Source organism: Nonomuraea basaltis, from assembly GCF_005893125.1.
Lineage (GTDB): Bacteria > Actinomycetota > Actinomycetes > Streptosporangiales > Streptosporangiaceae > Nonomuraea > Nonomuraea basaltis.
In genome coordinates this window covers 57,043-108,938 of record NZ_VCJS01000015.1, presented here as the reverse complement: position 1 = coordinate 108,938, position 51,896 = coordinate 57,043, and the positions used below count along the sequence as shown (strand labels likewise).

54 protein-coding genes (1 of these 54 running past the window's edge) are annotated in these 51,896 nt (G+C 69.8%); 21 read left to right on the top strand and 33 right to left on the bottom strand.

Annotated elements, in window-relative coordinates; translation table 11 throughout:
* From EJK15_RS70365 to era, 4 genes are all read left to right on the top strand, one after another.
* On the top strand, positions 1-317 hold a 317-nt coding region (locus EJK15_RS70365), incomplete at its 5' end, for a hypothetical protein (protein ID WP_171074203.1).
* Between the two features lie 10 nt (positions 318-327).
* Positions 328-645 carry a cytidine/deoxycytidylate deaminase family protein gene (locus tag EJK15_RS09905; RefSeq protein WP_138710080.1) on the top strand — a complete coding sequence of 106 codons (318 nt, stop codon included), beginning with the start codon at positions 328-330 and terminating at the stop codon, positions 643-645.
* A gap of 1 nt (position 646) precedes the next feature.
* Positions 647-1,123 (top strand): NUDIX domain-containing protein, encoded by a 477-nt coding sequence (locus EJK15_RS09900; RefSeq protein ID WP_138710079.1) that lies wholly within the window; start codon positions 647-649, stop codon positions 1,121-1,123.
* Positions 1,124-1,141: 18 nt separating this feature from the next.
* A complete protein-coding gene (era, locus tag EJK15_RS09895; RefSeq protein WP_240776868.1) occupies positions 1,142-2,050 on the top strand; it encodes a GTPase Era in 909 nt (302 codons plus the stop codon).
* 1 nt (position 2,051) lies between these two features.
* On the opposite strand, the gene EJK15_RS09890 is transcribed toward era, so the two are convergent.
* From EJK15_RS09890 to EJK15_RS09860, 7 genes are all read right to left on the bottom strand, one after another.
* Positions 2,052-2,522 (bottom strand): hypothetical protein, encoded by a 471-nt coding sequence (locus EJK15_RS09890; protein ID WP_138710077.1) that lies wholly within the window; start codon positions 2,520-2,522, stop codon positions 2,052-2,054.
* Between the two features lie 127 nt (positions 2,523-2,649).
* A complete protein-coding gene (locus tag EJK15_RS09885; protein WP_240776867.1) occupies positions 2,650-3,489 on the bottom strand; it encodes an urease accessory protein UreD in 840 nt (279 codons plus the stop codon).
* The gene (ureG, locus tag EJK15_RS09880) at positions 3,489-4,163 is read right to left on the bottom strand and encodes an urease accessory protein UreG (RefSeq protein ID WP_138710076.1); all 675 of its coding nucleotides are present in this window, start codon (positions 4,161-4,163) and stop codon (positions 3,489-3,491) included. The genes EJK15_RS09885 and ureG overlap by 1 nt, the downstream gene beginning before the upstream one ends.
* Before the next feature lie 14 nt (positions 4,164-4,177).
* A complete protein-coding gene (locus EJK15_RS72675; protein WP_206060750.1) occupies positions 4,178-5,095 on the bottom strand; it encodes an urease accessory protein UreF in 918 nt (305 codons plus the stop codon).
* Between the two features lie 118 nt (positions 5,096-5,213).
* Positions 5,214-6,932: an urease subunit alpha gene (locus EJK15_RS09870; RefSeq protein ID WP_138710075.1), complete on the bottom strand. Its 1,719-nt coding sequence runs from the start codon at positions 6,930-6,932 to the stop codon at positions 5,214-5,216.
* Positions 6,925-7,236 carry an urease subunit beta gene (locus EJK15_RS09865; RefSeq protein ID WP_138710074.1) on the bottom strand — a complete coding sequence of 104 codons (312 nt, stop codon included), beginning with the start codon at positions 7,234-7,236 and terminating at the stop codon, positions 6,925-6,927. The genes EJK15_RS09870 and EJK15_RS09865 overlap by 8 nt, the downstream gene beginning before the upstream one ends.
* Positions 7,233-7,535 carry an urease subunit gamma gene (locus tag EJK15_RS09860; protein ID WP_138710073.1) on the bottom strand — a complete coding sequence of 101 codons (303 nt, stop codon included), beginning with the start codon at positions 7,533-7,535 and terminating at the stop codon, positions 7,233-7,235. Before EJK15_RS09860 ends, EJK15_RS09865 begins: the two co-directional genes overlap by 4 nt.
* 209 nt (positions 7,536-7,744) lie before the next feature.
* Here EJK15_RS09860 and urtA point away from each other — a divergent pair, with 209 nt between their 5' ends.
* Genes urtA through urtE form a run of 5 tightly spaced genes read left to right on the top strand, consistent with a single transcriptional unit; the run spans position 7,745 to position 12,226 of the window.
* Positions 7,745-8,950 carry an urea ABC transporter substrate-binding protein gene (urtA, locus tag EJK15_RS09855; protein ID WP_138710072.1) on the top strand — a complete coding sequence of 402 codons (1,206 nt, stop codon included), beginning with the start codon at positions 7,745-7,747 and terminating at the stop codon, positions 8,948-8,950.
* On the top strand, positions 8,950-9,798 hold the full coding sequence (gene urtB / locus EJK15_RS09850) for an urea ABC transporter permease subunit UrtB (RefSeq protein WP_138710071.1): 849 nt from the start codon (positions 8,950-8,952) through the stop codon (positions 9,796-9,798). Before urtA ends, urtB begins: the two co-directional genes overlap by 1 nt.
* Positions 9,795-10,823 carry an urea ABC transporter permease subunit UrtC gene (gene urtC, locus EJK15_RS09845; RefSeq protein ID WP_138710070.1) on the top strand — a complete coding sequence of 343 codons (1,029 nt, stop codon included), beginning with the start codon at positions 9,795-9,797 and terminating at the stop codon, positions 10,821-10,823. The genes urtB and urtC overlap by 4 nt, the downstream gene beginning before the upstream one ends.
* Positions 10,807-11,559 carry an urea ABC transporter ATP-binding protein UrtD gene (urtD, locus tag EJK15_RS09840; protein ID WP_138710069.1) on the top strand — a complete coding sequence of 251 codons (753 nt, stop codon included), beginning with the start codon at positions 10,807-10,809 and terminating at the stop codon, positions 11,557-11,559. Before urtC ends, urtD begins: the two co-directional genes overlap by 17 nt.
* Entirely contained in the window at positions 11,534-12,226 is a 693-nt protein-coding gene (urtE, locus tag EJK15_RS09835; RefSeq protein ID WP_138710068.1) for an urea ABC transporter ATP-binding subunit UrtE, read from the top strand. Before urtD ends, urtE begins: the two co-directional genes overlap by 26 nt.
* Here urtE and EJK15_RS09830 read toward each other — a convergent pair.
* The 5 genes from EJK15_RS09830 to EJK15_RS09810 all read right to left on the bottom strand — a co-directional run bounded on the left by EJK15_RS09830 (position 12,223) and on the right by EJK15_RS09810 (position 19,300).
* Positions 12,223-14,793, bottom strand: a complete 2,571-nt coding sequence (locus EJK15_RS09830; RefSeq protein WP_138710067.1) for an AfsR/SARP family transcriptional regulator — start codon at positions 14,791-14,793, stop codon at positions 12,223-12,225. The genes urtE and EJK15_RS09830 overlap by 4 nt on opposite strands.
* 62 nt (positions 14,794-14,855) lie before the next feature.
* Positions 14,856-15,584, bottom strand: a complete 729-nt coding sequence (locus EJK15_RS09825) for a Mut7-C RNAse domain-containing protein (RefSeq protein WP_138710066.1) — start codon at positions 15,582-15,584, stop codon at positions 14,856-14,858.
* Between the two features lie 64 nt (positions 15,585-15,648).
* Entirely contained in the window at positions 15,649-17,988 is a 2,340-nt protein-coding gene (locus tag EJK15_RS76220; protein ID WP_171074202.1) for a glycoside hydrolase family 6 protein, read from the bottom strand.
* Positions 17,989-18,040: 52 nt separating this feature from the next.
* The gene (locus EJK15_RS09815; RefSeq protein ID WP_138710065.1) at positions 18,041-19,012 is read right to left on the bottom strand and encodes a GNAT family N-acetyltransferase; all 972 of its coding nucleotides are present in this window, start codon (positions 19,010-19,012) and stop codon (positions 18,041-18,043) included.
* A 42-nt stretch (positions 19,013-19,054) separates the two neighbouring features.
* Positions 19,055-19,300, bottom strand: coding sequence for a DUF2630 family protein (locus tag EJK15_RS09810; RefSeq protein WP_138710064.1), 246 nt, complete (start codon positions 19,298-19,300; stop codon positions 19,055-19,057).
* A 38-nt stretch (positions 19,301-19,338) separates the two neighbouring features.
* On the opposite strand from EJK15_RS09810, the gene ddaH (EJK15_RS09805) reads away from it, so the two are divergent.
* Both ddaH (EJK15_RS09805) and leuA read left to right on the top strand, forming a co-directional pair.
* A complete protein-coding gene (gene ddaH / locus EJK15_RS09805) occupies positions 19,339-20,085 on the top strand; it encodes a dimethylargininase (protein ID WP_138710063.1) in 747 nt (248 codons plus the stop codon).
* A 194-nt stretch (positions 20,086-20,279) separates the two neighbouring features.
* Complete coding sequence (gene leuA, locus EJK15_RS09800; RefSeq protein ID WP_138710062.1) at positions 20,280-21,986, top strand: 2-isopropylmalate synthase; 1,707 nt, start codon at positions 20,280-20,282, stop codon at positions 21,984-21,986.
* Positions 21,987-22,141: 155 nt separating this feature from the next.
* On the opposite strand, the gene EJK15_RS09795 is transcribed toward leuA, so the two are convergent.
* The 5 genes from EJK15_RS09795 to EJK15_RS09775 form a co-directional block, all read right to left on the bottom strand.
* Positions 22,142-22,690 (bottom strand): hypothetical protein, encoded by a 549-nt coding sequence (locus tag EJK15_RS09795; RefSeq protein WP_138710061.1) that lies wholly within the window; start codon positions 22,688-22,690, stop codon positions 22,142-22,144.
* 38 nt (positions 22,691-22,728) lie between these two features.
* Positions 22,729-24,780, bottom strand: coding sequence for an HIBADH family dehydrogenase (locus EJK15_RS09790; protein ID WP_138710060.1), 2,052 nt, complete (start codon positions 24,778-24,780; stop codon positions 22,729-22,731).
* A 152-nt stretch (positions 24,781-24,932) separates the two neighbouring features.
* Entirely contained in the window at positions 24,933-25,241 is a 309-nt protein-coding gene (locus tag EJK15_RS09785; protein ID WP_138710059.1) for a hypothetical protein, read from the bottom strand.
* A gap of 764 nt (positions 25,242-26,005) precedes the next feature.
* Positions 26,006-26,218 carry a DUF397 domain-containing protein gene (locus tag EJK15_RS09780; protein ID WP_138710058.1) on the bottom strand — a complete coding sequence of 71 codons (213 nt, stop codon included), beginning with the start codon at positions 26,216-26,218 and terminating at the stop codon, positions 26,006-26,008.
* Complete coding sequence (locus EJK15_RS09775) at positions 26,206-27,033, bottom strand: helix-turn-helix domain-containing protein (RefSeq protein WP_138710057.1); 828 nt, start codon at positions 27,031-27,033, stop codon at positions 26,206-26,208. The genes EJK15_RS09780 and EJK15_RS09775 overlap by 13 nt, the downstream gene beginning before the upstream one ends.
* 148 nt (positions 27,034-27,181) lie before the next feature.
* Here EJK15_RS09775 and EJK15_RS09770 point away from each other — a divergent pair, with 148 nt between their 5' ends.
* Positions 27,182-27,685 carry an ATP-binding protein gene (locus EJK15_RS09770; RefSeq protein ID WP_138710056.1) on the top strand — a complete coding sequence of 168 codons (504 nt, stop codon included), beginning with the start codon at positions 27,182-27,184 and terminating at the stop codon, positions 27,683-27,685.
* Between the two features lie 196 nt (positions 27,686-27,881).
* On the opposite strand, the gene EJK15_RS09765 is transcribed toward EJK15_RS09770, so the two are convergent.
* Together EJK15_RS09765 and EJK15_RS09760 are read right to left on the bottom strand one after the other, a co-directional pair.
* Positions 27,882-28,802, bottom strand: a complete 921-nt coding sequence (locus EJK15_RS09765; RefSeq protein ID WP_138710055.1) for a DNA-processing protein DprA — start codon at positions 28,800-28,802, stop codon at positions 27,882-27,884.
* Between the two features lie 136 nt (positions 28,803-28,938).
* Positions 28,939-29,562: a Uma2 family endonuclease gene (locus tag EJK15_RS09760; protein ID WP_138710054.1), complete on the bottom strand. Its 624-nt coding sequence runs from the start codon at positions 29,560-29,562 to the stop codon at positions 28,939-28,941.
* A 165-nt stretch (positions 29,563-29,727) separates the two neighbouring features.
* Between EJK15_RS09760 and EJK15_RS09755 the strand changes: the two genes are divergently transcribed.
* From EJK15_RS09755 to EJK15_RS09745, 3 genes are read left to right on the top strand one after another with little or no spacing between them, the layout of a single operon-like run.
* Positions 29,728-31,104, top strand: a complete 1,377-nt coding sequence (locus EJK15_RS09755) for an MDR family MFS transporter (protein ID WP_138710053.1) — start codon at positions 29,728-29,730, stop codon at positions 31,102-31,104.
* The gene (locus EJK15_RS09750; RefSeq protein ID WP_138710052.1) at positions 31,101-33,458 is read left to right on the top strand and encodes a PEP/pyruvate-binding domain-containing protein; all 2,358 of its coding nucleotides are present in this window, start codon (positions 31,101-31,103) and stop codon (positions 33,456-33,458) included. The genes EJK15_RS09755 and EJK15_RS09750 overlap by 4 nt, the downstream gene beginning before the upstream one ends.
* 10 nt (positions 33,459-33,468) lie before the next feature.
* On the top strand, positions 33,469-34,059 hold the full coding sequence (locus EJK15_RS09745; RefSeq protein WP_138710051.1) for a TetR/AcrR family transcriptional regulator: 591 nt from the start codon (positions 33,469-33,471) through the stop codon (positions 34,057-34,059).
* A gap of 27 nt (positions 34,060-34,086) precedes the next feature.
* On the opposite strand, the gene EJK15_RS09740 is transcribed toward EJK15_RS09745, so the two are convergent.
* Positions 34,087-34,785 carry a TetR/AcrR family transcriptional regulator gene (locus tag EJK15_RS09740; RefSeq protein ID WP_138710050.1) on the bottom strand — a complete coding sequence of 233 codons (699 nt, stop codon included), beginning with the start codon at positions 34,783-34,785 and terminating at the stop codon, positions 34,087-34,089.
* 117 nt (positions 34,786-34,902) lie between these two features.
* Between EJK15_RS09740 and EJK15_RS09735 the strand changes: the two genes are divergently transcribed.
* From EJK15_RS09735 to EJK15_RS09725, 3 genes are read left to right on the top strand one after another with little or no spacing between them, the layout of a single operon-like run.
* Positions 34,903-35,256: a YrdB family protein gene (locus EJK15_RS09735; RefSeq protein ID WP_138710049.1), complete on the top strand. Its 354-nt coding sequence runs from the start codon at positions 34,903-34,905 to the stop codon at positions 35,254-35,256.
* Positions 35,257-35,258: 2 nt separating this feature from the next.
* Complete coding sequence (locus tag EJK15_RS09730) at positions 35,259-36,170, top strand: NAD-dependent epimerase/dehydratase family protein (RefSeq protein ID WP_138710048.1); 912 nt, start codon at positions 35,259-35,261, stop codon at positions 36,168-36,170.
* Positions 36,167-37,054, top strand: coding sequence for a Gfo/Idh/MocA family protein (locus tag EJK15_RS09725; protein WP_138710047.1), 888 nt, complete (start codon positions 36,167-36,169; stop codon positions 37,052-37,054). The genes EJK15_RS09730 and EJK15_RS09725 overlap by 4 nt, the downstream gene beginning before the upstream one ends.
* Here EJK15_RS09725 and EJK15_RS09720 read toward each other — a convergent pair.
* From EJK15_RS09720 to EJK15_RS09690, 7 genes are all read right to left on the bottom strand, one after another.
* A complete protein-coding gene (locus EJK15_RS09720; protein ID WP_138710046.1) occupies positions 37,038-37,862 on the bottom strand; it encodes a trypsin-like serine peptidase in 825 nt (274 codons plus the stop codon). The genes EJK15_RS09725 and EJK15_RS09720 overlap by 17 nt on opposite strands.
* Positions 37,863-37,918: 56 nt before the next feature.
* Positions 37,919-38,923: an acetamidase/formamidase family protein gene (locus EJK15_RS09715; RefSeq protein WP_138710045.1), complete on the bottom strand. Its 1,005-nt coding sequence runs from the start codon at positions 38,921-38,923 to the stop codon at positions 37,919-37,921.
* The gene (locus EJK15_RS09710) at positions 38,920-39,165 is read right to left on the bottom strand and encodes a hypothetical protein (protein ID WP_206060748.1); all 246 of its coding nucleotides are present in this window, start codon (positions 39,163-39,165) and stop codon (positions 38,920-38,922) included. Before EJK15_RS09710 ends, EJK15_RS09715 begins: the two co-directional genes overlap by 4 nt.
* A 198-nt stretch (positions 39,166-39,363) precedes the next feature.
* Entirely contained in the window at positions 39,364-39,945 is a 582-nt protein-coding gene (locus EJK15_RS09705; RefSeq protein WP_138710044.1) for a carboxymuconolactone decarboxylase family protein, read from the bottom strand.
* On the bottom strand, positions 39,935-40,270 hold the full coding sequence (locus tag EJK15_RS09700; protein WP_138710043.1) for a hypothetical protein: 336 nt from the start codon (positions 40,268-40,270) through the stop codon (positions 39,935-39,937). Before EJK15_RS09700 ends, EJK15_RS09705 begins: the two co-directional genes overlap by 11 nt.
* Before the next feature lie 182 nt (positions 40,271-40,452).
* Positions 40,453-40,671, bottom strand: a complete 219-nt coding sequence (locus EJK15_RS09695) for a hypothetical protein (RefSeq protein WP_138710042.1) — start codon at positions 40,669-40,671, stop codon at positions 40,453-40,455.
* 74 nt (positions 40,672-40,745) lie between these two features.
* Complete coding sequence (locus tag EJK15_RS09690) at positions 40,746-42,023, bottom strand: Glu/Leu/Phe/Val family dehydrogenase (protein ID WP_138710041.1); 1,278 nt, start codon at positions 42,021-42,023, stop codon at positions 40,746-40,748.
* A gap of 219 nt (positions 42,024-42,242) precedes the next feature.
* Here EJK15_RS09690 and EJK15_RS09685 point away from each other — a divergent pair, with 219 nt between their 5' ends.
* Both EJK15_RS09685 and EJK15_RS09680 read left to right on the top strand, forming a co-directional pair.
* Positions 42,243-43,814, top strand: coding sequence for an alkaline phosphatase D family protein (locus EJK15_RS09685; RefSeq protein ID WP_171074201.1), 1,572 nt, complete (start codon positions 42,243-42,245; stop codon positions 43,812-43,814).
* A 21-nt stretch (positions 43,815-43,835) separates the two neighbouring features.
* Complete coding sequence (locus EJK15_RS09680; protein WP_138710040.1) at positions 43,836-44,552, top strand: class I SAM-dependent methyltransferase; 717 nt, start codon at positions 43,836-43,838, stop codon at positions 44,550-44,552.
* A gap of 88 nt (positions 44,553-44,640) precedes the next feature.
* Here the strand turns inward: EJK15_RS09680 and EJK15_RS09675 are convergent, their stop codons facing one another.
* The 5 genes from EJK15_RS09675 to EJK15_RS09655 form a co-directional block, all read right to left on the bottom strand.
* The gene (locus EJK15_RS09675; RefSeq protein ID WP_138710039.1) at positions 44,641-45,492 is read right to left on the bottom strand and encodes a hypothetical protein; all 852 of its coding nucleotides are present in this window, start codon (positions 45,490-45,492) and stop codon (positions 44,641-44,643) included.
* On the bottom strand, positions 45,489-45,854 hold the full coding sequence (locus tag EJK15_RS09670) for a hypothetical protein (protein ID WP_138710038.1): 366 nt from the start codon (positions 45,852-45,854) through the stop codon (positions 45,489-45,491). Before EJK15_RS09670 ends, EJK15_RS09675 begins: the two co-directional genes overlap by 4 nt.
* A 247-nt stretch (positions 45,855-46,101) precedes the next feature.
* Positions 46,102-47,322: an ornithine--oxo-acid transaminase gene (rocD, locus tag EJK15_RS09665; RefSeq protein WP_138710037.1), complete on the bottom strand. Its 1,221-nt coding sequence runs from the start codon at positions 47,320-47,322 to the stop codon at positions 46,102-46,104.
* Between the two features lies 1 nt (position 47,323).
* Positions 47,324-48,121, bottom strand: a complete 798-nt coding sequence (gene ddaH / locus EJK15_RS09660; RefSeq protein WP_138710036.1) for a dimethylargininase — start codon at positions 48,119-48,121, stop codon at positions 47,324-47,326.
* A 123-nt stretch (positions 48,122-48,244) separates the two neighbouring features.
* A complete protein-coding gene (locus tag EJK15_RS09655; protein WP_138710035.1) occupies positions 48,245-48,730 on the bottom strand; it encodes an Lrp/AsnC family transcriptional regulator in 486 nt (161 codons plus the stop codon).
* Between the two features lie 144 nt (positions 48,731-48,874).
* Between EJK15_RS09655 and EJK15_RS77120 the strand changes: the two genes are divergently transcribed.
* Complete coding sequence (locus EJK15_RS77120) at positions 48,875-51,184, top strand: GH1 family beta-glucosidase (protein WP_338089855.1); 2,310 nt, start codon at positions 48,875-48,877, stop codon at positions 51,182-51,184.
* Positions 51,185-51,290: 106 nt separating this feature from the next.
* On the opposite strand, the gene EJK15_RS09645 is transcribed toward EJK15_RS77120, so the two are convergent.
* A protein-coding gene (locus EJK15_RS09645) for a hypothetical protein (RefSeq protein WP_138710033.1) crosses the window boundary here: on the bottom strand, positions 51,291-51,896 show its 3' portion. The gene runs 567 nt beyond the window's last position; the window shows 606 of its 1,173 coding nt (coding positions 568-1,173); its start codon lies off the right edge, out of view; the stop codon is at positions 51,291-51,293.

The window sequence follows — 51,896 nt, the reverse complement described above, 5'->3', positions numbered from 1 at the left end:
GGCTGGCACGGTACGCGGGCGAGGAGGCCGAGGAGCACCTCGACGCGCTGGCCAGGGCACGCGAGTCGTGCCGGGCGGTGCGCACCTCCACCGGCACCCACCTGCGGCTGCGCGAGCTGCCGGTCGAGGGAGCGGGCGACGAGGCGGTCGGCGCGCGGCTGCAGGGCCGGCTCAACGGCTACCCGTACGCGCTGGACGTCGTGCTCTCCCGGGTGGGCGACACGCTGGTGTCGGTGGTCCACACGGGCATGAACGACGTGGACGCCGCCCGCACGAGGGAAGTGGTCGACGCGGCGATAGCCATGGCCGGCACATAACCTAGTGCCCGTGACTCTCGATCCTGAAGACAGCAAGATCATCACGTTGGCGCGGGCGGCCAGGGCGCGCAACGACTCCGCGGAGGGGGCCGCCGTACGCGACGAGACCGGGCGCACATACTCGGCGACCAACGTGGCGATGGCCTCGCTCACGCTGTCGGCGGTGCAGGTGGCGGTGGCCATGGCGGTCTCCAGCGGCGCGCGGTCCCTGGAGGCCGTCGCCCTCGTGACCGCCGGCGAGCCGAGCGCCGACGACGCGGCCGTGGCCGCGGAGCTGGGCGTCAAATCGCTGCTCGTGGCCGGTCCCGACGGCACGCTGCGGGGCTGACATGCCGATGTCGCCGTTCCTGGCCAGGCTGCGGGAGAAGGTCGGCTCCGAGCTGCTCATGCTGCCGTCGGTGGCCGGCTTCGTGTTCGACGACGCGGGCCGGCTGCTGGTGGCCCGCCACGGCGACGTTCGCCTCTGGGCGGCGCCGGGCGGTGGCGTCGACCCCGACGAGCGCCCGCAGGACGCCGTGGTCAGAGAGCTGCGCGAGGAGCTCGGCATCGAGATCGCGGTACGCGGCCTGATCGGCGTCTACGGCGGCCCCGAGTTCCGCACCACCTACCCGAACGGCCACCAGGTCGGCTACGTCATCGCCGGCTACGGCTGCGCGCTGGTCTCGGGCGCACCCGAGCCCGACGGCGTGGAGATCAACGACTACCGGTGGGTGAGCGAGCCGGAGCTCGCCGAGCTGCGTACGACCTCCTGGACGCCCCGCGTCGCGCCCGAGGCGTTCACCTGGTGGCGTGAACACGCTAGTTGATGAGACAGAATGCAGTACGTGACTTCGCCAGACAACCATCGCGCCGGATTCGCCTGCTTCGTGGGGAGGCCGAACGTCGGCAAGTCCACGCTGATGAACGCCCTGGTCGGCACCAAGGTGGCGATCACCTCGTCCAAGCCGCAGACCACCAGGCGGGTCATCAGGGGCATCGTGCACCGTCCCGACGCCCAGCTCATCATCGTGGACACGCCCGGCCTGCACCGGCCGCGCACGCTGCTCGGCGAGCGGCTCGACAGTCTGGTGCTGTCGACGCTGACCGAGGTGGACGCGATCGGCTTCTGCGTGCCGGCCAACGAGCCGATCGGCAAGGGCGACCGGTTCATCGCCGACAAGCTGTCCGCGGTGAAGAAGACGCCCGTCCTGGCGGTGGTGACCAAGTGCGACCTGGTGTCCAGGGAGCAGATCGCCGAGCAGCTGCTGGCGGTGTCGCAGGTGGCGGAGTTCGCCGCGATCGTGCCGGTGTCCGCGCAGTCGGGCGAGCAGCTCGACGTGCTGGCGGACGTGCTGATCGAGCACATGCCGGAGTCGCCGCCGCTCTACGAGGGCGGCCAGCTCACCGACGAGCCCGAGCAGGTGCTGGTGGGGGAGCTGATCAGGGAGGCGGCGCTGGAGGGCGTGCGCGACGAGCTGCCGCACTCGATCGCCGTGGTGGTCGACGAGATGCTGCCCCGCGAGGGGCGTGACGACCTGCTGGACATCTACGCGCACATGTTCGTGGAGCGGCCCTCGCAGAAGGCGATCGTCATCGGGCACAAGGGGGAGCGGCTGCGCGACGTGGGCACCAGGGCCCGCAAGCAGATCGAGGCGCTGCTGGGCACGCGGGTCTACCTGGACCTGCGGATCAGCGTGGCCAAGGACTGGCAGCGCGACCCCAAGCAGCTGCGCCGGCTGGGCTTCTACGACTGATTCACGCGCGGCGGAACAACGCCAGCGCCGACAGGACGACGACGGCGACCGAGCACGCCAGCGCCGCGAACCAGCCGAACCTCACAACCGGCCCGATCGACAGCATTTCCCCCAAATCGATGGAGATCCGGTCACGCAGGCCGCTCCCGCTGGTCAGGAACATCACCACGACCGACACCGCCGCCGCCCCAGGGAGCACAGCCAGGGCGGCGAGCCGCGGCCGGGCGAGCAATCCCGCCAGGCCGCACACCACCGCCGCCAGCCCGGCGATCAGGGTGTAGACGCCGAAAGCGTCGTCGATGCCACGCACGTCGCTGGCCACCCCGCCGCCGATCAGGGCGCTCCTCGCCTCCAGGCCCGCCCAGGGCAGGATCGCGCAGAGCACCAGGAGAGCGCCGGCGACGGTCACGGCCAGCGCGTAGCGGCGGCGGGTCGCCGGCTTGACGGGCGTGGGCTGCAGGTCTTCGGCCACACGATCAATGTATGCCGGGACGGCAGCTTCGCCCACCGTACGCAACGGAGTCGTCACCTTGAAGCGCTCCCACCTTCTGAGATCGCTGTGCTGAGGCGATCTCATGCCGACTTCTGAGATCGCTGTGTCATGGCGATCTCATGCCGACTTCTGAGACCGCTGTCTCCCCCCATTCCAGCCGCGACCGCAGCTCGACTGCGTCGCCGGCCAGGGCTGACACCAGCGTGCCCGAGGCCGCCAGCGGCAGGACCGCGACGCCCTCGGCCACCAGCGGCTCCTTGGCGGTCGCGGTGAGGAACGTGTTGCCGACGCAGCGGGCCGACCCGAAGACGGCCGGGGAGGTGTCGAGCGCCGGGTCCCCGACGGTGAACTCCTGCCTGAGCAGCGGGCGGCCGTCGCGGGTGGCGTCGAAGCGGGCATGGCAGCGGCCGGGCTGCTCGCCGTACCGGCCGAAGACGATCTCCTCGCGCCACAGCACGCTCGCGTCCGGCTCGAGCGCGAGCCGGACGATCAGGCGGTGGGCGCAGCCGGCGGCGAGCACCGTGGGCTCAGGGGTGAAGCGGAGCGTCGCGCCCGCGCCCACCCGGGCGGTGACCAGCATCTCGGACTCGCCGTCGCCGGGCAGGACCAGCGTGCTCGCGACCGAGCCCAGCTCCAGCATGGTACGGGGGGCGACGTCCAGGTCCAGCGCCAGCCGGTCGCCGCCGAGCGGGCCCGCCGCCGTCGAGACGAGGTGGACGGTGCACGGGCCCGTCTGGCGCAGCGTCAGCGGCGGCGCCGAGGCCAGGCGGCTGATCAGGGTCCGGCCGTCCCCCGACAGCGCGGTCGCGACGGCGGCCCTCGCCCGCATCGCCCGCCGCCCGCCCGCCACACCGCTCGCCGCAGGAGCGGCGGGCCGCTGCGTGCCGGAGGCCACGGCGCGGGTGGATTGCCGGAGCCGGTCCTGACCGGCGGGCTGGCTGGGCATCACCAGACGGGGGAGGCGTGGGCGTGCGACCAGTCCGTCACCTGTTCGGAGACCCAGGCGGCGACGCTGGCTGCGGTGGGCTCCTGCCTGATCGACGTGAACAGCACCGGCCGGTCGCCGCGTACCGCCGCCGCGTCCCGGGCCATCACGCCCAGGTCGGCGCCGACCATCGGCGCCAGATCGGTCTTGTTGACCACCAGCAGGTCCGCCGTCGTGACACCGGGCCCGCCCTTGCGCGGCACCTTGTCGCCGCCCGACACGTCGAGGACGAAGATCTGCCTGTCCGCCAGCCCCCGGCTGAACGTCGCCGTCAGGTTGTCGCCGCCGCTCTCCACGATCACCAGGTCCAGCGGGCCGAACCGGTGCTCCAGGGTCTCGACGGCGTCGAGGTTCGCGGCGATGTCGTCGCGGATTGCGGTGTGGGGGCAGCAGCCGGTCTCGACGGCGAGTATTCGGTCGTGGTCGAGCACGCCCGCCCGGCGCAGGAAGTCGGCGTCCTCGGTGGTGTAGATGTCGTTCGTCACCACTCCCAGGGACAGCGACGGGCCCAGCGTCCGGCACAGCGCGGCCACCAGGGCCGTCTTGCCGCTGCCCACGGGTCCGCCCACTCCCAGCCGCAACGCCCGGCCGCGGCCGTCGGGTGCGTGGTGATGGTCGTCGTGATTGGCGCCCATGTCGTGGTCCTTCCTTATGAGACGAACAGCCTGACCTCGGCCTGCGCATGCTGCTCGGCCAGGAGGTCCAGTGCTGGTGCTGAGTACGCGGGCAGCGCCTCCCAGCGGGGGGTGAGGTGAGGCTCTGCGCCGGTGAGGTGGGGGTCTGAATGCGCGTTCGTGGCGGTGAGGTGGGAGTCTTGGGACGCGTTCACGGCGGCGAGGTGGGGGACGGGGTGCGCGTTCGTGGCGGCGAGGTGCGCTCCGGTGGCCACTGCGGTGAGGTCGGGGGCGAAGCCGGCCAGCAGGGCGTGTACGGCGACCGGGTCCAGGCCCAGCAGCCTGACCGCCGCCGTGGCCGGGCCGCTGATCGCGTGGTACGCCGCCGCCATGGCCGCCTCCTCCGGCGTGGCTCCGGCCGCGTGCGCCGCCACTCCGAGCGCGATCGGGTGATGCGGGTTCGGCACGGCCCGCGCCAGCTCGTCCAGCGCGGCCGACGGCCACACCCGGCGGGCGACCCTGAGCAACAGCCTGCCCTGCGTACGGGATGCGTCCCGTTGCGCGGGGGACGCGGTCCTGGCATCGACCTCGTCGTCCAGCCGCACCCACGGAGACGCGGCGCCGCCCTCGGCCCCGGGTGACTGGGCAAGCACGGCGTGTGTGTCGTGGGCGGGCCGCTGGGCGGTGCTCGTGTCGCGGTGAACCGGCTTTCCCGCGCCGGTGCCCGTGGTTGTGGTCGGGCGGGTGGGTGTGTGGGAGGCCTGGAGGGTGGCTGCGGCGGTCAGGGTGGCGGCGAGTGTGCCGGCCGTGTGCAGGCGGCCCTTCAGGAAGCGGGCCAACGACGGCACGTCGTGTACCGCCCCCGACGCGATGGCGCGTTCGGTGCCGCCCGAGTGGGCGTGGCCGCCGGCCGGGAGGCGGGAGTCGGCGAGGAGGAGCAGGGCAGGGTTCATCAGGTCAGGTTCGTCAAGTCGGGCCTATGGGGTCAGCGGTTATCAAGTTGGGCCTATCTGGTCGGGGCGTCAAGTCGGAGCCATCGGGTCGGCGGGCAGGCGCATGGCGGCCGGCTGGTCAGAACAGGAAGTAGCGCTGCGCCATGGGCAGGCTGGTCGCGGGGGACGGTTCGATGAGGTCGCCGTCGATGCGGACCTCGAACGTGTCGGGCGCCACCTCGATCCTGGGCAGGGCGTCGTTGAGCGGCATCGCGGACTTGCCGCGCCGGCGTACGTCCGCCACCGGGACGAGGCGGCGGCGTACGGACAACCGGTCGGCGAGGTCCGACTCCAGGGCGAGCGGGGCGACGAAGTGGAGCGAGGTGGCCGCGGCCGTGACCGGCGAGGCGCCGAACATGGGCCGGGGCAGCACCGGCTGCGGGGTCGGGATGGAGGCGTTGGCGTCGCCCATCTGGGCCCAGGCCACCATGCCGCCCTTGAGCACCAGGTCCGGCTTGACACCGAAGAACGCCGGGTCCCAGAGGACGAGGTCGGCGAGCTTGCCGCGCTCGACGGAGCCGACCTCGGCGTCCAGGCCGTGGGCGATAGCGGGACAGATCGTGTATTTCGCGATATAACGGCGGGCGCGGAGGTTGTCCGCAGGACCGCCGCCCAGCGAGCCGCGCCGGGCCTTCATCACGTGCGCCGTCTGCCACGTGCGGATGATGGTCTCGCCGATCCGGCCCATGGCCTGCGAGTCCGAGCCGATCATGGAGATCGCGCCCATGTCGTGCAGCACGTCCTCGGCCGCCATCGTCGTCGGCCGGATGCGCGACTCGGCGAAGGCCAGGTCCTCCGGGATCGACGGGTTGAGGTGGTGGCAGACCATCAGCATGTCGAGGTGCTCGTCGAGCGTGTTGACGGTGTGCGGCCTGGTGGGGTTCGTGGAGGAGGGAAGCACGTTGGAGTAGGCGGCGACGCGGATGATGTCGGGCGCATGCCCGCCGCCCGCCCCCTCCGTGTGGTACGCGTGGATCATCCGGTCGCCGATCGCCTTGAGCGTCGACTCGACGAACCCCGCCTCGTTCAGCGTGTCGGTGTGAATCGTCACCTGCACGCCCGACGCGTCCGCGACGGTCAGGCAGGCATCGATGGCGGCCGGCGTGGTGCCCCAGTCCTCGTGCAGCTTGAATCCCGAGGCACCGGCCCTGAGCTGCTCCAGGAGCCCGTCGGCGCTGACCGTGTTGCCCTTGCCGAGCAGCGCGAAGTTCAGCGGGTACGCGTCCAGCGACTCCAGCATCCGGCCGAGATACCAGGCTCCGGTCACGGTCGTCGCCTTGGTGCCTTCGACAGGGCCGGTGCCGCCCCCGACGATCGTGGTGACGCCGGACCCGATGGCCTCGTCGAGCAGTTGCGGGCAGATCAGGTGGACGTGCGAGTCGACGGCCCCGGCGGTGAGGATCTTGCCGTTGCCCGCGAGGATCTCCGTGGACGGCCCGATGACCAGGTCCACGCCGTCCATCGTGTCCGGGTTGCCGGCCTTGCCGATGGCGTGGATGCGGCCGTCGCGGATGCCGACGTCGGCCTTCACCACGCCCCAGTGGTCGAGGATCACCGCGCCGGTGATGACCAGGTCCATGGCGCCCTCGGCGCGGGTGGTCCGCGCCTGTCCCATGGACTCGCGGATCACCTTGCCGCCGCCGAAGACCGCCTCGTCGCCGGGCCCGGCGGGCCCTATCGACAGGTCCTCGGTGACCTCGATGAACAGGTCGGTGTCGGCCAGCCTGATCTGGTCGCCGGTGGTGGGCCCGTAGAGGGCCGCGTAGCGGGCGCGCGAGATCCGAGCTCCGTCAGCCATCGAGCGGCCCCGCCCATTCCGGCCGCAGCCCCGGAACCACCCGGTTGCCGGCCAGCGGCACCAGCGTCACGTCCCGCTCGACGCCGGGCTCGAACCTGATCGCCGTCCCGGCCGGCACGTCCAGCCTCATTCCCCAGGCCGCCTTCCTGTCGAACTCCAGCCCCGGATTGGCGGCCGCGAAATGGTAGTGCGAGCCCACCTGCACCGGCCGGTCCGCCGTGTTGACCACCCGTACGGTGATCCGCTCGCGCCCGGGGTTGAGCGCGATGGAGCCGTCGGGGTGTACGTACTCGCCCGGGATCACGGGATCGGCCTGTGCACGGTCACCAGCTTCGTGCCGTCCGGGAAGGTGGCCTCGATCTGCACGCTCTCCAGCATCTCCGGCACGCCCTCCATGACATCGGCCCGGCCGAGCACCGACCGGCCGGCCTCCATGAGATCGGCCACGGTGCGACCGTCCCTGGCGCCCTCCATGAGGAACGACGCGATGATGGCGGTAGCCTCGGGATGGTTGAGCCGCAGGCCCCTGGCCTGCCGCTCGCGCGCCACCCCGGCGGCGACGTGGATGAGCAGCCGTTCCTGCTCGTGTGAGGTAAGCCGCATGGCCGGACCCTAGGAACCGGCGGTTTCCTCGCTGTTGCAGGGTGATGTCGTGTTGGTTTCGCACTGTGGTGAACAGGCCCATGGACGGCGGATGACGACCTTTGTGCATTTGTGAAGATTCGGCAATGGCCAATTAACGCACGGGATCTCCATGTGAAATACCGCGGAGTCACCTTTCTCGCAGTATCCCTCAGCAGGGAGGAACTCCTGTGCGCATATCCCGCCCCATTGTCTCCGCGGCCCTCCTGCTCGCCCTCACGGCCTGCGGATCCGACGCCCAACCCGCCGCTGAGGAGAGCGAGATCAAGGTCGGCCTCCTCCATTCGCTGAGCGGCACGATGGCGATCAGCGAGGTCACCGTGCGCGACGCCGAGATGCTCGCGATCGAGGAGATCAACAAGGCGGGCGGCGTGCTCGGCAAGAAGCTCGTCCCCGTGGTCGAGGACGGCGCCTCCGACTGGCCGACGTTCGCCGAGAAGGCCACCAAGCTGATCAGGCAGGACAAGGTCGCCACCGTCTTCGGCGGCTGGACCTCGGCCAGCAGGAAGGCGATGCTGCCGGTCTTCGAGCGCTACAAGTCGCTGCTGTGGTATCCCGTGCAGTACGAGGGGCTGGAGAGCTCGCCGTACATCTTCTACACCGGCGCCACCACCAACCAGCAGATCATCCCGGGCCTGGACTACCTCAAGGAGAAGGGTAAGAAGAAGATCTTCCTGGTCGGCAGCGACTACGTCTTCCCGCGCACCGCGAACAAGATCATCAAGGCGTACGCGGCCGCGAACGGGATGGAGATCCTCGGCGAGGAGTACACCCCGCTCGGCCACACCGAGTACTCCACGCTGGTCAACAAGGTCACGCAGGCCAAGCCGGACGCCGTCTTCAACACCCTCAACGGCGACAGCAACGTCGCCTTCTTCAAGCAGCTCAAGAGCGCCGGGGCCACCGCGGAAAGCATGCCGGTGCTGTCGGTGAGCGTCGCCGAGGAGGAGGTCACCGGCATCGGCGTGGACAACATCGCCGGCCACCCGGTCGCCTGGAACTACTACCAGACCACCGAGACCCCGGCCAACGAGGCCTTCGTCAAGGCGTTCAAGGCCAAGTACGGGGCGAACAAGGTGACGAGCGACCCCATGGAGGCCGGCTACAACGCCGTCTACTTGTGGGCCGAGGCGGTCAAGAAGGCCGGCACGACCGAGGTCGAAGCCGTCAAGAAGGCCGCGCCCGGCATCGCGCTCGAACGCCCCGAGGGCCTGGTCACCATCGACGGCGAGAACCAGCACATGTACAAGACCGCCCGCATCGGCATCATCCAGCCCGACGGCCTGATCAAGCAGGTGTGGGACTCCGGCGAGCCCATCAAGCCGGACCCCTACCTCAAGGGCTACCCGTGGGCCTCCGGGCTGGCGAACTCCTGATGTCCGCCTTCGTCAACCAGCTGCCCATCGGGTTGTCGATCGGGGCCGTGCTGCTGCTCATCGCGCTCGGGCTGACGTTCACGTTCGGGCAGATGGGCGTGATCAACATGGCGCACGGCGAGTTCATCATGGCGGGCGCGTACACCGCGTTCCTGCTGCAGGACCTCGTGCTCGCGCTGCCGGTCGCGTTCCTGGTGGCGGGGGTCATGGGACTGATCCTGGAGCGGGCCGCCATCCGGCACTTCTACGGCCGGCCCCTGGACACGCTGCTGCTCACCTGGGGCGTGAGCCTGGTGCTGCAGCAGCTCGCCCGCGACCTGTTCGGCGCGCCGAACGTGCAGGTGCCCGCCCCCTCCTGGCTGGCCGGAGGGTTGGGCAGCCTGCCGTACAACCGGCTGTTCATCATGGGGCTGGCGGTCGCGGGCGTGGTCGCGGTCTGGGCGTACCTCACCCGGACCGGGATGGGGCGCCGGACGCAGGCCGTGGTGCAGAACCGGCAGCTGGCCGCGACCAGCGGGATCGACGCCGGGCGGGTGGACATGCTGACGTTCTTCATCGGGTCCGGGCTGGCGGGCGTGGCCGGGGTCGCGCTGACGCTCATCGGGCCCGTCGGGCCGGCGCTCGGGACGTACTACATCGTGGACGCGTTCCTCGTCGTGGTCGCGGGCGGTCTCGGGCAGCTGCGCGGGGCGGTGCTCGCGGCACTCGGGCTGGGGCTGCTGAACTCGTACGCGGAGTTCTGGTCGGACGCCTCGCTCGCGAAGGTGATCGTGTTCGCCGCCATCATCGCCTTCCTGCAGGTGCGGCCCCAAGGGATGTTCGTGCTCAGGTCGAGGGTGCTCACATGACCATGCTGAAGCGACACCTGCCCTTCGCCGCCATCGCCGTGATCGCGCTGGTCGCGGCCCCGCTGCTGCTGGAGCCGTTCCGGCTGGGGCTGCTGGCCAAATACCTGTGCTACGCGATCGTCGCGCTCGGGATCGGGCTGGCCTGGGGGAAGGGCGGCATGCTCACGCTCGGCCAGGGTGTGTTCTTCGGGCTCGGCGGCTACTCGATGGCGATGTACCTCAAGCTGACCGAGGCCGGCAGTGACGGGCTGCCGGACTTCATGGTGTGGAGCGGGGTGGAGGACCTGCCCGCGCTGTGGGTGCCGTTCGCCAACCCGGTCTTCGCCGTCGCCATGGCCGTGCTGGGGCCGGTGCTGATCGCGGTGATCCTCGGCACACTGGTGTTCCGCCAGCGCGTACGCGGCGCGTACTTCGCCATCCTCACCCAGGCGCTGGCCGCGGCCCTGGTCATCCTGCTCGTCGGCCAGCAGGGCCTGACCGGCGGCACCAACGGCATGACGAACTTCTTCGAGCTGTTCGGCCAGGACCTCGCCGAGGACTCCACCCAGCGGGGGCTCTACCTGGTGACCGCCTCCGTGCTGGGCGTCCTCTACCTGGCCACCCGGCAGCTCGTGAACAGCCGGTACGGCCGGCTCCTCGTCGCGATCAGGGACGGCGAGGACCGGGTGCGCTTCCTCGGCTACGACCCGGCCCTGGTCAAGACCGTCACCTTCGCCGTCTCGGCGGGCATGGCGGGGCTGGCGGGCGCGCTGTTCGTCCCGGTCGTCGGCATCATCTCGCCCGCGCTGCTCGGCGTGGTGCCGTCGCTGGAGCTGGTCGTCGCGGTGGCCGTCGGCGGGCGGCACGCGCTGGCCGGGGCCGTGCTGGGCGCCGTGCTCATGGGCTACGCCAAGACGGCCTTCAGCGAGCAGTTCGCCGACGGCTGGCTCTACCTGCAGGGCGCGCTGTTCATCCTGGTCATGACGCTGGCCCCGAAGGGCATCGTCGGCATCCTGGGGAGGTTGCGAAGTGCTCGAGCTACGTGACGTGCAGGTGGTGTTCGACGGCTTCCGTGCGCTCGGCGGCGTCGACCTGAGCGTGCCCGAGGGCGAGCTGCGCTTCCTCATCGGCCCCAACGGCGCCGGCAAGACCACGCTCATCGACGTGATCACCGGGCTGACGAAGCCCGCGGCAGGCACCGTGCGGTTCGCCGGCCACGACCTCGCGGGCAAGAAGGAGCACCAGATCGTCCGGCTCGGCGTCGGCCGTACGTTCCAGACCTCGGTCGTGTTCGAGGAGCTCACCGTCATCGAGAACCTCGACCTGGCCGCCAGCTTCCGAAAACCGCTGTGGTCACTGGCCCGCCAGCGCAAGGGCGTCTCCGAGGCCGTCGAGGAGGCGCTGGCCAGGACCGGACTCGAAGAGCTCGCCGAGCGTTCAGCCGGCGTTCTCTCCCACGGCCAGCGCCAGTGGCTGGAGATCGGGATGCTGCTGGCGCAGCGGCCCCGGCTGCTGCTCCTGGACGAGCCGGTGGCCGGCATGTCCAGCGACGAACGCGAGCGCACCGGCGAGCTGCTCACCGAGATCGCCGACGACCATACGGTGATCGTGGTGGAGCACGACATGGAGTTCCTGCGGCGGCACGCCTCGAAGGTGACCGTGCTGCACGAGGGCAAGGTGCTCGTGGAGGGGTCGGTCGACCAGGTCAGCGCCGACCCGAGGGTGCAGGAGGTCTATCTGGGGAGGAGACCGAGCGATGCTGCTGTCGGTGAGCGATCTTGAGTCAGGGTACGGGAGGGCGCGCGTCCTCTTCGGAGTTTCGCTGGAGGTCGAGCCCGGGCAGCTCGTGTGCGTGATGGGCCGCAACGGCGTCGGCAAGACCACTCTGCTCAACACCGTCATGGGCGTGCTGCCCGCGACGGCCGGCAGCATCGCCTTCGACGGCCGCGACGTCACCAAGCTCAAACCTCACGAGCGGGTGCGGCTCGGCATGGGATACGTCCCGCAGGGCCACCAGTGCTTCCCCCAGCTCTCCGTCATGGGCAATCTGCTGGTGACCGTGGAGGCCGCCAAGCAGCCCAAGTCGGCGATCGACGAGGCCCTGGACGTCTTCCCCGCGCTCAAGCCCATGCTCAAGCGCAGCGCCGGGCATCTGTCGGGCGGGCAGCAACAGCAGCTCGCCATGGCCCGCGCCCTGGTGACCAGGCCCAGGATGCTCATCCTCGACGAGCCGACCGAGGGCATCCAGCCGTCGATCATCCTCGAGATCGAGGCGGCCATCGAAGGGCTGCACGCCTCGGGGCTGGCCGTGCTGCTCGTGGAGCAGTACCTGGACATCGCGCTGCGGCTGGCCGACAGGTTCGTCATCCTCGACGCCGGGCACGTCGTACGGACCGGGGACGCCCAGGAGCTGCACCGCGAGGACGTCCGCCGCCTGCTCGCCGTCTAGCCGGGCGCCAGGAGGGCCCGGGCGTTCGCGCCGCCCTGGAGATCGCGGGTCTCCTCGAAGACCTCCAGGGCCGCCCTGGCCAGCTCGCGCGAGCGCTCGGCCGCGCCCTCCGCCCGGTTCACCCTCGCCAGCGCCAGCAGGGCATGCGCGTCCAGCAGCCGGTCGCCGAGCCGTACGGCGATGCCCCTGGCCTGCTCGGCGGCCTCCCGGGCGTCCGGCTTGGCGCCCTGCGCCAGGCGTACCGCGGACAGCTCCAGCAGCGTGTCGGCCTGCCGGTGCCGGTCGCCCAGCTCGGCGAGGTGCCCGACGGCCGCCAGCAGCCGGTCGGCGGCCTCGTCGAGCCGGCCCGCGCGGCGCAGCACGACGCCGAGCACCCGCTCGGCGTCCGCCGCGTCGCGCTGGTTGCCCGCGCCCTCCAGGCAGGTGAGCAGGGCCCGCTCCGCCTCCTCCAGGCGCCCCAGCTCCAGGTGCACGCGGCCGAGCCGGCGCCTGGTGTGGTTGACGTCGCGGGTGCGGCCTTGGCGCAGGAACATGCCGAGCGCGAGCCGCAGCCGCTCGTGCGCGCCGTCCCACTCCCGCTCAGCAAGACGCAGGTCGCCCTGGTCCAGCAGGATGAGCGCTTCGCCCCAGTCGTCGCCCGCCCGGCGCGCCGACTCCAGCGCGGGACCGGCCACCGCCCGCCAGTCGTCCAGGAACCGGTGCCGCTCCAGGTACGGCGCCAGCAAGTGCGCCAGCCGCCAGCACCCGTCGTCCAGGCCCGCCGCGTGCAGGTCGGCGACCAGGCTGATCAGGAACGCCCGCTCGGCCGCCAGCCACTCCACGGACTCCCTGATGTCCCTGGTCGCCACCGCCGTGGCCGGATCGCCCGACACCAGCGAGAACCGCGACGCCCGGACCCTGGCCAGCACCACCTCCGACAGCTTCGCCAGCACGCCAGGCACCGGTTGCTCGCGGGCGAACAGCCGGGTCAGGTCGTGCAGCCGGTAGCGGACCTGGCCCGCCACGTCCACGCCGTGCGTCTCCAGCAGCCCGGCGTCCACCAGCGCCTCCGCCTGCCCGCCCAGCCGCTCGGTCACCCAGTCCGCGAAGTCCGGCGCGGACAGCGCGCCGAGCCCGCGCAGCGTCAGCTTGGCGGCCTCGGGCAGCCCGTCGAACCCGATTGCGAACACGCTGCGCACCGTCAGGTCGCCCGCGTGCAGCCGGTCGAGCCGCTCGTGCTCGTTCTCCAGCAAGCCGACCAGGTAGTCGACGGTCCACTCCGGGCGGGCCGCCAGCCGGGAGCCCGCGACGCGCAGCGCGATCGGCAGGCTGCCGCAGAAGCGCGCCAGCCTGCGCAGCGCGTCGTCCGCGGCCCGGCCCGAGCTCCTGACGAGCAGCTCCAGAGCGTCCTCGTCGTCCAGCACGCCCACCGACAGCCGCAGCGCGCTCGTCAGGCCGCCGAGCGAGGAGCGGCTGGTCACGACCGTCGGGCACGAGGTCAGCAGCGGCCGCACCTGCGCCTCGCCGGCGGCGTTGTCCAGCAGCACCAGCAGCCTGCGGTTGGCCGTGTACGTGCGGAACAGACGTTCCCGCTGCTCCAGCGACGCCGGTATCGCCTGGGCCGGGCAGCCCAGCCAGCGCAGGAAGTCCTCCAGCACCGCCGAGGGGGCCGTGGTCTCGCGCAGGTCGGCGTACAGGATGCCGTCGGGGAAGCTCTCGCGCCGCCGCCAGGCCGCGTGCACGGCCAGCGCCGACTTGCCCGCCCCCGCCTGGCCGTGCACCACGACCTGGCCGCCGATCACCCGGTTCAGCAGCTCTGCCCGGCCGGTGAAGTCGGCCACGTCGGGCGGCAGCAGCACCGGCGGCCCGGCCGAGACGTGCAGCGACGCGTCGTCGTGCAGCATGCGATGGTAGAGCAGCTGCAGCTCCGGGTCCGGCTCGATGGCGTGCCCGCCGTCGAGCTGGTCGCGCAGCACCGCGTACGCGGCCAGCGCGTCCACCCGGCGGCCGCTGCGGTAGAGCGCCAGCATGTACTGGCCGCGGAAGCGCTGCCACATCGGGTGCTGCTTGGTCAGCCGGCGCAGCTCGGCCAGCAGCTCGCGGTGACGCCCCGCGTCCAGGTCGGCCTGCACCCTGCGCTCCAGCGCCAGCAGCCGCAGCTCCTCCAGCTCCTCGCGCAGCCGCCGCGTCTCCACCCACCGCTCGCCCTCGGGGTCCACGTCCTCCAGGGCCTCGCCGCGCCACAGCGCCAGCGCCTCCTCATAGGCGCCCCGGTCCACGAGCAGCCGGAACCGGTCGACGTCCAGCTCCTCGTCGCCGAGGGCCAGCACGTACGAGCCGGACCCGGTCGTGATCACATCCTGGCCGATCAGCCGGCGCAGCTGCCCCACGTAGCCGCGGACCAGGGAGTCCGACCGGTCGCCGCCCTCGCGCGGCCACAGCAGCCTGCGCAGCCGCTCGGCCGTCAGCGGGCGGCGCGCGTTCAACAGGAACATCGCCAGCAGGTCACGGTGCTTCGGCACCGTCGGCGTACGATCCCGCCCGTCGGCGTCGAGTACCTCCAGCGGCCCCATGATGCGAAATTCCACGCGACCTTCCTTCGGGGAGGAGATGTCGATCAGAATGGCACAGCCCTTCCAGCTGTGCCCCGCTACGACGCCTCCTGGGATGTCCACGCGCGGGCCGTCCTGACGATCTCCTCCAGGTGGTCGCTGTGCGCCCCGTGCCAGTACACCTGGCCGCAGTTCCCGCACTGCCCGTAGGCGTCGTAGTTGCGCCGGGTGCCGGCCTCCAGCAGCGGCTCGACCTCGACCTTGTCGACCGGCACGAGCTCCCCGTTGCACGCTGTGCACCTGGTCCAGGGGCACAGCGGCGGGGAGAAGCGTTCGAGCAGGTCGCGCAGCTGGTCGGCGGGCCGGGAGCCGCGCACGTACGCGCCCAGCCACAGGGCGCGGCGGCGCAGCAGACCGCGGTCCTGGGTGAGCAGCACCCGGCGCTCCTCGTTGGCCTGCGCCACGAGCGCGGGGTCGTCCATGTCGTTGTGGTAGGCGGCGTCGATGCCGAGCAGCCGCAACCGCCGGGCCAGCGTGCCCAGGTGCACGTCGAGCAGGAAACGCGGCTCCTCGGGAAGTTGCTGCGGCCGGGGCACTGGCGGCACCTCCACCACGTCGCCGGGCGCCGGCTGGTAGGAGGGCGACACGCCGCGGCCGTCCACGGTCATCGGGCCCACCTCGGTCAGCGGGATGCCGATCGACTCGACATGGTGGCCCAGCGTGGAGGTGCCGTCCGGGGTCACCTCCTGCCATTCCTGGCGGCGGCTCACGGGCAGGAACATCCTCAGCTCTGGGGCGATGCGCAGGCGTGCGGTCACAGCATCCATTCTGTGTTCATCTGACTTGTGGTGTGGAGACCCGGTCCTTCAGGATCGGGACGGAGCACCACCCTCACCGCAACGGGGGATCGGCCAATTTTGCCCTTTCGAGCGCCAGCACGTCCCACCACTCGCCGGCCTCCGGGGACACGACGCCGCGCTCTGGATCCTTCTCACCGTCGGTGCCGCGCCGGCACCTGCCGCTGGACGAGCCCGCCCGGGCGATCCACAGGTACGCGTCCACCAGCTCCTCGCCCGTGACCGTGGTCGGCCGGGCGCCGAGACCCCTGCCCGGCGGGTTGCACCACGTCTGCGGGTCCGGGTAGGGCTTCGCCGTGGTCCATGCGCCCCGACCGTTCCTGCTGGTGTCGACGACGAAGTGCGGCATCCTAGCCGAATCCACCTTGACGTCCGTGGGACAGCCCTTCCTGCCCGTCTCCAACTGGACGCCGATGCAGGCGGACAGCTTCTTGCCGTACGCGACGCTCTTCTCCGTGCTCTGGTGACCGGTCGCGTTGACGAAGAACCCGTCCGCCCGCTCGATCCCCGACGCGATCAGCCGCTCCGAAAGGATCTCGGCGCCCGGGTAGAGGTCCAGGCTGCCGTCGAGGTAGACCGCCGTATTGGGGTTGCCCTTGAGGGTCTGTACGGCCTCGCGCAGGTCCTTGTAGCGCTGGTCGGGGGAGCCCTGCAGGTCGCAGTCCTTGGTGCCGGGGAGCTTGACCAGGCTGGAGGGCTCCAGGATGATCACGGTCTTGGCGTCGTCGATCTGATCGGCGATGCCCTTGATCCAGTCCTGGTACGCGACCATGTCGGACGCGCCGGTCGGCTGGCAGTCGCTGCCGGGCATGTAGTTGATCAGGAACACCGGCACGCCGCCGGCCTCCTCGGCTGCCGTGATGGTGTTGTCGACCTTGGACCTGACCTCGGGCTCGTTCAGGCGGATGGCATGGGGGACTTTGGCCAGCTTGCTCATGAGCTCGGCGTCCTTGGGACGGTCCGCGGCCCAGAGCGCGGCCTGGCGGCTGGCTGCCGGCTCGTCGGGGGAGTAGAAACGGACGCTCTCCTGGGCTCTGAGCGGGTTCTGAGCGGAGGTCGCCGGCTGGGTGGCGGGCCTGTTGGCCCGGGAGGCCGTCGCGGACGCCCCGTCGCCGGTGCCGTCCTGAGCCGTGCCGCCGCCTGTGGCGTCCTGCGCCGCCGGATTCCGCACGCCGGCCGGGTCCTGGCCGCGCCACACGAGCGCCACCGACACACCCGCCATCGCCACGACCAAAGCGGCCGCCGCCGCCAGCAACCGCCTGCGCCGCCCAGCCGCCCCGCCCTCCGCCACCCCAGCCGCACCAGCACCGCCGGCACCAGCACCGGTACTCGGCACATTGGCACCGGCCGCGCTGGTCCCCGGTGCACCGATGCTCGGCGCACTTGCCGGGGGGACGCCGGCGCCTGGCGCGGTCCCGGCCGCCAGCACGCTGCTGGGCTGCGTCGCGTCGGCGTGTCCGGAGGCCCCACCCGCCGGTGCGTCCCCCGTGCGCCTTGCGCCGGGCACGCTCGCACTCTGGGGGCTGCTGTCCGGCGGATGTGCGCCCGGGGGCGGGGGTGGCATGGGCAGGGACGCGTTGGCGGTGCTGAGGTGGTCCATCAAGGCCTGCGCCGTCGGGCGTTCGGCCGGGTTCTTGGCGAGGGCCGCCAGCACCAGGTCCCGTAACGGGCCCGAGAGTCCGCGCAGGTCCGGGGGCTCGTTGACGATGCGCAGGAGGATCGTGGGCACCGAGCCGGAGCCGAACGGCGGAAGGCCGCCGGCCGCGAAGGCGACCGTGCAGCCCCACGAGAAGATGTCAGAGGCCGGCCCGATGGGGGAGCCCGACACCTGCTCGGGCGACATGTACGCGGGCGTCCCCACGATCGCGCTGCTCATTTCCGCGTCCGCGAGCTGCGCGATGCCGAAGTCGATGACCTTGGGCCCCACCTGGGAGAGCAGCACGTTCGACGGCTTGAGGTCGCGGTGCACCACGCCGGCCCCGTGGATGGCCCGCAGTGCCATCGCCATGGACGCGGCCAGCCCGTCGAGCGCCGAACCCTTCAGCGGCCCCGACTCGCTGACCACCTCTCCCAGGCTCGGCCCTTCGACGTATTCGGTGACCAGATAGGCCACGTCGCCCTCGACGTCGGCGTCGAGAACGGGCGCGGTGCAGAACCTGGCGACCCGCTTGGCGGCCGCCACCTCGCGGGCGAAGCGCCGCCGGAAGCCGGCGTCCGCGTCCAACCTGGCGTGGATCAGCTTGACGGCCACCCGCGCGCCGTCCGGCCCCTGCCCCAGGAAGACGACGCCCATCCCGCCTTCACCCAGCCGGCCCAGCAGGGTGTACGGCCCCACCCGGCGTGGATCCCCGTCTCTCAACGCCTCCAAGGTCATGGGGAATCAGGTTAGCCGCCATGCCAGCGGGTGTTCCATGCCCGGCAGCGGCCTACAGCGCCAGCCGCCACTCGTTCCACTCGTCCAGGAGCTCGAAGCCCATGGACTCGTTGATGGCGAGCATGTGGGCGTTGGAGGTGGCGTTCCAGGTGAGGATCCGCTCGAGGTGCGGCTCCCGCTCGCGCAGCCAGAGCAGGTTGCTGAGCTTGAGCAGCAGGCCCAGGCGGTGACCCCGGTGCTCGCGCAGCACGGTCGTGTCCGCCTGGCCGCCCCAGCCGTCTGAGCGGTCGGTCTTGAGGTAGATGCGCGTGTAGCCGGCCGGGGCGCCGTCGGAGTCGCGGCGGGCGATCGTGGTGTAGCAGGTGTGACCGCCGAGGGGGATGTTCTCCTCGCGGTCGCGCAGGCGTTCGAGGCTGAAGTTCGCGTCCTCGAGGCCTGCGTCGCGCGGGGCATCGTTCATGCCGCCCGCCAGCGTGGCGAGGTCGGGCAGCAGTCTGGGGTGGGCCGGGCCGATCCACGGCTCCAGGGAATAGCCCTCGACCGCCGGGATCATGCGCTCCAGCGCGTCCCAGTCGGTCTTGCGCAGGTCGAGCACGCGGCGAGCCTCCACGATCGAGACCGTCATGCCGCGCGCCCGGGCGAAACGGGCGCCCACGCCGGTGGCGGGCGTCTCCGTGAGCAGCAGTCGCCTGCCGTGCGCACGCACTCGGTCCAGAGCATGCTCGAACAGCGCCGTGCCGAGCCCGCGCCCCCGCACCTCCGGCCGGACCACGAGCGGGAACAGCCAGGCCATGTGGGTGTTGTCGAGCAGGTGCAGCGCCAGCGCGTAGCCGCCGGCCACCTTGCCGTTCTCCACCATCGCCCAGAGCTCCACCCGCTGGAAGGACCGGTCGGTGCAGACTTCGCGGCGGAAATGGGGGAGGGAGAGCAGGGGGCCGGGGTCATGGGAGTTGGCCGCCACGTACGCGTCGTGCAGGCCGGCGACCAGATCGCCCGCGCCGAGGTCGATGGGCTGGATCCTCATGCGCCCAGCAAAGCGCACGCGGGAGTGCCGGGGCGAACGGATTTACTGCCGGTAGTTCTCCACCTCGTCGGCCGGGCGGGCGGCGGCGTCGTCGGGGTTCTCGCCCACGCTGCGCCTGGCCCGGCGCTGCCTGAGCAGGTCCCAGCACCGGTCGAGGGCCGTCTCCAGCTCCTTGATGCGCGTGTGCTCCTCGTCCGTGGTCACCTTGCCGGCCGAGAGCCTGTCGCGCAGCTCGTGCTCCTCGGTGACCAGAGAGCTGATCCTGGTGAGTATCTCGTCGTCCCGCATGCCCAAGACTCTAGTCACTCCGTGATACAACACGCCCTATGTCTGGTATCGCGCTGGTAAGGAAGCCCGGCCCGCGGATCGCCGAGGGCATCGTCACCCATATCGAGCGCGAGCCGGTGGACCCCGAGCGGGCACGCGTCCAGCACGACGCCTACGTGGCCGCGCTGGCGGGCAACGGGTGGCGGCCCGTGTACGCCGAGCCCGCCGACGACCTGCCCGACGCGCCGTTCGTGGAGGACGCGCTGGTGGTGTCGGGGCGGGTGGCCGTGCTGACCCGGCCGGGTGCGGCGGAGCGGCGGCCGGAGGTGGAGTCCGTGGCGCGGGCCGTACAGGAGCTGGGGCTGAAGGTGGTCAGGATCGCGCCGCCCGGCACCCTCGACGGGGGCGACGTGCTGCGGACCGGCTCCACCCTGTACGTCGGCCGGTCGGCGCGTACCAACGACGACGGCATCACGCAGCTGACCGCCCTGCTGCCGGAGCGCAAGGTCGTGCCCGTGGACCTGACCGGCGTGCTGCACCTGAAGTCGGCGGTGACGGCACTCCCCGACGGGACGCTCATCGGCGACCCCCGCCACGTGGATCTGCCGGAGCTGCTGGTGCCGCCGGAGGAGGCGGGCGCGCACGTGGTGCCGCTCGGCGGCGACCGGGTCCTGATGGCCGCCTCCGCACCCCAGACCGCCACCATGCTCGAAAAGCGGGGATTTATCGTGACGAAGGTCGATATTTCAGAATTTGAGAAGCTGGAGGGCTGCGTGACCTGCCTCAGCGTCCTTATCGACGGGTAACCTGGGCCTCTCGGGGTTCTCAAGATATGAGATCCAGGACGGCGCATCCCGAGACGTCTGGTAGCGTGCTTGGCATGCTGCGCGGACTGCTCCTTAGCTGCCGCGGCGGGGGCCTCTAAGGCCGGCTCCCTCGCCGCGGAGCCAGTCATGCGCGTCGGCCGCTTTCACTCGACGACCGACGAGGAGCATCCGACATGACCGCTCAGCAGCCCAGCCCCATGCCGATCCATCGCTATCAGCCTTTTCAGGCTATCCGGCTGACCGATCGCACCTGGCCCGACCAGGTCATCACCAAGGCCCCCCGATGGTGCGCGGTGGACCTGCGCGACGGCAACCAGGCGCTGATCGACCCGATGGACCCCCACCGCAAGCTCGCCATGTTCGAGCTGCTGGTACGCATGGGCTACAAGGAGATCGAGGTAGGCTTCCCCGCCGCCTCGCAGACCGACTTCGACTTCGTCCGGCAGATCATCGAAGAGGACCGGGTCCCGGACGACGTCGTCATCCAGGTGCTGACCCAGGCCAGGCCGGAGCTGATCGAGCGGACCTTCGAGTCGATCGAGGGCGCCAAGCAGGCCATCGTCCACCTCTACAACTCGACCTCCACCCTGCAGCGCCGCGTCGTGTTCGGCCAGGACAAAGACGGCATCACGGCCATCGCGGTCGAGGGCGCCAAGCTGGTCAAGAAGCTCGCCGACGCGACCGACGTGGACGTCTACTTCCAATACTCGCCGGAGTCGTTCACCGGCACCGAGCTGGAATATGCCGTCGAGGTGTGCGACGCGGTCAACGACGTGTGGCAGCCCACCCCCGACCGCAAGGTCATCGTCAACCTGCCCGCCACGGTCGAGATGGCCACCCCCAACATCTACGCCGACCAGATCGAGTGGATGCACCGCAACCTCAGGCACCGCGACTCGATCGTGCTGTCACTGCACCCGCACAACGACCGCGGCAGCGCCGTGGCCGCCGCCGAGCTGGGCTACATGGCCGGCGCCGACCGCATCGAGGGCTGCCTGTTCGGCAACGGCGAGCGCACCGGCAACGTCTGCCTGGTCACGCTAGGCATGAACCTGTTCTCCCAGGGCGTCGACCCCGAGATCGACTTCAGTGACATCGACGAGATCCGCCGCATCACCGAATACTGCAACCAGCTGCCCGTGCACCCGCGCCACCCGTGGGGCGGCGAGCTGGTCTACACCGCCTTCTCCGGCTCCCACCAGGACGCCATCAAGAAGGGCTTCGAGCACATGGAGCGCGACGCCGCCGCGGCGGGCGTGCCCGTGGACGAGTTCACCTGGGCGGTGCCCTACCTGCCGATCGACCCCAAGGACATCGGCCGCACCTACGAGGCGGTCATCCGGGTCAACAGCCAGTCGGGCAAGGGCGGGGTCGCCTACATCATGAAGGCCGACCACCAGCTCGACCTGCCGCGCCGGCTGCAGATCGAGTTCTCCAAGGTCGTGCAGGCCCGCACGGACAGCGAGGGCGGCGAGATCAGCCCGGCCGCGATGTTCGAGATCTTCCGCGACGAATACCTGCCCAACCCGGCCAACCGGTGGGGCCGTCTCAGCCTCATGGCACACCGCCACGAGTCCACGGTGGACGGCAACGACCGCATCGGCGCCGACGTCCGCCTCGACGGGGAGATCCGCGAGGTCGCGGGCTCGGGCAACGGCCCGATCTCGGCGTTCATCGACGCCATCGCGGGGGTCGGCATCCGGGTGCGCGTGCTCGACTACGTGGAGCACGCGATGAGCGCGGGCACCGACGCCAAGGCCGCCTCCTACCTGGAGTGCGAGGTCGACGGGCAGGTGCTGTGGGGCGTGGGCATCGACGCCAACACCACAACGGCGGCCCTGAAGGCCATCATCTCCGCGGTCAACCGCGCCTCCCGCTGACCCATAAGTCTCCACACCCGGACCCCGCAATGACCTGTGGGGTCGGCGCCAGGCACGCGCCCACAAGGCCACGCCACAATCACTCGACCGCGCCCCGTGAACAACGGGAGGTGCGGTCGAGTCGTTTGTGCCGAGCCGAGGAGCGGTATGGCTTTCTACGTGCCGGGAGTGCAGTCGTAGACCTCGCCATAGCGTTTTTGGGCGATGCGCATGAGCTCGATCAAGTCCTTGATCGCATCCCGGCCTTTGGCGAACCGAGCCAGGTAGATAGTGATCAGTTGCTCTTTGCCATCGCATCGGAACTTTGCAGCAACTCGATACGGCTGGTCGGCGAAAGCTGAATTCGGCAGATATGCGGCCAGGCCGTCACCGAGGTCGGCAGGGAGCGTGACTCCGCCGTGCTGGCTGTAGACCTTACGCCTGTCATCGAGAACGAAATCCAGTTGTTCTCGAGGCATCCCCTCACCCTCCTGCATCCACCGCACCTCCAGCGGCCGAGGAGTTGTATCCGGCGCCCAGCAGTCGCCGTCCTGCCGACTGCCGTCCGTTTTCTCTGCGAGAGGGCCGGTCACACCGCTGACCAGACGAAATGCCTGCTCAGGAATGAGCTTGCAGACATATGGCGCGGAATCCACAACCGGCTGGGGAACCGAGGCCGGTGTGGAGACGACGTCAGTCTGCGGGGTGCAGGCCGCGGAAAGCACCGCGAGAGTAGCCAGAGCGACAGGAAGACAAGCATGCCTCATTTGCCATCTCCGGAGGAGGAGGAGATATCAAGGTCGAGATAGTCGTTCACATCACTGGTTGTGCGGAAGGTGGTCCTGAAGCTATTGAGCAGCTCGTTGCTTCCTCCGGATTCGCGAGCCCACGCGAGGAACTGGCTGTATTCCTGCGGAGTCATCTCGGCGAAGGGCTTGATTCTGGGCGGATTTCCGGTGGCGAATGACTGCTTTTTCACGCCAAATCCGTCAAGCATCCCCGTGTTCAGCATGGCCGTGGCGAACATCTGCTCCGACAACCTCTCCACCGCCAGCCGATTGTCCGCCAGCGTCCTGTGCGTCTTGTCCAAGCTCCGCCTCTGCTCGAACATCCGCTGGGCGACCTGTTTGGCCATCTCGTCATACCCTGCTCCGGCGAATTTGTCGTACCCCTTGCCGAGCATCTCGCCGAAGGCCCTCTTTCCCAGCTCGCCCACCTGCTTGGATCCCGGTACCGGGAGCAGCCCGATCGCGTTGCCCACCATGTTCTTCAGCGCCTCGTCCGCCTTCTTGTCGTCCAGCCCCTGGGCGATCAGCACCTGGCGGCGGATCTCCACGAGGTAACCGAAGGGACGTGCCTCCGCCACGGCCCGGTCCTTTAGGAACTGAATGACGTCGGTCTTGTCGACCCGTCCATCTTCATCAAGGTCGTACTTCTTGACGTCGGCCTTCGTGAAACCGAGTCGCTCGGCGTTGACGGCGGTGAGACCGACTGGAGGCACCGTCCCGAACGCTGCCCGCGTGTGTTCGGTCTGCGCTCTTATCAGTGCCTCGAACGCACCGTCGTTGGCGGTGGCCAGCACCAGAGCCCAGGACATGTCCTTGGCCGCGACGTTGCTGAAGCTCCCCTGGTTGAGGAGGATATGGGAGATCTGATCGATATTGGCAGCGATCGCGCGGCCCAGGGGGTAGCTCAGGGGCGCGTAACGATCGAAAATGTCCCTCTTCGTGATCTCCAGATTTCCATCGCCGGCTTTTCCGAAGGCGCCGCGCACCTCATCGGAGAGAATCTTGATCATCTCGGCGGCCAGCTTCTTGGAGGTCGCGTCCTGGCCGGTCGTCGCGGTCATCAGCATGTCACTGATCGGCTTGTAGTCGCACAGATAGCGGGAAGCGCTCCACCTGGTCGTCAGCAGGTAGTCCAGCACGGACTCCTTCCACCCCGCCGGAGTGTGGTCAAGGAGTGCGTGGGACGCTTCCCGGTTGGACTTCGCCGCATGGAACAGGTCCTCCATCACCGATGATTGGCTCTTCACGCATGGACCGCCCATCTGCGCTTCCGGCCTCAGCATGGTGCCGAGGCCGAGCGCGCCGGCCAGGTCGACGATGGGGAGCTGAACTCCCCCGAACCTGCCGCCCAGCGGATCCTTGATCGCCGCCCATTCGTCCTTGCGCTGCTCGTACTCGTAGACGATCACGTCGCGTCCGACGACCTCTATGAACTCCTTCGAGTACGGCGGCTTGCCGTCGTGAGCACGCCAGATGAGCGCCTGGGCCTGGTAGCCCGAATACTTCGTGCCACCGGCCCTGTGCAGGGCCCGGCCCTCCTTGACCAGGCCCTTGAGGAAGTCGTCGCCCACGTACGCGGGATCTTTCGGATTGGTCCCTTTGGCCAGAGCCGCGCTCAGCATGCGCAGGGCCTTCTTGCCGTGGCTGGAGAGCTGGGCCATGCGAGCGGAGTCCCCATGGGCCCTGGCGTCGCGCAACTGCATGGCGAGCGAGCCGGGCAGCCGCGTCAGGCCCCGAGCACCCAGCGCGCCGAGGAACGCCTTGACGAACTCCGCGTCGCCGGTCCGCGATACGTACTTCTCCAGCTCGGCCCCCGCTTGGGCATCTCCGTCCGCGGCCTTCACCGCAGCACGAGCCGCCAGGGTCCCGTCCAGCAACCCCTTTGCCGCATCCAGGCTGTCAGGCATCTCCAAGAAGCTCCCGGCGGGCGTGCTGCTGCCGAAGGTGATCTTCTGTCGCTGCAGCTCGTGGATCAGTTTCTGCCGCCGCCGCAGGTCCTCGGCTTGTGTGGTGACCCGCCCGGCCAACTGCCGCAGCCGCGCCGCCGGAGAAGTGTCGAGCCCGGCGCTCTGCAGCTCGCTGTGCAGGGCCTGCGCCAGCTCGTCCAGTCGCCTGGCGGCCTCGGCGTGCTTGCTCGCCATCGTGTCGAATTCGGGTTGCTTGACCCCAGTGAAGCCCGTCATGGCGTGTCCTGGAGCGATGCCAGCTTCCGGTTCGCGCTGTGCACGGCATGCCTGAGCATGTCGCGCAGCTCCCGCTGATCGGCATGGACCTGAGCGTCGAACCTGGTGCCCGTCGGTCCCACCCACGTGTCGTTCTCCATCAGGCGGCAGGAGGGATCGAGCGCCCACCAGTGCTCGTCCGACAGCCACTGGATCCGCTGCGCCACGGCACGCATCGCATCGCGATCGAGGTCAGCCACGATGATCCCCTTGTTACGGCTCGCTGCACCAGAACAGATCAGGAGCGGCGTCTCCCAGGTGTTCACACGTTAATCAACATCACGTCAACAGAACAAGCTTAAACGCAGTGAAAGGTATAGCGCGTTCGAGATTTGTTCGAGAATGGGGGTGTTTTGCCGGAATAGACACGGCTCCGGTTCCCTTCAAGGGGGAGAGGTGTGCAGAGTCGACGTTACGGTCCAGTAGAGATGTGATCTTCCGTCAGTTTTATTGGTTGGTAATTGACCGGGGCCTATGGATCTGTTCCTTCAGTGAAAATGAAACCCGGCGGACGCTCGTTGAACATCAACTGAAACAGTCGGGGCAGGACCTGGACCAGATGGTTGAGGGGTGCACCATCGCGCACGGGAAGATCCTCGCCACCCATTGCGGCGGGAGGTCAATGGACGTCTGTCAAGGCCGACGACGGCATCGAGCAGACCAAAGCGATACGCCGGGAAGCTGCTGGTGCCCTTTCGCCTCCCGACGAACGGGCTCAAGATCCAGCAGATCGACCTCGGCACGGGGTTTCATCGCGGAGATCGATGCCTATCCTTCGCCGGATGGCTGTGGCGGAAGTGCGCGGTCAGCAGGCGCGGGCCAAGTCACGCTCGGACATCCTCCGGGCGCTGAAGGGCTTGGGGATGAGTGCGCTGTAGCCCCCTGAGGACATTCCTACTGAATGCGGCATTCAATGGTCGACTCTGAACAGACGGTCAGCGGAACTGCTGGCCGTGGAGTCTTTCCCCAAGTCTATGAGAAAGCCCCGCACGGGGGTGGGGCACATTCCTCGTGGTGTGGCCGGTGTGGATTAGTCGAACTCGCCGGCTTTTACGCCGCCGACGAAGGCGCTCCATTCACCTGGGGTGAAGACCAGCGCCGGTCCGGTCGGGTTCTTGCTGTCGCGGACGCCTCGGCGTCCGCCGGAGAGTTCGGCGACCTCAACGCAGTTGCCGCCGTCCGGTCCCGAGCGGGTGGATTTGCGCCACGTGGCTGTGTTGAGTTCTCGGTTCAGCTCGTCCATCGCTGCAGCGTCTCCTTGATCAGTTCTAGGGATTCGCGTTGGGGCAGTGCGTCGGAGCGAATCGCCTCATATCTGTATGTTAGGACGCTGACGTCCTCAGGTCGCTCTGTTACTCGGCTCATGATCCCAGCGGATTCAACATACGCCGTGTCGAAGACTCCATGAGCTTGCGCGATGGCGAATCCACCGGCAAGACCGGTCGTGGAGTAGGCCTTGAGGGGGAGAACTTGGATCGTGATCCGGGGGGCTTGGCCCGCTTCGAGAAGGCGGGCGAGCTGCGCCGACATCGCGGCGGGGCTACCGATCGGGCGATGTAGGACCGCCTCATCGATCACGATCCACAACAAAGGTGGTTTGGGGCGCCTAAGAATGCTCTGGCGTTCCATGCGGGCGATCACCTGCTCCTCGACCTGTTCAGGAGTCGCGCCGACATCGCCGCTCAGCACGGCTCTGGCGTAGTCCTCGGTCTGGAGCAGGCCGGGTACGACGAGCGGTTCCCAGGTTCGGATCGCCTCCGCCGTGGCCTCCACGTCGAGCCAAGGCCGGAACCACGGCGGGGCCGATGCGTGACTGACCATCGGCCAGAGCCGCATCAGCGCCCCCTCCGCCTCCAGCGCCTCGTCGCACAGGCGGGCGAACTCCTCTGTCGGTGACCGCCTGGCCGTCTCGATCATGCTGATCGTGCCGACGGAGTAGGACACCTCCTTCGACAGACGGAGCTGGGACCAGCCTCGGGCTTTGCGGTGTCGCCGCAGCTCGAAGCCAAAGAGCGCGGTCGGCGAGTCAGCCGGGCATAGCTCGCTTTCCTTCGGCACCTGACCTCCCGGGGGATCGCCACCGTTTCAACGAAGGTTTCACTGGAACGGTTGATGTCATATCGAAGTCAATTGACTACCCACTGTAGCTAAATCTTGAGATGGTGGAAAGGCAGATTGAGGCCGACTTCTTCGAGTGGGTGAAGACATGAAAGCAGCGAGCCCGGAGCCGAGGGTCATCGGCTCGATCCATGTGGCGGGCATTCGCGAGTCCGTCTCGCACGCACGTTCCGAGGTCCGCAGGTGGCTGGGAGACGACCACCCCTCCGTCGACGATGTCGTGCTGGCCGCGTCCGAGCTTCTGACGAACGCGCTCCGGCACTCCAATGCCAGGCCGTACGACCTCATCGGCCTCACCATCGCCGTGGCAGAGGGGATGGTCTACGTGGAGGTACGTGACCCCGGTTCCACGTTCACCGCGCCCCACATCCGCCAGGAGCCGGAGGCGGAAGACGGCCGCGGACTGCTGATCATCAGTGAGATCTCCCAGGACTGGGGAGTCCGGGAGCACGGCTGCGGGCTTGGCCGTACCGTCTGGTGCGCCATCCCGGCCGTCCCTCCTTCCCCTGGCCTATCCGCTCCCGAACCGGTCTCGGATCGGCTGGCGGACGCGGTCCTGGCTAAACGTGCGGGCAGTGCTGCCGCCCCTTGACTGCATATGAGATCGGAACCATCGCATCGACCACAGAAGCCTGCGCCGCCTTCAGATGCTGGTCACATGTGTAACAGCGGCTCCACTCCGCTCCGGCCGGACCGCGGCAGACGTAGCAGACGCTGGCGCGGATATGAGCGGGTTGCGTAGGTAGTGAGCTTGCAGAGAGACGCGCTGCCGCACTACGTCCCAGGGGTCAGTTGCTCCAGGCAAGGGCGGAGATTTCCGGAAGAGAGCCGGGGTCTGTGTTGAGTTCCGCGATCAATCTTTCCACGACCATGAGCAATTCACGCAGACTGGAAACGACGTGAACGCCAGGCTTCTTGGCGTATTCGCGCGCCCAGTCATGCTCCAGCAGTTGCTCCGGCATCACCACCGGGCGACCATGCTCCAGAGCCGACCGAGCCTGAATCCTCGCCCCGCTCTTCCACGGCGCCTCCACGACCACCGTGGCCGCCGCGTAGCCGCTCATCACGGCGTTCCGCATGGGGAAGTTCCGCTGGTTGGGAGGGGCGTCTGGCCAGAACTGGCTGATCATCAGGCCGTCCTGGCTGATTCGCTCCTGCAGGCCGCGATTCTCCGCCGGGTAGAACTTGTTGATCCCCGTCCCGATGACCGCCACTGTCCGGCCACCCGCTTCGAGTGCCGCCCGGTGCGCAGCCGTGTCGATCCCCTTGGCCAGCCCGCTGACCACGGTCACACCATTCAGCGCGAGATCCCTCGCCACCGCCAAGGCGATTCGGAGGCCCTGCTCACTGGCCTGCCGAGTGCCGACTACGGCGATCGCCCGGTGATCGGCCGCCAGCCGCCCCCGGGAAAAGAGGATCGGCGGCATCTGGTGAATGCTGCGGAGCTGGCTCGGGTAATGCTCATCGAGACAGGTGTGCACGCCGACGCCTGCCGCCTCCCAATGCGCCAGCGCCTTTCCGGCCTCCGCGATCGCTGACTCCATCGGGTCGGCTTCCTCGAAGAGCGCTTCTTGGGCCCTCATCTCGGCGGCAAGCACGGCCACCGCGCTTCCTTGCTCCAGGACGGACAGGCTGATATCGGCCCATCTCGCGCCGGGACGCTGGAGCAGCACCACGAGCGCAGCACGTTCACGCAGCTCCGTTGGCATGCCAGCGATGTTATCCATGCGAGGTCCACGATATCCCGCGACATTCGGAAACGTGAACAGTTCGAATAAGGGTCATCGGAGAGCGGCCTGACAACATCGAGCAAGGGGACGACGGACGCGCTGCGGCCCTCTGCGGTCAGAACCGCAGCTCAGCCCAGTCGATGTTGAGAGGTAGTGGATTGGTGATCGAGGGGGTGGGATCGGCTTCCTTCATCAGCGTTCCCACATGCTTGTAGAGCATCGAGGCGAGGTCTAGCCGGTAGCGTTCGATGGTGGACACGCCGGCCTGGTCCAGACGGACGATCCAGTAGTGAGGGATGCCCGCCTTGGCGTATTCGCCCAGCTTGTCGGTTGTGTCCTGGGTTTCCGAGCCGGGTGACACGATCTCGACGACAAGTAGCGCATGCTCCGCGCGTAGTCTCTCGCCGCGCTCCCGATCCAGGCACCTGTACATCACGACGTCGGGGCGGCGGTTGAGCAGCGGCACGTCTCGCAGGCGCAGATCGACGTCGTTGTTGACAGTGACGCACTCGTGCCCGCGACTCATCGCCTGCCTGGCGTGGCGCTCCAGGAGGTTGGCCAGCCGTCTGCCGGCAGTTTGATGATCAGGCGTTGGAGCTTCGCAGTAGACGACATACCCGTCCACGATCTCGATTGACCTGGCGATCTCTTCTGGCAGTTGCTCGTACTCCTCGGCGGTGACGCGGCTTGGCTGAGGACGGATGCTGTGGAGCCAGCTGTCTTCCGGCAAGGCAGTCATCGGCAACTCCTCAATCGCGTGGCGGCAAGGACAGCTTACGGAAACCGCTAGTGGGCTGCGGCATCGGTGGTCGCATGTGTCGAGCCCGTTTAGTGAACGTTGCGTTTCTATGTAATGAATCCTATGCTCCTTAGAGAACGATTCGTTCTCTAAGGAGCGGTGTCCATGCGCCTCACGCTGTCGGGTCTGATACTGGCGATGCTGCTGGGCGCGCTCGATCAGACGATCATGGCGCCCGCGCTGCCCGCCGTGGCGGGGAGCCTTGGCGGGCTCGACCAGATGCCCGCCGTGATCAGCGCCTACCTCGTCGCCGCCACCGTCGTCATGCCCGTCTACGGCAAGCTCGGCGACAGGTACGGCCGCAAGCCCACCATGCAGGTCGCCATCGTCGTGTTCGTCACCGGCGCCGTGCTGTGCGCGGTGGCCACATCGATGCCGCAGTTCATCGCCTTCCGCGCGATCCAGGGCCTGGGCGGCGGCGGGCTCATGATCGGCGCACAGGCGATCATCGGAGAGGTCGTGAGCCCCCGTGAGCGGGGCCGCTACCTCGGCTTCATCGGCGCCGCCTACGTCGTGGCCGCCGTGGGCGGGCCGCTGATCGGCGGGCTCTTCATCGACGGGCCGGGCTGGCGGTGGATCTTCGCCATCTACCCGCCGCTCGGCCTGCTGGCTCTGATCGTGCTGAGCGTCACGCTGCACCTGCCGAGGCCGCAGTCGCGGGCGCCGCTCGACGTCGCGGGCGCCCTCACGCTGGCCGTCGCCGTCGTGGGCGTGGTCATGGTGGGCCAGACCAGGAACCCCGCCTTCCTGCTGGTGGCCGCCGCCGGGCTGGTGGCGTGGCTGGTCAGCGCTCGCTTCGCCAAGGACCCGATCCTCCCGCTGCGGCTGTTCCGCGACCGGGCCTTCGCGGTGCCCGTGTCGATCAGCCTGCTCATCGGGTTCGCGCTGTTCGGGACGATCACCTACATGCCCGCGTACCTGCAGATCGCGCTGCGCTCCAGCGCGACGCAGGCGGGGCTGCTGGTGACCGCGCTCATGGGCGGCGTGCTCCTCACCACGATCGTGTCCGGGCGGCTGATCACCCGGACCGGGGTGTACAAGCCGTACCCCGTCGCCGGCACCGCCGCGGCCGCGATCGGGCTCGGGCTGATCGCGCTCGCGGGGGACTCGCCGATCGCGCTCGCGGGTGCGATGCTGCTGACCGGGCTCGGGGTCGGGCTGGTCATGCAGGTCATGGTGCTGGCCGCGCAGAACGCCGTCGAGTACGCCGACCTCGGCACCGCCACCTCGTCGGTCACGTTCCTGCGCCAGATCGGCGCGTCGGCCGGGGTCGCGCTGGTGGGAGCGCTGATCACCTTGAGGACCGGGATCGCCTCCACAGGGTCGTCCGACCTGCCCGACGGCGTCCGTGACGCGTTCGCCGAGGCCGTGCCCCCGATCTTCGCCGCCATGGCGCCGCTGCTGGCCGTGGCCTTCGTCCTCGCGCTGGTCCTGCCGGCGCGCCCGCTGCGTACCAAAGCCTATGTCGAGGAGACCACGTGAAGCTCGTCGCACCCCTGAACAGCTTCGGCCGCGGCGACCTGGTGCTGGCGGGAGGCAAGGGCGCCAACCTGGGCGAGCTCGTCAAGAACGGCTTCCCCGTCCCCGGCGGCTTCGTCGTCACCACGCACGCCTTCGACCTCGTCGCCCAGGGCCACACCTCGCGGGCGTACTTCGAGCAGATCGAGCTCCCCGGCGAGCTGCGGCAGGCGATCGCCGACGCCTACGCCGCGCTCGGAGCGGGCCCGGTGGCGGTGCGGTCCAGCGCCACTGCCGAGGACCTGCCGGGGGCCGCGTTCGCCGGCCAGCAGGACACCTACCTGAACGTCGTCGGCGAGGAGGCCCTGCTCGACGCGGTACGCCGCTGCTGGGGCTCGCTCTGGACCGACCGCGCCGTCGCCTACCGCGCCCGGCTCGCCATCCACGACTCCGAGGTCAGCATCGCGGTGGTCGTGCAGAGCATGGTCGAGGCGGACACGGCGGGCGTCATGTTCACCGCGAACCCGGTCAGCGGCGACCGCACCCACCTCGTGATCGACGCCAGCAGCGGCCTGGGTGAGGCCGTCGTGTCCGGCCTGGTCACGCCCGACCACTACGTCGTCGACGCCGCGGGCGGGGTGGACTTCACGCCCGGCCGCCGCGAGGTGGTCATCCGGGGCATGGCCGGCGGTGGTGTCGCCCGGGAGACCGGCGCCGCCGTGGAGCGGCTGCCCGACGCGGTGGTCCAGGAGCTGGCCGCCCTGGGCAGGCGGGTCGCCGGCCACTTCGGGCGCCCGCAGGACATCGAGTGGGCCTATGCGGGCGGCCGGGTGCACCTGTTGCAGGCCCGGCCCATGACCGCGCTGCCGCCGCCCCCGGTCGGCAGGCTCAACCCGATCCAGCGCCGCCTCGCCGGCGTGCTGCTCGAATACCTGCCCGTGCGGCCGTACCCGATCGACACGACGACCTGGCTGCCATACGGCCCGGCCGGGTTGATGGGCAAGGTGACCGGCGCCTTCGGCCTCCGCCGTGGGTTCGAGGGGTTCCTGCGCGAGGAGGACGGCGTCGTCTACGCCCTCATACCGCCGAAGCCGCACCCATCGATCGGGGTGCTCGCCGCGCCGTTCCGCATCGTGACCAAGGCCAGGCGGTACGACCCGGCCCGCTGGACCGAGGACCGGCGCTTCCTCGACTACCTCGCGGCGGTCCGGCAGCTGGCCGCCCGCGACCTGGCCGCGATGCCGTGGCCCGAGCTGATCCGCGTGCCCCGGCAGGCGCTCGCCCTGGTGGCGCCGGTGGCCGGCCTGCGCATCGACTACCTGCCGGGCACCGGGCTCGCGCTGCTGCGCCTGCTGCTGGCGCTCAAGCTGCTGCGCCGCGGCAAGCTCTTCGGCGGCCTGATGTTCGGCGCGGTCACCCGCACCACCGAGGCCAACCAGGCGCTGACGCGGCTGGCCGAGCTGGCCAGGCGCACCGGCGCGCTCGACGCCGACCCGCCGCCCGCCGAGTTCCGGGCCGCGTTCGAGGAGTTCATGGCCGAGTACGGCCACCGCGAGACCGCCAGCCCCATCCTCGTCACGCCGCCCACGTGGTCGGACGATCCGGAGACCGTCCTCGGGCTGATCAGGGTGCTGGCCGCCGAGCCGCCCCCGCGGAAAGAGGGCGACGACGCGCTGGAACGCCTGCTCGCCCACCCGCTCCTGCGCTCCCCGCGCCGCCGCGCCAGGATGCGGCGCTGGGTCGAGGCCGCCCGCGCGGGCACGGCCTTCCGCGAGGACAGCCACTTCTCCTTCACGATGCCGCAGCCCATCCTCCGCAGATCGCTGGTCGAGCTGGGGCGGCGGTTGCGCGACGCGGGTGTGCTCGACCGGCCCGAGGACGTCTTCCACCTGCGGCTGGAGGAGCTGGAGTCGATCGGCGACGCGTCCACGCTGCCGGGCGCGGACCGGGATCGGCTGCGCGAGGTCGCCCGGGCGCGGGCGGTCAAGCGCGAGGAGCTGGCCGGCGTGCGGCTCATCGATCACGCCGCGGTCTTCCCCGCCCGCGAGATGGGCGACGCGCTCGTCGCCGGATCGCCCGCCGCCGGCGGCGTCGCGACCGGGCCGGTCAAGGTGATCAGGGAGCCGGCCGAGTTCGGCAAGCTCGACGGCGGCGACGTGCTCGTCTGCCCCTACACGAACCCCTCGTGGACGCCGCTGTTCCAGCAGGCCGCGGCCGTGGTCGTGGACAGCGGCGGCGCCGCGTCGCACGCGGCGATCGTGGCCAGGGAGTACGGCATCCCGGCCGTCATGGGCACCGGCACCGGCACGTCCGTGCTCGAGGACGGCCGTCTCGTCACCGTGGACGGCGACACCGGCACGGTCACGTCGGCTGCCTAGGATGCATGCCATGGTCACCGACCACCGCAAACTGCCGCGCCGCCGGGGCGAGGCGCTCAGCGCCGCCATCTACCAGGCCACGCTCGACGAGCTGGCCGAGAGCGGCTACGCCGGGCTGACCATGGAACGCGTGGCCGAGCGGGCCAGGGCCAGCAAGGCGTCGCTCTACCGGCGCTGGCCGACCCGCATCGAGCTGGTGATGGAGGCGGTCCGCAACACGCTGCTCCTCCCCGGATCCGTGCCCGACACCGGCAACCTGCGCGACGACCTGGTGGCCCTGCTGGGCCACGTCAGGCAGGCCCTGTCGGGGCCCGCCGGCGAGGCGCTGCGCGGGCTGCTGGGCGAGGCGCTCAGCAGCGGGTCCCCGCTGAACTCCATGCGCAGGACCTCCCAGGGCATGGGCAGGAAGACGATGGAGGAGGTCGTCCAGCGTGCCGTCGAGCGCGGCGAGGTCGACCCGGAGGCCGTCACCCCGCGTCGCCTCGACGCCGGGCACGCGCTGCTGCGCCACCACTTCCTCTTCAACGGCCCGCCCATCCCGGACGAGCTCGTCGTCCAGATCGTGGACGAGGTCCTCGTACCGCTGCTGACCCGCGGCTGAGCCCCCCTGTACGGCTTGCGCCGCTCGTCACCGAGCAAGCCCCATCATCGCGGCCATGAGCCGCATCGAGTGGTCGAAGGCGGTGCGGCGGTCCTCGATCGCGTTGTTGAACTGGCCGAACAGCTCGAAGCTGACCCAGCCGTACACGGCGGTCCACCCCGTCACGCCGCGGAAGATCACGTCGTCAGGAACGTCGGGGATGAAGGCGCGGACGGTGTCGGCATCCGCGTGGAGCGAGGGCGGGGGAGGGGGAGCCGGCTGTGCCGGGGTGAGGGCCGCGGCATGGTGGGCCTCCGACAGAATGTGCCCGAGCACGATCGTGTCGCGCACGGCCGCAGGGATGGTGTCCTGCGGCGCCTGGTAGCCCGGCACGGGCGAGCCGTACAGCAGGGCGTACTCATGCGGGTGTGCCAGGGCCCAGTCGCGCACGGCGTGACAGACGGCCAGCCACCGGCCCAGGAAGTCCTCCCGGGGGCAGCCGGCGTCGGCCTGCTCCACGGTCTCCCCGAGCGCGTTGTAGGCGTCGATGATCAACGCGGTGAGCAGGTCATCGCGGCTGGCGAAATATCGGTAGATGGCCGAGGAGACCATGCCCATCTCCCGCGCCACGGCACGCAGCGACAGGCCGCCGGCGCCCTCGGTGGCGAGCTGACGGCGCGCGATGTCAGTAATCTCTCTGGTGAGTTCCGCCCTGACCCGTTCTCTGGCGGTACGGCTGGCTGTCATGCACAGCAGGTTACCAGAGCACTGCGAAGAAACGAGAGCACCGCTCTTGACGAATCGTGCTCTTTTGAGAGAGCATTGCTCTCGTAAGCGAACGGCAGTCACCTCCCGGAGGCCCCAATGCTCCACTTTGCCAAGAACGCCAACAGTCTTCTGATGTTCCTCCTGGAGCTCGGCGTGCTGGTCTCCGTGGCGTACTGGGGCTTCACGCTGAGCCCCAACTGGGGCGTCAAGCTGCTGGCCGGGCTCGGCGGCCCGGCGCTGTTCGTGGCCGCGTGGGCGCTGTTCGGAGCGGGCGGCGGTGTGAACGCCACGTTCCCGCTCACCGGCCTGGCCCGCGCCGCACTGGAGATCCTCTGGTTCGGCGGCGGCGCGCTGGCGCTCTACGCCTCCGGCCTGGCCACCTCCGCCGTCGTCTTCTACGCGCTCTTCATTCTCAATGCGGTCCTCCGCATCGTCTGGAAGCAGGTTTGATCATGGGTAAGCACATCGTCGTGGGTTCCGGCCAGGTCGGCACCCACGTGGCCACCAAGCTCGTCGCCCAGGGGTACGAGGTCACCGTCGTGACCCGCTCGGGCCGCGGCCCCGCCGGGACGATCAAGGTCGCTGCCGACGTGGCCGACAAGGCCCGGCTCATCGAGGTCGCCAAGGGGGCCGACGTCCTCTACAACTGCGTCAACCCGCAGTACCACCGCTGGCTCACCGACTGGCCGCCGATGGCCGAGTCGTTCCTGGCCGCCGCCGAGGCGAGCGGCGCCGTCTACGCGATGCTCGGCAACCTCTACCCGTACGGGCCGGTCTCGGTCCCGATGACCGAGGACCTCCCGCTCGCCTCCACCAACCCCAAGGCCCAGGTGCGGACGAAGATGTGGGCCGACGCGCTGGCCGCCCACGAGGCCGGCCGGATCCGGGTGACCGAAGTGCGCGGCTCGGACTACTTCGGGCCCGGCGCCACCGACCAGTCCTACCTGGGCGACCGGTTCATCCCGCCGCTCAAGGCGGGCAAGACCATCCAGCTCATCTTTCCGGCCGACGTGCCGCACAGCTGGACCTACCTGCCCGACGTCGCCGACGCGCTGATCACGGCCGGCCGCGACGAGCGGGCCTGGGGCAGGCCCTGGCACGTGCCCACGGCAGAGCCGCTGACCTTCCGGCAGATGGGGGAGCGGATGGCCGCGCTGCTCGGCCGCCCCGCACCCCGGATGACGCAGCTGCCCTGGCCGGTGCTGCGGGCGGTGGGCCTGTTCTCGCCCATGATCGGCGAGCTGCGGCACACCCGATACCAGTTCACCTCGCCCTACGTGCTCGACTCGGCGGCCTTCCAGCGCACCTTCGGCGTGGCGCCCACGCCGATCGACGAGGCGCTCAAGGCTACGCTCGACGCGTGAAGATAGCCATGATCGGCCTGGGCGACATCGCGGAGAAGGCGTACCTTCCCGTGCTCGCCGCCCAGCCCGCCCTCGACCTGCACCTCTGCACCCGCAACAGCGCCCGTCTCGACCGGCTCGGCGACGCCTACAGGATCGCCGGCCGGTCGGTGAGTGTGGACGAGGTGATCAAGGCGGGGGTCGACGCGGCATTCGTGCACGCCGCCACCGACGCCCACGCGGAGATCGTCGAGTCGCTGCTCAGCGCCGGGATCCACGTCTACGTCGACAAGCCGATCGCGTACACGCTGGAGGAGTCCGAGCGCCTCGTACGGCTGGCGAAGGCCGAGGACAGGTCGCTGATGGTGGGCTTCAACCGGCGCTACGCCCCTGGCTACGCCGCGCTCGCCGCCCTTCCCCGTCACCTCGTCCTGATGGAGAAGAACCGCGACGACCACGCCGAGGACCCCCGCCGGGCGATCTTCGACGACTTCGTCCACGTGGTGGACACGCTCAGGTTCCTGCTACCGGAAACGGCCACCGGCACCACGATCAGGACCCGCGTCAAGGACGGCCTGATCGAGCACATCGTGCTGGAGCTGTCCGGCGAAGGCTGCACCGCCATCGGCGTCATGAACCGGGTGAACGGCGTCAGCGAGGAGTCCTGCGAGGTCATGGGCGACGGCGTCAAGCGCCGCGTGGTCAACCTCGGCGACGTGATCGACTACCGGGGCGGCGAGGTCCTCACCCGACGCCCCGACTGGGTCCCGGTGGCCAGGCAGCGCGGCATCGAGCAGATCTGCCTGGAGTTCCTCGCCGCCGTCCGCGAGGGCCGCCGGATCGGCGCGGAGGACGCCCTGATCACGCACGCCCTCTGTGAGGAGATCGTCAGCCAGGCCGCCTGAGCCGCATCGCCCGGTCGGCCCTGGCGAACATCCGCTGGAAGGGCCCGCCGCCCAGCCTGGTCAGCACGGTGTACCCCTTCGCGTCGCGCAGCGGGCTGGACGACGACACGACGCCCGCCACCGCGCCGCCGTACAGGGCGGGCCCGCCGCTGCCGCCCGCGGTGGCGTGGCAGTTCCGCGTGACCATCAGCCCCGGCCCCCACGAGACGGCCTCGACCGTGTCGCCCAGGCACCGGTGCAGCTGTAGCTCCTGGTACCCCTTGCCCGCCGGGTAGCCGAGCAGTTCGAGTCCGCGCATCATGGTGCCCCTGGCGGTCGGCAGCGGCCGCAGGCCCCGCCCGGTCACGGCCTCCAGCGGGCGCTTGCGGCCTTCCACGCCGACCAGCCCGATGTCGTACGGCAGCAGCTTCGGCGAGAACGGCCGGTTCCGCCACCGCGCCGGCACCCACGCCCGCACGACCGGCCACACCCCCAGCAGCGGCCGTCCCTGGTCGTAGCCGGGCAGGAAGGTGAGGTGCTTGAGCGGCCGGCCCTGGTGATAGAGGCAGTGCGCCGCCGTCAGCACCAGGCTGCGGCTGCGCGAGCCGAGCACCGTGCCCCCGCACATCACGTCCCTCCGCGCGACGGGATCGCGGCCGATCAGCACGCCGGTGAGCCGCCGCGCCCCCGTGTAGGGGCGCGGGACCGGGGCGTAGCCCAGGCGGTCGCCGTGGGGGGTCAGCACGCGGGGAACGGGGATGTTACGTTGCGACACCTCGGCGACGGCGGCTGGATCGAGCAGGACGAGGGACAGCACCAACCTGAGCACCCTCCCACTGTTAGCAGAAGATGATCAGTGCTCTGACCTGCGACATTCGGGTTTACTTAACTTGTGTACTGGGCACCGAGAGCCCGCAGGCGGGCATGCGCGGACTCGTAGACCGCCGTGTCCCCGAGATACACCTTGGGGATCTTGGCGACCATCGTGTAGTTGGTGTCGCACACGTTGCCCACCGGCGCCTGCCCGGCCTGGCTGACCAGCTGGTAGGCGTCGAGCGTGTCCAGCCCGGTCAGCTCCGACGTCCAGGTGACCAGGTCGTGCTGGCTGATCCGGTACGCGTCCTCCAGCGGCCGGGCCGAGCCCGTCGACATCAGGTGCAGGTCGTTCTCCAGCCGAGGCCACGGCGTGGCCACGCCCTTGATCAGCTCCACTGCCACCACCGTGTTCATGGCCGACTCCACGGCCGTGCCGCAGACCTCGCCGTGCCCCTGCAGCCCGTGCCCGTCGCCGATCGAGAACATCCCGCCCTCGACGTTGACGCCCAGGTAGACGGTGACGCCCGCGCGCAGCTCGGGGGTGTCCATGTTCCCGCCGTGCGCGTCGGGGGTGATGGTCATGCGGGCCTCGTTCGCGGCGGGGGCCACACCGACCGTGCCGTGCATCGGGTCGAGCGGCAGCGCCACGCTGAAGTCGCTGTTGCGCGCATGGTAGACGGCCACGCCCTGCTCGAGGTCGATGTCGTAGCGCCAGACCCGCTCCTCCAGCGGCGGCTGGAGCGTGGCCGTGGCATGCGTGCTGGTCAGCGCCCCGAAGTGGGGGAACGTCGTCGACACCGCCCAGTCCCTGGCCGGCGTGATCTTGACGAAGTGCAGCGCCAGCGTGTCGCCCGGCTCGGCGCCCGCCACGTGGAACGGCCCCGTCACGGGATTCAGGTAGGGGAACTCGCACACCCGCGACGGCAGGTCCGCCACGCTCCTGACCAGGCCGCCGAAGCAGTCCTCGGTGTAGAGCTCCAGGATCGTGCCCGGATTGATCTTGCCCACCGGCGGGCGTCCGCCAAAGGTGTAGCTCAGCTCTTCCGGCGCGGGGCGGTAGGACACGACGTTCACTTGACCTCCGTAGGTAGGACGGGTTTGCGGCCGACGGCGTAGGTGATGCCGAGGACGATCAGGCCGACGGCCAGCCAGATGCCACCGACCCACTGGGCGTGGACGTTCTGGTTGTACACGACGGCCACCAGGACGGCGAAGCCGACGACCGGTGCGATCAGGTGCGCCCACCAGTTCCTGCTGCGCTGCCGGATCACGTAGTGGACCACCACGGAGAGGTGCAGCAGCAGGAACGCGGTCATAGCGCCGAAGTTGACCAGCGAGGCCGCGCTCGACCACGCGGTCAGGGCGTGACCGGCTTGCCCCGCCGCACGCCACGGACCTCGACCGGACTGTCACCAGACCCGGCGAACGTTCGTGGTGACCCGCACCAGGTGTTGCGGGCCAGGAGGTCGTTGACGTGCTCGAGGACCGCGCGATCGCGGCTCGCGCTGCGCGGGCTATCGGTAACCCCGCTTGAGCAGGTATTTGGCTCCTGCCTCGAAGCCTTCGGTGCTGAGCAGTTCGAACCCGAAGGCGTCGGCGAGCCGGTTGGTCGTGTTGAAGGCGGCGCAGACCGCCAGCGCGTCCTTGACCTGCTCGGGTGAGACACCGGCGGCCAGCACTTCCCGCATGTCCTCGGCGCCGACCTTTCCCTCCAGGGTCAGCTTGCCGAGCATCCGCAGCGTTGCCCGCAGCGGCCCGTCGACGGGGGCCGATTCCAGATCGGCCAGCACCGCCGCGACCCGTGGCCCGTCCTGGTACGCCTGCCCTGCGGTCGCGGTGTGCGCGCCGACGCAGAACGCGGACTCGTTCACCTTGGACACGTAGGCCGCCATCAGCTCCCGGTCGCCTATCGACCAGCCGGACGGCCCGCGCATCGCCTCGTGGGTGAACTCCTTGGCACGGGCGCCGTAGAAATCGGGCCGGTAGAAGACCAGCTTGGCGGCGTCCGGTACCGGGTGCCCGGAGAACAGCCGGATGAGCGCGAAGAGCAGCTTGGTTCCGGGGCCGTAACCGTGGTTGAGGATGTCAAGTCGCATGATCCGGCCTCTCCTTGACGGTCGCTTCGGCCAGGGCGGCCAGTCCGGCTTCATACAGCCGGGCGGACTGGCCGACCGCAGCGCATATCACCAGCTCGAAAAGCTGGTCCTCGGTGCAGCCGGACGCCTTTGCCGCAGCCAAGTCCTCCTCAGTGACCTGCGCCGGCCTGTCGGCGACCTTGCCGATCAGCGCGTCCAACGGCGGGGAGAGGCCGTCGTTGGTGAAGGCACGCGCTCGCTGCTCGGCAGATGCCCTGCCCTCCCCGTTCAGGACGCGATCCACCAGGGCTCGGTGCGCTGCTCGCTTCTTGTCCTCATCCGGCACGGCGCCCTCCGCCTCCTTTGCAGCCTGGGCTATCTGCCCTCATGTACAAGACGATTGGCGCGCCGCCGAATACGACACGCAGCCGAAGAAAGCCGACCACAGGGATGTACCCGCAGGCCGGGCGGCTCAGTGCGTTCCGAGCCGGTCGGCCAGACCGGACCGCGAGGCGCAAACCCAGGGCTTCAGCCCTGGGTCGTTGACTTCTCTCCGCGCTTCCTGGCGGCCTCCGACCAGATCAGCACCACCAGGCCGGCCAGGGCCACCCCCAGGTAGCCCGGCACGGGCAGGTCCACCAGCCGGTCCAGGAAACCCCACTCGTTGCCGAACCAGACCCGGCCGATGAACCCGCCGAGCCCCTGGATGATCGCGATGACGCAGACGAACCCGATGAGACCTCTCATGTCCCTCACGATCCCAGCGCGGGACCCGCCCCGGCATCGAACCTTGGGCGGGCCCCGTGCTACTTAAGTCGCGGTCAGGGATAGAGCCCGCGCATCTGGTGCGCCTCGGCCACCCGGCCCACGCCGATCACGTGCGCCGCCTGCCTGAGCGTCAGCCCGCGCGCCGCGGCCAGCGACTTGACCTCGGCGAACGCGTTCGCCATGAGGTCGCGCAGCTTGCTCTCGATCTCCCCTGAGCTCCAGGAGTAGGCCTGCATGTTCTGCACCCACTCCAGGTAGGACACGATCACCCCGCCCGCGTTGGCGAGGATGTCGGGCACGACCGTGGTGCCGTTCGCGGCGAGGATCTCGTCGGCCTCGGGCGTGATGGGGCCGTTGGCGCCCTCCACGATCAGCCGGGCGCGGATCCGCGGTGCGTTCGCCTCCGTGATCGCGCCTTCGAGCGCCGCCGGGACCAGGACGTCCACGTCCAGCTCGAACAGGTCCTCGTGGGACAGCGCGTCGGCGTGATGGTAGCCGGACACGCCCCCGGTCTCTGCCGCCCACGTGCGCAGGCGGGCGACGTCGAGGCCGCCGCTCGCGTACACGGCGCCGGTGAGGTCGGAGACGGCCACCACCTTGCAGCCCGCGTCGGCGAGGTACTGCGCGGCCGGCGCGCCCACCTTGCCGAACCCCTGCACGGCCACGGTCACGCCCTCGGGCGGGCGGCCGAGCGCGGCCAGCGTGGTGATCTGCACGCCGCGCGAGGTCGCGCCGGTGCGCCCGAGCGAGCCGCCCAGCGTCATCGGCTTGCCGGTGACCACGCCGGGCACCGAGTAGCCGGCGCTGACGCTGTAGGTGTCCATGATCCAGGCCATGGTCTGCTCGTCGGTGCCGACGTCGGGAGCAGGGATGTCCTTCTCCGGGCCGATCAGCGGCAGGATCTCGTTGACGTAGCGGCGGGTCAGCCGCTCCAGGTCGCGCGTGGTGAGCCCGGCAGGGTCCACGGCCACGCCGCCCTTGGCGCCGCCGTACGGGATGCCGACCAGCGCGCATTTCCAGGTCATCCACATCGCGAGCGCGGTGACCTCGTGGATGTCGGTGGCTGGATGGTAGCGGAGCCCGCCCTTGGCGGGGCCGCGCGAGACGTTGTGCTGGACGCGGAAGCCCTGGACGACGTCCAGGCGCCCGTCCTCGCGCCGCACCGGGACCGAGACGGTCAGCGAGCGGCGGGGCGTGGCCAGCACCGTGCGGAGCCCGTCGTCGAGCCCGAGATGCTCGCTCGCCTGATCGAGTTGATGGAGAGCCGAATCGAGGGCCTGGCGGCCCGGGGTGATCAGGGCCGGCGTCTTTGACGGCACCATGATGCTCATGGAAGAGATTCCTCCTGCTATTTACGCCCTGTTTGCGGGGAAAGCGCCATTGCCTTCCACCTATGGGCGATGTTGTCCGAGATCATCCTAGAGCGGGGCGTTTGACCTTGCCTAGTTGTCGGAAAAAATCCAAGCCGCTTGATCGAGATGCTGTGGACCGTGCCACTCTGGCAGGCTTGCGGACGAGAGCGTGCCGAATCATCGAAATCGGGGGGTTGAATGCCCGCACTCGTGGTGGGGCCGATGCTGCGGTACGTCGACGCCGTGAGCGCCTCGATCTGGGTGGAGACCGCCGAGCCCGGCACGGTCACCGTCGAGGCGGACGGCAGGGCTTACCGGTCGCCTACCTTCACCGTGCACGGTCACCACTACGCGATCGTGGATCTCGTCGAGCTGTCCCAGGATATCGCCTCCTACTCCGTGAAGCTCGGCGGGGAGCAGGTATGGCCCCTGGCGGGTCGCCCCCCGAGCCGGATCCGGCTGCTGCCCGCCGAAGGGGCCCGCCGGCTGGCGTTCGGGTCGTGTCGCACCAGCGTGCCGCACGACGCGGCGCACGCGCGTACGCACGGCGAGGACGTCCTGCGCTCCTACGGCGAGCATCTCGCGCGGGCGGGCGACGAGGAGTGGCCGGACCTGCTGCTGCTCCTCGGCGACCAGGTCTACGCCGACAACCCCTCGCCCGAGATGCTTGCCTACATCCGGGCGCGCAGGAGCACGCCGCCGCAGGGCGAGATCGCCGACTTTGAGGAGTACGCCGAGCTCTATCGCCAGGCGTGGACCGAGCCTGAGATCCGCTGGCTGCTGTCCACCGTGCCGACCGCGATGATCTTCGACGACCATGACGTGCGCGACGACTGGAACACCTCGCAGCCCTGGCGCGAGGAGATGGCCAGGACGAGCTGGTGGGGCCACCGCGTGGTCGCCGGGCTGGGGGCGTACTGGGTCTACCAGCACCTCGGCAACCTCTCGCCCGCCGAGCGCGCCGCCGACCCGCTGCTGCGCACGCTGCTGGACTACGCAGGATCGGACGGGGCAGGGCTCGACGGCGGCGACGCGCTGGACGCCTTCGCCGAGAAGGCCGACGCCGAGCCCGGGAGCAACCGCTGGAGCTACGCCCGCGACCTCGGGCACGCCCGGCTGATCATGGTCGACACCCGGTGCGCCAGGCAGCTCACGCCCGGCAACCGCCGCATGCTCGACCCGGCGGAGTGGGCCTGGCTCGAGGAGCAGGTCGCCGTCCCGGCAGAGCGCCTGATCATCGGCTCGTCGATCCCGTTCATGCTGCCCGAAGGCGTGCACGGCGTGCAGAACTGGAACGAGGCCCTGTGTGACGGAAAGTGGGGCGCGACGGTGCGGCGGTGGTCGGAGAGGTTCCGGCAGGCCATCGACCTGGAGCACTGGGCCGCGTTCCGGCGCTCGTTCGACGACCTGGCCAGGCTGCTGGTGCGGCTCGGCAAGCCGGTGGTGATCCTCTCGGGCGACGTCCACTACTCCTACCTCGCCAAGGCCAACCCGGGGCGGGTCTACCAGGTGGTCTGCTCGCCCATCCGCAACCCGCTCAGCCCTCTGCTGCGCTGGGCCAACGTGTTCACCCAGTTCTCGATCGCCACGCTGGTGGGCGGCCTGCTGGCGCGGCTTGCGGGCATCCCGCGGCCGCCGTTCAGGTGGCGGGTCACCAAGGGCCCGTGGTTCCAGAACGCCCTCGCCACGCTCACCCTCCCCGACCAGGTGACGTGGTACGAGTCGCGCGACGGCACCGTCAAGCCCATCGACTCTGTACACCTGGAGTGAAAATGGTTATCGTCCGTCGCTGTGAATGAAGACCACTACTCTCTCGCCGTGCCCTTCTACGACCTGTGGCACGAGGACGGGCACGTGCCGCTGGTCCGCGAGCTGCTGCCGCCGCTGCTCAAGGGCGTGGCTCGGAGCGTCATCGAGATCGGCGCGGGCACCGGCCTGATCACCAGGCTGATCGCCCGGGAGACGCCTGCGGAGATCTACGCCGTCGAGCCGTCGCTGGGCATGCGCTCCGTCCTGGTCAACCGGCTGGCGGAGGACCCGGAGCTGCTGAGCCGGGTGACCGTGCTGCCGTGCGGGGCGCTGGACGTGGAGGTGGACGAGCCGGTCGAGGCCATCGTGATGGTCTCGGTGCTGCAGAGCTTCTCCTCGCCCGAGCGCGAGGAGCTGTGGCGGGTGCTGGCCAGGCAGCTGGAGCCTGGCGGGCTGCTGGTCTTCAACTGGCGCGAGCGGTCCGCCCGGGTTCCGGGAGAGCTGGAGGTCATGGGGTCCTACCAGGTCGGCAGGCACACGTACGAGATCGCCGGCCAGGTGCTGGAAGTCGCCGGCGAGAGCGTCACCTCACGCTTCGTCTACCGGATCAGGCAGCACGGTGTGGCGATCAGCGAGGACGAAGTGCTCTCCACGAACCACTGGCCGACCGGGGAGCGCCTGGTCGCCGAGCTGGAGGCGGCGGGATTCGCCAGGCAGGACGCCCCCGAGAGCATGGAGACGTGGCGTCTGACGGACTGAGGCGACACCTGCGGAAAGAGTGGGAACCCGAGCTCTGGCGTGCGGGAACGACACCATCAGGCAGCAGGCGGTCAGGCACTCGCCGCGATTACTTGGTGCTCTGGACGATGCGGGTGGCCTCGGCGCGTTCCTTTCCGAGTGCCTGGCGGACCTGGTCGAAGTCGGCGGGGTGCTGTTTCATGGCGGCGGTTTGGAGCTTCTCCTCCGTGCGGTGCCAGACCTCGACGAGGTCCGTCTCCTTCTTGCATTCGACGTCGGCGACCGCGGCGGCCGTTTCGGCTTTCGCCGACCCCGGGTCCTGCCACCGGTCGTCGGCGGCGGCGGCCAAGGGGTCGGCGTACTCTTTCTGGCCGCGGGTGCGCATGCACGACCGCCACTCATCGAGAGCTGATCGGACTTGGAGGTCGTTCATCCGGGTCTTTTCGAAGATCTCCCGCTCCAGGCGCGCCAGAAGGGGCGAATCGGCGCCGTCGACGTAGACGCGGCCCAGGCTCTCCTGGAGGCAGTTGTGTGCCGCCGCTCTCTCCGCCGCGTCGCGGTAGCCACCGCGTGCCCGGTCCGCCCGGTCTCGTTCCTTCTCGGCCGAGGTGAGCGGGGCGCGATAGCCCGTCCGCTTGGCGACCAGGGGTTCTATGACGCCGTAGCGGCGGCGGTTGGGTGCTTCGATCATGGTGACCCCGGGGAGGGCCGGCCGGCTGTACCCCTTCTCCTGGAGGCACTGGCTGGTGAGGACGTCCGCTGCCCGCTCTATGCGTTCGATATCCGTCTCGGTTCGCTTGTAGGCGTCGAACGGCAGGTGAAGCGCCCGTGCTTCGGCGGACGGGTCAATGACGGGCAGCTCGTTTGCTTTCGAGGCGGTCCGGGGGGCGGGAGCCGCGCATGCGGCGCTGGATATCAGCGCCAGCGTCACGCAGCCCCACGCCCATCGTCCAGCGATCACGGTACGTCGCAGGGGACTTTCCTGAACCGGAGGGATTCGACGGTGTTGTCGAAACCGTTGTTGGTGAAGTCGCTGTCGTTGCTGCGCGGCGCCGCGTAGTACCTGACGCCGGTCTGGTTGTCACCGCTGTAGAGGTCGACGCCTGAGTAGGACGCGTTCGCCATCGAGCTCGCCTGGTTCTCGAGAGCGCCCAGGTATTCGCTCTCCTGGGTGGCACACGTGAAATCCTTACGTGTGCCCTGATAGTCGTCGTGTTCCCAGAACGTGATGAGGTTCCTGGCCAAGCTCGCTTCGGCCGGGGTGACGGTGAGCACGGAGAACGACGCGACGAGCGCGAGCCCCGCAACCGCGAGTTTCTTCATCTGCCCTCTTCTATGGATAGGCGAGAACCACCCCCGCCAGGAGATGCTGATCTTGGCAAGATGTCATCACGATTGTCAATCGCTCGCCGATCTTGGGCCTTCTGTCCCCATTGCCGGGGATGACCGCCGCCGGGACGATCGCGCACCGGCTGTCGCTGCCGGTCCCCGTGAACCGGAGGAGCGTCTCCCTGGACAGGGCCCAGCCACGCATGGTGGCTGGGCCCTGCTCGGCTCCACCGTAAAGGATCTAGAGCTTGTTGTCCTTCATCTCGTAGAGGGCATCGGCGAGCTGATCGATGCCCCAGAGCAGATCGTCCTCGGAGACGACGATCGGCGGCGCGAGCCGGATCGTGGACCCGTGCGTGTCCTTGGCGAGCACGCCGCGCTTCATGAGCGCCTTCGACAGCTCCCGCCCCGTGGCCAGCGACGGATCGATGTCCACGCCGGCCCACAGCCCGCGCCCGCGCACCTCCACCACGCCCTTGCCGATCAGCTCGCGCAGCCGGGTGTGCAGCACCTCGCCCAGCTTGGCGGCCCTGGCCTGGAACTCGCCTGTGGCGAGGATCTCGATGACCGCGTTGCCGACCGCGCACGCCAGCGGGTTCCCGCCGAACGTGGACCCGTGCTGCCCCGGGTGGATGACCCCGAGCACGTCCCGGTTCGCCGCGATGGCCGACACCGGCACGACGCCGCCGCCGAGCGCCTTGCCCAGGACGTAGATGTCGGGCACGACCCCTTCGTAGTCGCACGCGAACGTCTGCCCGGTACGCCCCAGCCCCGACTGGATCTCGTCGGCGACCATCAGGATGCCCTCGGCCGAGCAGAGCGCGCGGATGTCGCTCAGGTACCCGTCCGGCGGCACCAGCACCCCGGCCTCGCCCTGGATCGGCTCGACCAGCACGGCGACGGTGTTGGCGTCGACGGCCTCCCTGATCGGGTCGATGGAGCCGTAGGGGACGAGCCGGAAGCCCGGCGTGTACGGGCCGAAGTTGTCGTGCGCCTCCGGGTCGGTGGAGAAGCTGACGATCGTGGTGGTGCGGCCGTGGAAGTTGTTCTCCATCACGATGATGTTGGCCTGGTCCGGCTCCACGCCCTTGACCTCGTAGCCCCACTTGCGCGCCACCTTGATGGCGGTCTCGACGGCCTCGGCGCCGGTGTTCATGGGCAGGATCATGTCCTTGCCCGTGAGGTCGCCGAGCCCGGCGCAGAACCGCGCGAACTGGTCGTGGTAGAAGGCCCGGCTGGTCAGGGTCAGCCTCTGCAACTGCTCCTGAGCGGCCTCGATGATCTTCGGGTTGCCGTGGCCGAAGTTGAGCGACGAGTAGCCGGACAGGCAGTCCAGGTATCGTCTGCCGTCCACGTCGGTGACCCAGGCGCCGTGCGCCTCGTGGATCACGACGGGCAGCGGATGGTAGTTGTGTGCGCTGCGGCGCTCGCTCAACTCGATCAGTTCTGCGCTGCTGGTCATGTCAGTTCTCCCCCCTGATCTCCAGTGTGCAGCACTTGGGGCCCCCGCCCGCTTTGCGCAGCTCCGACAGCTGGATCGGGATCACCTCGTAGCCGCGGCGCTTGAGCTCCAGCTGGAGGTTGGAGGCCTCGGCGTTGATGACCACGTTCGTGCCGTCGCTGACCGCGTTAAGGCCCAGCACCTCGGCGTCCTCGGCGGTCGCGAGCACCGCGTCGGGGAACATCCGGCGCAGCACCGCCTGGCTGCCCGCGGAGAACGCCTCCGGGTAGTAGGCGACGTTGCGGCCGTCGAGCGGGAACAGCGCCGTGTCGAGGTGGTAGAAGCGGGGATCCACCAGCGTGAGGGAGATCACCGGGCGGCCCAGGTACTCCTGCGCCTCCTGGTGGGCCGCCACGTCCGTGCGGAAACCGGTGCCGGCGAGGACGACCTCGTCGAGCGTGAGGAAATCGCCCTCGCCCTCGTTGACGTGCTCCGCCTCCAGCGCCGGGTAGCCGCGCTCGGTGAACCAGCGCAGGTAGGCCGGTCCCTCGGGGCCGCGCTGCGGGTAGGCGAACCTGGCGCCGTAGACGCGCCCGCCCACGACCAGCGCGCCGTTGGCGGCGAACACCATGTCGGGCAGCCCCTCGATCGGGTCGATCAGGCTGACCTGGTGGCCGAGCTCCTCGTACGCCGCTTTCAGGCCCTCCCACTGCCGGACCGCCACGTCGCGGTCCGCGCCGGCCTCGGGATGCATCCACGGGTTGATCGCGTACTCGACCGTGAAGTAGTCCGGACGGCACATGAGGAAGTGTTTGGGCATGCAGTTCTCCGTCGAAATTTATAGGCGGATATCCCGTTCTGAGGGGACGGAGACAGCCTAAGAACGCATGTTTGTGCAGGCCAGCGGTCGGCATTGCGTGTTGGCGCGGGTCTGTTGCTTATATCAGCCGGGAGGCGATGATCCGTTGCGCGGCTCCGGCACGACCGTCCCGGGAGGGGTGTCAATCAGCCGCGACAGCACGATGGAGCTCTTGGTCCGCACCACGAACGACTGCGCCGCGATGCGCTCGATCACCCGCTCCACATGCCGTACGTCCGTCGCCCTGATGTGCAGCAGCGCGTCCGCCTCGCCGGTGATCGTGGCCGCCGCCACCACCTCCGGGAACTTGGCCACGGCCAGCGCGATGTCCGACGGCTTGGTCTTGCCCTGGCAGAACAGCTCCACGTAAGCCTCGGTCGTCCAGCCGAGCGCCTGCGGCGACACCCGAGCGCTGAACCCGGTGATCGCCCCGCTCTCGCGCAGCCGGTCCACCCGCCGCTTGACCGCCGACGCGCTCAGCCCCACCTGATGGCCGATCTCCGCATAGGTCGCGCGGGCGTCGTCGACGAGCGCCGCGATGATGTCACGATCGAGCCGGTCCAGTTCCACGCGCTCTGTATACAGCCTGGCCAGTCTGGCGCGCGATGAGCGGCGCGCGAGAGACTGGACGCTCTGAAGCTTCACCGGAGGGTCTTCGCCAGAATGAGCTCAACAACGAGCACCGCACGTTTCCCTGAGGGTTTCGTCTGGGGAGTGTCGACGTCAGCGTTCCAGATCGAGGGGGCGACGTCCGCCGACGGCCGCGGGCTGTCCATTTGGGACACCTTTTCCGCAGACCGCGCCGAGGCGTGCGACCATTACCACCGATATCCCGAAGACGTGCGGCTGATGAAAGACCTGGGAATGGCCGCCTACCGGTTCTCGGTGAGCTGGCCCCGAGTGTTTCCCGACGGGGCCGGCAAGGTGAACCCGGCGGGGCTCGACTTTTACGACAGGCTGCTCGACGAGCTGCTCCACGCGGGCATCACGCCTTATGCGACGCTTTATCATTGGGATTTGCCGCAGGCTCTGGAGGACGCCGGCGGCTGGCCGGCCCGGGATACCGCCCACCATTTCGCCGATTACGCCAGAGCTGTTTACGAGCGGCTGGGAGATCGGGTCGACACCTGGTTCACGGTCAACGAGCCGTGGGTCGCGGCCTTTCTCGGCCACGGCTCCGGCATTCACGCGCCGGGGCGGAAATCGGCCGCAGAGGCGTTCCTGAGCGCCCACCATTTGCTGCTCGCGCACGGGCTCGGCGCCCAGGCGCTGCGCGCGGCCGGGGCGTCGAAGGTGGGCGCCGTGCTCAACATCTCGCCCGTCGTGACGCCCGCCCAGGTGAGCGACCTCGGCAGGCCGCTGCCGGCCGAGGACGCCGAGGCCGTGGCCAGGATCGACGCCCTGGCCAACCGGCAGTTCCTGGACCCGATGCTGCGCGGCGCGTACCCGGCCGACCTGCTGCCGATCATCGAGCGCACCGCGGGCCTCGGCCACGTGCGCGACGGCGACCTGGAGCTCATCGCCCAGCCCGTCGACCTGCTCGGCGTCAATTACTACACCCCGCTGGTCGTGCAGGCGCAGCCCAGCGAGCCCGCCGACGCGGCCTTCCCCGGAAGCGAGGGCGTGCTCTTCTGCACGGTGCCCACGGCGGTCACCGCCATGGGCTGGCCCATCGTCCCCGGGTGCCTGTCCCTGCTGCTGCGCCGCCTGGCCTCGGAGTTCCCCGAGACCGAGCTGATGATCACAGAGAACGGCGCGGACTTCGTCGACGTGGTGACCGCCGACGGCATCCACGACGTGGAGCGCATCAGCTTCATCGAGGAGCACCTGCGCGCCGTGCGCTCGGCCGTCGAGGAGGGCGTCAAGGTCCGCGGATACCTCGTCTGGACGCTGCTCGACAACCTCGAATGGGTCGACGGCTACCAGCGCAAGTTCGGCCTCGTCCACGTCGACTTCGCCACTCAGCGGCGGCGGCTCAAGGACAGCGCGCTGTGGTACCGCGACGTCATCAAGCGCAACGGCCTGACCGAGACCGGCCCCAAGCGCCCCACCCTGGAGACCGTGGCCGCCCGCGCCGGCGTCTCCCGGGCCACGGTCTCGCGCGTGGTCAACGGCGAGGCGTCGGTGAGCCCCGTGGCCCGCGAGGCGGTGCTGCGGGTGGTCAGGGAGCTGGGGTACGTGCCCAACGCGGCCGCCCGCAGCCTGGTCACGCGCCGCACCAACGCGATCGCGCTGGTCCTGTCCGTCCCCAGGCAGGGCGGCGACCAGCTCACGGCCGCCGTCGCCCAGTACGTCACCAGCCTCTTGGAGGGCGCGGGCAAGCAGATCACACTCATGCTCGCGGACACGGCCGAGAGCCACCGGCGCATCGTCCAGCACGTGGAGGCGCGCCTGGTGGACGGCGTCGTGCTGCTGCCGCCCGACCGGGGCGACACGCTGGCCGAGCGGCTCTCCCGCACCGGCGTGCCGATCGTGCTGCTGGGCAAGCCCGCGATCGCCTCGATGGTGCCGTACGCGGACGTCGACAACGCCGGCGGCGCGCAGGCCGCGACCCAGCACCTCTTGTCCCGCGGGCGCCGCCGGATCGGCATGATCTGCGGCCCCTTGGACCTGGTCGCCATGCAGGACCGCATGGCCGGCCACCGGACCGCGCTGGGGCGCGCCGGCCTGCAGCCGCTGCTGGCGCTCGCGGACCTCACCCGGTCGTCGGGCGCGGTGGCGACCCGGCGGCTCCTCGGCGACGAGCCCGCCCTCGACGCCGTCTTCGCCGCCAGCGACCAGCTCGCCATCGGGGCGCTGCAGGCGGCGCGGGAGGCCGGGCGGCGGGTGCCGGAGGACCTGGCGATCGTCGGCTTCGACGACATCGACGCCGCCTCGGCCACCACGCCGGGGCTCACCACCGTCCGCGTCCCGGTCGCGGACCAGGCGCTGGCGGTCGCGCGGCTGCTGCTGTCGCGGCTGGAGGGCCGGCACACCGAGTCCGTCGTCCTGCCCGCCCGCGTCGTGGTCCGGGATTCCACCTGACCGCCCCCGGAGAATCCGGCGTAGAAAGATTTCGGAAGATCGCGATGTGAGACACGTGCCGCAGGCTCAACCGCGGCACGATGGGCTCGGCAACCGGATGCGGCGGTCAGGAGCGGGTGCGGCGGCGCAGCACGATGCGCTCGGCCCAGCTGGCCGCTTCCGGATCCTTGAGTCCCTCGACCACGCCCCCGAGGTACGCGGTGGCCAGACTGTCGAAGCCGCTGTCCAGCTGGCGCAGACGGCTGGCCTTGCGGCGGTCCACCGCCTGGAGGTACTGGGCGATGCTCTCCGCGTAGCCGGCGTCGCGCTGGTAGGCGGCCTGGGCGGCGGCGGAGACGGCGGCCTCGGCGTCGCGCTTGGCCCGCAGCTCCCGCAGCCGGCGGTCGTTGGGATTGTGCATCCGACGCCCCAGATCGGCGGCGATGAGCGCGGTCGCGACGAGGAGGGCGAGGAGCAGGATCATGGTGGGCAGCGTGCCCACGCCCTCCGACGTGGGTCCGATCTCCTGGCCGTCCACGATCAGCGGCTTGACCAGGGCGTCCCGGCGCAGCACGGCCACCGCGACGATGAGGCCGAGCCAGACGACCGCCACGCCGATCAGCAGCCAGCGGCCCTTGGCCGAGCTGCCGTGCTCCTGCCAGGACCGAAACGTCCTCCCGTACATGTGGGGCGCGACCAGCATGATCAAGGCGGCGCCCGCGGCCAGCAGCGC

Coding starts and splice junctions, on each gene's coding strand:
- EJK15_RS09900 (WP_138710079.1), top strand. CDS start 647: ATGCCGATGTCGCCGTTCCTGGCCAGGCTGCGGGAGAAGGTCGGCTCC.
- EJK15_RS09885 (WP_240776867.1), bottom strand. CDS start 3,489: ATGCCCAGCCAGCCCGCCGGTCAGGACCGGCTCCGGCAATCCACCCGC.
- ureG (WP_138710076.1), bottom strand. CDS start 4,163: ATGGGCGCCAATCACGACGACCATCACCACGCACCCGACGGCCGCGGC.
- EJK15_RS72675 (WP_206060750.1), bottom strand. CDS start 5,095: ATGAACCCTGCCCTGCTCCTCCTCGCCGACTCCCGCCTCCCGGCCGGC.
- EJK15_RS09870 (WP_138710075.1), bottom strand. CDS start 6,932: ATGGCTGACGGAGCTCGGATCTCGCGCGCCCGCTACGCGGCCCTCTAC.
- EJK15_RS09860 (WP_138710073.1), bottom strand. CDS start 7,535: ATGCGGCTTACCTCACACGAGCAGGAACGGCTGCTCATCCACGTCGCC.
- urtB (WP_138710071.1), top strand. CDS start 8,950: ATGTCCGCCTTCGTCAACCAGCTGCCCATCGGGTTGTCGATCGGGGCC.
- urtC (WP_138710070.1), top strand. CDS start 9,795: ATGACCATGCTGAAGCGACACCTGCCCTTCGCCGCCATCGCCGTGATC.
- urtE (WP_138710068.1), top strand. CDS start 11,534: ATGCTGCTGTCGGTGAGCGATCTTGAGTCAGGGTACGGGAGGGCGCGC.
- EJK15_RS09825 (WP_138710066.1), bottom strand. CDS start 15,584: ATGGATGCTGTGACCGCACGCCTGCGCATCGCCCCAGAGCTGAGGATG.
- EJK15_RS76220 (WP_171074202.1), bottom strand. CDS start 17,988: ATGACCTTGGAGGCGTTGAGAGACGGGGATCCACGCCGGGTGGGGCCG.
- EJK15_RS09815 (WP_138710065.1), bottom strand. CDS start 19,012: ATGAGGATCCAGCCCATCGACCTCGGCGCGGGCGATCTGGTCGCCGGC.
- EJK15_RS09810 (WP_138710064.1), bottom strand. CDS start 19,300: ATGCGGGACGACGAGATACTCACCAGGATCAGCTCTCTGGTCACCGAG.
- ddaH (WP_138710063.1), top strand. CDS start 19,339: ATGTCTGGTATCGCGCTGGTAAGGAAGCCCGGCCCGCGGATCGCCGAG.
- leuA (WP_138710062.1), top strand. CDS start 20,280: ATGACCGCTCAGCAGCCCAGCCCCATGCCGATCCATCGCTATCAGCCT.
- EJK15_RS09780 (WP_138710058.1), bottom strand. CDS start 26,218: ATGGACGAGCTGAACCGAGAACTCAACACAGCCACGTGGCGCAAATCC.
- EJK15_RS09770 (WP_138710056.1), top strand. CDS start 27,182: ATGAAAGCAGCGAGCCCGGAGCCGAGGGTCATCGGCTCGATCCATGTG.
- EJK15_RS09765 (WP_138710055.1), bottom strand. CDS start 28,802: ATGCCAACGGAGCTGCGTGAACGTGCTGCGCTCGTGGTGCTGCTCCAG.
- EJK15_RS09760 (WP_138710054.1), bottom strand. CDS start 29,562: ATGACTGCCTTGCCGGAAGACAGCTGGCTCCACAGCATCCGTCCTCAG.
- EJK15_RS09755 (WP_138710053.1), top strand. CDS start 29,728: ATGCGCCTCACGCTGTCGGGTCTGATACTGGCGATGCTGCTGGGCGCG.
- EJK15_RS09745 (WP_138710051.1), top strand. CDS start 33,469: ATGGTCACCGACCACCGCAAACTGCCGCGCCGCCGGGGCGAGGCGCTC.
- EJK15_RS09740 (WP_138710050.1), bottom strand. CDS start 34,785: ATGACAGCCAGCCGTACCGCCAGAGAACGGGTCAGGGCGGAACTCACC.
- EJK15_RS09735 (WP_138710049.1), top strand. CDS start 34,903: ATGCTCCACTTTGCCAAGAACGCCAACAGTCTTCTGATGTTCCTCCTG.
- EJK15_RS09730 (WP_138710048.1), top strand. CDS start 35,259: ATGGGTAAGCACATCGTCGTGGGTTCCGGCCAGGTCGGCACCCACGTG.
- EJK15_RS09710 (WP_206060748.1), bottom strand. CDS start 39,165: ATGACCGCGTTCCTGCTGCTGCACCTCTCCGTGGTGGTCCACTACGTG.
- EJK15_RS09705 (WP_138710044.1), bottom strand. CDS start 39,945: ATGCGACTTGACATCCTCAACCACGGTTACGGCCCCGGAACCAAGCTG.
- EJK15_RS09695 (WP_138710042.1), bottom strand. CDS start 40,671: ATGAGAGGTCTCATCGGGTTCGTCTGCGTCATCGCGATCATCCAGGGG.
- EJK15_RS09690 (WP_138710041.1), bottom strand. CDS start 42,023: ATGAGCATCATGGTGCCGTCAAAGACGCCGGCCCTGATCACCCCGGGC.
- EJK15_RS09685 (WP_171074201.1), top strand. CDS start 42,243: ATGCCCGCACTCGTGGTGGGGCCGATGCTGCGGTACGTCGACGCCGTG.
- EJK15_RS09670 (WP_138710038.1), bottom strand. CDS start 45,854: ATGAAGAAACTCGCGGTTGCGGGGCTCGCGCTCGTCGCGTCGTTCTCC.
- rocD (WP_138710037.1), bottom strand. CDS start 47,322: ATGACCAGCAGCGCAGAACTGATCGAGTTGAGCGAGCGCCGCAGCGCA.
- ddaH (WP_138710036.1), bottom strand. CDS start 48,121: ATGCCCAAACACTTCCTCATGTGCCGTCCGGACTACTTCACGGTCGAG.